The organism is Sinisalibacter lacisalsi (assembly GCF_014640115.1).
GTDB classification, from domain to species: Bacteria; Pseudomonadota; Alphaproteobacteria; order Rhodobacterales; family Rhodobacteraceae; genus Sinisalibacter; species Sinisalibacter lacisalsi.
The window spans coordinates 109,792-164,859 of the sequence record NZ_BMGI01000006.1; the positions used below are offsets into that span (position 1 = coordinate 109,792).

Annotated in this window: 55 protein-coding genes (2 of these 55 cut by a window edge); 23 read left to right on the forward strand and 32 right to left on the reverse strand. The window is 66.8% G+C overall.

Annotated elements, in window-relative coordinates:
- Both IEW01_RS16370 and IEW01_RS16375 read left to right on the forward strand, forming a co-directional pair.
- On the forward strand, positions 1-1,022 hold the 3' portion of the coding sequence (locus IEW01_RS16370) for a UbiA family prenyltransferase (protein ID WP_188529813.1). It extends 229 nt beyond the left edge of the window; only the last 1,022 of its 1,251 coding nucleotides appear in the window; the start codon falls outside the window, past its left edge; its stop codon occupies positions 1,020-1,022.
- 143 nt (positions 1,023-1,165) lie between these two features.
- Positions 1,166-2,728 (forward strand): hypothetical protein, encoded by a 1,563-nt coding sequence (locus IEW01_RS16375; RefSeq protein WP_188529815.1) that lies wholly within the window; start codon positions 1,166-1,168, stop codon positions 2,726-2,728.
- 159 nt (positions 2,729-2,887) lie between these two features.
- Here IEW01_RS16375 and IEW01_RS16380 read toward each other — a convergent pair whose 3' ends face one another.
- The 16 genes from IEW01_RS16380 to IEW01_RS16455 form a co-directional block, all read right to left on the reverse strand.
- Positions 2,888-3,871 carry an SUMF1/EgtB/PvdO family nonheme iron enzyme gene (locus IEW01_RS16380; protein ID WP_188529817.1) on the reverse strand — a complete coding sequence of 328 codons (984 nt, stop codon included), beginning with the start codon at positions 3,869-3,871 and terminating at the stop codon, positions 2,888-2,890.
- Positions 3,872-3,875: 4 nt separating this feature from the next.
- A complete protein-coding gene (locus IEW01_RS16385) occupies positions 3,876-5,630 on the reverse strand; it encodes a hypothetical protein (protein WP_229738320.1) in 1,755 nt (584 codons plus the stop codon).
- Between the two features lie 277 nt (positions 5,631-5,907).
- On the reverse strand, positions 5,908-6,393 hold the full coding sequence (locus IEW01_RS16390; protein ID WP_188529820.1) for a ferritin family protein: 486 nt from the start codon (positions 6,391-6,393) through the stop codon (positions 5,908-5,910).
- Positions 6,390-8,204, reverse strand: a complete 1,815-nt coding sequence (locus IEW01_RS16395; RefSeq protein WP_188529822.1) for an FAD-dependent oxidoreductase — start codon at positions 8,202-8,204, stop codon at positions 6,390-6,392. Before IEW01_RS16395 ends, IEW01_RS16390 begins: the two co-directional genes overlap by 4 nt.
- 4 nt (positions 8,205-8,208) lie before the next feature.
- A complete protein-coding gene (locus IEW01_RS16400) occupies positions 8,209-9,387 on the reverse strand; it encodes an NADH-quinone oxidoreductase subunit D (RefSeq protein WP_188529824.1) in 1,179 nt (392 codons plus the stop codon).
- Positions 9,384-9,917 (reverse strand): NADH-quinone oxidoreductase subunit C, encoded by a 534-nt coding sequence (locus tag IEW01_RS16405; protein ID WP_229738321.1) that lies wholly within the window; start codon positions 9,915-9,917, stop codon positions 9,384-9,386. Before IEW01_RS16405 ends, IEW01_RS16400 begins: the two co-directional genes overlap by 4 nt.
- Before the next feature lie 4 nt (positions 9,918-9,921).
- Positions 9,922-10,614: a NuoB/complex I 20 kDa subunit family protein gene (locus IEW01_RS16410; RefSeq protein WP_229738322.1), complete on the reverse strand. Its 693-nt coding sequence runs from the start codon at positions 10,612-10,614 to the stop codon at positions 9,922-9,924.
- A 3-nt stretch (positions 10,615-10,617) separates the two neighbouring features.
- Positions 10,618-11,523 carry a respiratory chain complex I subunit 1 family protein gene (locus IEW01_RS16415; RefSeq protein WP_188529829.1) on the reverse strand — a complete coding sequence of 302 codons (906 nt, stop codon included), beginning with the start codon at positions 11,521-11,523 and terminating at the stop codon, positions 10,618-10,620.
- Positions 11,520-14,657: a proton-conducting transporter transmembrane domain-containing protein gene (locus IEW01_RS16420; protein WP_188529831.1), complete on the reverse strand. Its 3,138-nt coding sequence runs from the start codon at positions 14,655-14,657 to the stop codon at positions 11,520-11,522. The genes IEW01_RS16415 and IEW01_RS16420 overlap by 4 nt, the downstream gene beginning before the upstream one ends.
- The gene (locus IEW01_RS16425) at positions 14,651-15,007 is read right to left on the reverse strand and encodes a sodium:proton antiporter (protein ID WP_188529833.1); all 357 of its coding nucleotides are present in this window, start codon (positions 15,005-15,007) and stop codon (positions 14,651-14,653) included. The genes IEW01_RS16420 and IEW01_RS16425 overlap by 7 nt, the downstream gene beginning before the upstream one ends.
- Complete coding sequence (gene mbhE / locus IEW01_RS16430) at positions 15,007-15,723, reverse strand: hydrogen gas-evolving membrane-bound hydrogenase subunit E (protein WP_188529836.1); 717 nt, start codon at positions 15,721-15,723, stop codon at positions 15,007-15,009. Before mbhE ends, IEW01_RS16425 begins: the two co-directional genes overlap by 1 nt.
- Positions 15,713-15,970, reverse strand: a complete 258-nt coding sequence (locus IEW01_RS16435; protein ID WP_188529838.1) for a hydrogenase subunit MbhD domain-containing protein — start codon at positions 15,968-15,970, stop codon at positions 15,713-15,715. Before IEW01_RS16435 ends, mbhE begins: the two co-directional genes overlap by 11 nt.
- Positions 15,967-16,308, reverse strand: a complete 342-nt coding sequence (gene mnhG, locus IEW01_RS16440; protein WP_188529841.1) for a monovalent cation/H(+) antiporter subunit G — start codon at positions 16,306-16,308, stop codon at positions 15,967-15,969. Before mnhG ends, IEW01_RS16435 begins: the two co-directional genes overlap by 4 nt.
- The gene (locus IEW01_RS16445; protein ID WP_188529850.1) at positions 16,305-16,568 is read right to left on the reverse strand and encodes an MrpF/PhaF family protein; all 264 of its coding nucleotides are present in this window, start codon (positions 16,566-16,568) and stop codon (positions 16,305-16,307) included. Before IEW01_RS16445 ends, mnhG begins: the two co-directional genes overlap by 4 nt.
- Positions 16,561-17,082, reverse strand: a complete 522-nt coding sequence (locus tag IEW01_RS16450; RefSeq protein WP_188529852.1) for a Na+/H+ antiporter subunit E — start codon at positions 17,080-17,082, stop codon at positions 16,561-16,563. The genes IEW01_RS16445 and IEW01_RS16450 overlap by 8 nt, the downstream gene beginning before the upstream one ends.
- Before the next feature lie 126 nt (positions 17,083-17,208).
- A complete protein-coding gene (locus IEW01_RS16455) occupies positions 17,209-17,727 on the reverse strand; it encodes a MarR family winged helix-turn-helix transcriptional regulator (protein ID WP_188530268.1) in 519 nt (172 codons plus the stop codon).
- Between the two features lie 240 nt (positions 17,728-17,967).
- On the opposite strand from IEW01_RS16455, the gene ectA reads away from it, so the two are divergent.
- The 4 genes from ectA to IEW01_RS16475 are packed head-to-tail and all read left to right on the forward strand — an operon-like array spanning position 17,968 to position 21,662.
- Positions 17,968-18,501: a diaminobutyrate acetyltransferase gene (gene ectA, locus IEW01_RS16460; RefSeq protein WP_188529854.1), complete on the forward strand. Its 534-nt coding sequence runs from the start codon at positions 17,968-17,970 to the stop codon at positions 18,499-18,501.
- Positions 18,502-18,540: 39 nt separating this feature from the next.
- Positions 18,541-19,830, forward strand: a complete 1,290-nt coding sequence (gene ectB, locus IEW01_RS16465; protein WP_188529856.1) for a diaminobutyrate--2-oxoglutarate transaminase — start codon at positions 18,541-18,543, stop codon at positions 19,828-19,830.
- A 5-nt stretch (positions 19,831-19,835) separates the two neighbouring features.
- The gene (locus tag IEW01_RS16470; RefSeq protein WP_188529858.1) at positions 19,836-20,234 is read left to right on the forward strand and encodes an ectoine synthase; all 399 of its coding nucleotides are present in this window, start codon (positions 19,836-19,838) and stop codon (positions 20,232-20,234) included.
- A gap of 3 nt (positions 20,235-20,237) precedes the next feature.
- A complete protein-coding gene (locus IEW01_RS16475; protein ID WP_188529860.1) occupies positions 20,238-21,662 on the forward strand; it encodes an aspartate kinase in 1,425 nt (474 codons plus the stop codon).
- An 11-nt stretch (positions 21,663-21,673) separates the two neighbouring features.
- Here the strand turns inward: IEW01_RS16475 and argE are convergent, their stop codons facing one another.
- Positions 21,674-22,834, reverse strand: coding sequence for an acetylornithine deacetylase (gene argE / locus IEW01_RS16480; RefSeq protein WP_188529862.1), 1,161 nt, complete (start codon positions 22,832-22,834; stop codon positions 21,674-21,676).
- A gap of 205 nt (positions 22,835-23,039) precedes the next feature.
- Here argE and IEW01_RS16485 point away from each other — a divergent pair, with 205 nt between their 5' ends.
- The 3 genes from IEW01_RS16485 (at position 23,040) to IEW01_RS16495 (ending at position 26,608) form a co-directional block, all read left to right on the forward strand.
- Positions 23,040-23,516 (forward strand): Lrp/AsnC family transcriptional regulator, encoded by a 477-nt coding sequence (locus IEW01_RS16485; RefSeq protein WP_188530270.1) that lies wholly within the window; start codon positions 23,040-23,042, stop codon positions 23,514-23,516.
- A 178-nt stretch (positions 23,517-23,694) separates the two neighbouring features.
- The gene (locus IEW01_RS16490; RefSeq protein WP_188529864.1) at positions 23,695-25,152 is read left to right on the forward strand and encodes an NAD-dependent succinate-semialdehyde dehydrogenase; all 1,458 of its coding nucleotides are present in this window, start codon (positions 23,695-23,697) and stop codon (positions 25,150-25,152) included.
- Positions 25,153-25,237: 85 nt separating this feature from the next.
- Positions 25,238-26,608 (forward strand): aspartate aminotransferase family protein, encoded by a 1,371-nt coding sequence (locus tag IEW01_RS16495; RefSeq protein WP_188529866.1) that lies wholly within the window; start codon positions 25,238-25,240, stop codon positions 26,606-26,608.
- Between the two features lie 18 nt (positions 26,609-26,626).
- Here the strand turns inward: IEW01_RS16495 and IEW01_RS16500 are convergent, their stop codons facing one another.
- Together IEW01_RS16500 and IEW01_RS16505 are read right to left on the reverse strand one after the other, a co-directional pair.
- Positions 26,627-26,902 carry an acylphosphatase gene (locus tag IEW01_RS16500; RefSeq protein ID WP_188529868.1) on the reverse strand — a complete coding sequence of 92 codons (276 nt, stop codon included), beginning with the start codon at positions 26,900-26,902 and terminating at the stop codon, positions 26,627-26,629.
- Positions 26,902-28,875 (reverse strand): protein meaA, encoded by a 1,974-nt coding sequence (locus IEW01_RS16505; protein ID WP_188529871.1) that lies wholly within the window; start codon positions 28,873-28,875, stop codon positions 26,902-26,904. The genes IEW01_RS16500 and IEW01_RS16505 overlap by 1 nt, the downstream gene beginning before the upstream one ends.
- A gap of 169 nt (positions 28,876-29,044) precedes the next feature.
- Here IEW01_RS16505 and IEW01_RS16510 point away from each other — a divergent pair, with 169 nt between their 5' ends.
- The 4 genes from IEW01_RS16510 (at position 29,045) to IEW01_RS16525 (ending at position 33,049) form a co-directional block, all read left to right on the forward strand.
- A complete protein-coding gene (locus IEW01_RS16510) occupies positions 29,045-30,472 on the forward strand; it encodes a 1-acyl-sn-glycerol-3-phosphate acyltransferase (protein WP_188529873.1) in 1,428 nt (475 codons plus the stop codon).
- 117 nt (positions 30,473-30,589) lie between these two features.
- Positions 30,590-31,876: a crotonyl-CoA carboxylase/reductase gene (ccrA, locus tag IEW01_RS16515; protein WP_188529875.1), complete on the forward strand. Its 1,287-nt coding sequence runs from the start codon at positions 30,590-30,592 to the stop codon at positions 31,874-31,876.
- Between the two features lie 284 nt (positions 31,877-32,160).
- The gene (locus tag IEW01_RS16520; RefSeq protein ID WP_188529877.1) at positions 32,161-32,391 is read left to right on the forward strand and encodes a hypothetical protein; all 231 of its coding nucleotides are present in this window, start codon (positions 32,161-32,163) and stop codon (positions 32,389-32,391) included.
- Complete coding sequence (locus tag IEW01_RS16525) at positions 32,336-33,049, forward strand: helix-turn-helix transcriptional regulator (protein WP_188529879.1); 714 nt, start codon at positions 32,336-32,338, stop codon at positions 33,047-33,049. Before IEW01_RS16520 ends, IEW01_RS16525 begins: the two co-directional genes overlap by 56 nt.
- Positions 33,050-33,052: 3 nt before the next feature.
- On the opposite strand, the gene IEW01_RS16530 is transcribed toward IEW01_RS16525, so the two are convergent.
- The 3 genes from IEW01_RS16530 to IEW01_RS16540 form a co-directional block, all read right to left on the reverse strand.
- Positions 33,053-33,532 (reverse strand): hypothetical protein, encoded by a 480-nt coding sequence (locus IEW01_RS16530; protein ID WP_188529881.1) that lies wholly within the window; start codon positions 33,530-33,532, stop codon positions 33,053-33,055.
- Positions 33,533-33,604: 72 nt separating this feature from the next.
- Positions 33,605-34,096: a hypothetical protein gene (locus tag IEW01_RS16535; protein WP_229738346.1), complete on the reverse strand. Its 492-nt coding sequence runs from the start codon at positions 34,094-34,096 to the stop codon at positions 33,605-33,607.
- Positions 34,097-34,189: 93 nt separating this feature from the next.
- A complete protein-coding gene (locus IEW01_RS16540) occupies positions 34,190-34,768 on the reverse strand; it encodes an FMN-dependent NADH-azoreductase (protein ID WP_188529886.1) in 579 nt (192 codons plus the stop codon).
- A gap of 102 nt (positions 34,769-34,870) precedes the next feature.
- Here IEW01_RS16540 and IEW01_RS16545 point away from each other — a divergent pair, with 102 nt between their 5' ends.
- The 8 genes from IEW01_RS16545 to IEW01_RS16580 all read left to right on the forward strand — a co-directional run bounded on the left by IEW01_RS16545 (position 34,871) and on the right by IEW01_RS16580 (position 42,468).
- The gene (locus IEW01_RS16545) at positions 34,871-35,722 is read left to right on the forward strand and encodes a LysR family transcriptional regulator (RefSeq protein WP_188529888.1); all 852 of its coding nucleotides are present in this window, start codon (positions 34,871-34,873) and stop codon (positions 35,720-35,722) included.
- Positions 35,719-36,615 carry a DMT family transporter gene (locus IEW01_RS16550; protein WP_188529890.1) on the forward strand — a complete coding sequence of 299 codons (897 nt, stop codon included), beginning with the start codon at positions 35,719-35,721 and terminating at the stop codon, positions 36,613-36,615. The genes IEW01_RS16545 and IEW01_RS16550 overlap by 4 nt, the downstream gene beginning before the upstream one ends.
- Before the next feature lie 67 nt (positions 36,616-36,682).
- A complete protein-coding gene (locus tag IEW01_RS17795; protein WP_188529892.1) occupies positions 36,683-37,339 on the forward strand; it encodes a TetR/AcrR family transcriptional regulator in 657 nt (218 codons plus the stop codon).
- Positions 37,332-38,285, forward strand: coding sequence for an HlyD family secretion protein (locus IEW01_RS16560; protein ID WP_188529894.1), 954 nt, complete (start codon positions 37,332-37,334; stop codon positions 38,283-38,285). Before IEW01_RS17795 ends, IEW01_RS16560 begins: the two co-directional genes overlap by 8 nt.
- Positions 38,282-39,226, forward strand: a complete 945-nt coding sequence (locus IEW01_RS16565) for an ABC transporter ATP-binding protein (protein ID WP_229738323.1) — start codon at positions 38,282-38,284, stop codon at positions 39,224-39,226. The genes IEW01_RS16560 and IEW01_RS16565 overlap by 4 nt, the downstream gene beginning before the upstream one ends.
- Positions 39,223-40,356 (forward strand): ABC transporter permease, encoded by a 1,134-nt coding sequence (locus IEW01_RS16570; RefSeq protein ID WP_188529897.1) that lies wholly within the window; start codon positions 39,223-39,225, stop codon positions 40,354-40,356. Before IEW01_RS16565 ends, IEW01_RS16570 begins: the two co-directional genes overlap by 4 nt.
- A gap of 85 nt (positions 40,357-40,441) precedes the next feature.
- A complete protein-coding gene (locus IEW01_RS16575) occupies positions 40,442-40,741 on the forward strand; it encodes a hypothetical protein (protein ID WP_188529899.1) in 300 nt (99 codons plus the stop codon).
- Positions 40,738-42,468 carry a methyl-accepting chemotaxis protein gene (locus IEW01_RS16580; protein ID WP_188529901.1) on the forward strand — a complete coding sequence of 577 codons (1,731 nt, stop codon included), beginning with the start codon at positions 40,738-40,740 and terminating at the stop codon, positions 42,466-42,468. Before IEW01_RS16575 ends, IEW01_RS16580 begins: the two co-directional genes overlap by 4 nt.
- A 56-nt stretch (positions 42,469-42,524) precedes the next feature.
- On the opposite strand, the gene IEW01_RS16585 is transcribed toward IEW01_RS16580, so the two are convergent.
- The 5 genes from IEW01_RS16585 to IEW01_RS16605 form a co-directional block, all read right to left on the reverse strand.
- Positions 42,525-43,505, reverse strand: coding sequence for an oligopeptide/dipeptide ABC transporter ATP-binding protein (locus IEW01_RS16585; RefSeq protein WP_188529903.1), 981 nt, complete (start codon positions 43,503-43,505; stop codon positions 42,525-42,527).
- The gene (locus IEW01_RS16590; RefSeq protein ID WP_188529905.1) at positions 43,502-44,476 is read right to left on the reverse strand and encodes an oligopeptide/dipeptide ABC transporter ATP-binding protein; all 975 of its coding nucleotides are present in this window, start codon (positions 44,474-44,476) and stop codon (positions 43,502-43,504) included. The genes IEW01_RS16585 and IEW01_RS16590 overlap by 4 nt, the downstream gene beginning before the upstream one ends.
- 12 nt (positions 44,477-44,488) lie before the next feature.
- The gene (locus tag IEW01_RS16595) at positions 44,489-45,379 is read right to left on the reverse strand and encodes an ABC transporter permease subunit (protein ID WP_229738350.1); all 891 of its coding nucleotides are present in this window, start codon (positions 45,377-45,379) and stop codon (positions 44,489-44,491) included.
- A gap of 62 nt (positions 45,380-45,441) precedes the next feature.
- On the reverse strand, positions 45,442-46,365 hold the full coding sequence (gene oppB, locus IEW01_RS16600; protein WP_188529907.1) for an oligopeptide ABC transporter permease OppB: 924 nt from the start codon (positions 46,363-46,365) through the stop codon (positions 45,442-45,444).
- 70 nt (positions 46,366-46,435) lie between these two features.
- A complete protein-coding gene (locus tag IEW01_RS16605; protein ID WP_188529909.1) occupies positions 46,436-48,052 on the reverse strand; it encodes a peptide ABC transporter substrate-binding protein in 1,617 nt (538 codons plus the stop codon).
- A gap of 370 nt (positions 48,053-48,422) precedes the next feature.
- Between IEW01_RS16605 and deoC the strand changes: the two genes are divergently transcribed.
- The gene (gene deoC / locus IEW01_RS16610; protein ID WP_188530276.1) at positions 48,423-49,385 is read left to right on the forward strand and encodes a deoxyribose-phosphate aldolase; all 963 of its coding nucleotides are present in this window, start codon (positions 48,423-48,425) and stop codon (positions 49,383-49,385) included.
- Between the two features lie 232 nt (positions 49,386-49,617).
- Positions 49,618-51,969, forward strand: coding sequence for an aldehyde dehydrogenase family protein (locus IEW01_RS16615; RefSeq protein WP_188529911.1), 2,352 nt, complete (start codon positions 49,618-49,620; stop codon positions 51,967-51,969).
- A gap of 9 nt (positions 51,970-51,978) precedes the next feature.
- Here IEW01_RS16615 and IEW01_RS16620 read toward each other — a convergent pair whose 3' ends face one another.
- The 5 genes from IEW01_RS16620 to IEW01_RS16640 all read right to left on the reverse strand — a co-directional run.
- Positions 51,979-52,656, reverse strand: coding sequence for a DUF1523 family protein (locus IEW01_RS16620; RefSeq protein WP_188529913.1), 678 nt, complete (start codon positions 52,654-52,656; stop codon positions 51,979-51,981).
- A 7-nt stretch (positions 52,657-52,663) separates the two neighbouring features.
- On the reverse strand, positions 52,664-52,939 hold the full coding sequence (locus IEW01_RS16625) for a hypothetical protein (RefSeq protein WP_188529915.1): 276 nt from the start codon (positions 52,937-52,939) through the stop codon (positions 52,664-52,666).
- Between the two features lie 2 nt (positions 52,940-52,941).
- On the reverse strand, positions 52,942-54,291 hold the full coding sequence (locus tag IEW01_RS16630; protein ID WP_188529917.1) for a DUF6638 family protein: 1,350 nt from the start codon (positions 54,289-54,291) through the stop codon (positions 52,942-52,944).
- A gap of 91 nt (positions 54,292-54,382) precedes the next feature.
- Positions 54,383-54,715: a hypothetical protein gene (locus IEW01_RS16635; protein WP_188529919.1), complete on the reverse strand. Its 333-nt coding sequence runs from the start codon at positions 54,713-54,715 to the stop codon at positions 54,383-54,385.
- A gap of 10 nt (positions 54,716-54,725) precedes the next feature.
- On the reverse strand, positions 54,726-55,068 hold the 3' portion of the coding sequence (locus tag IEW01_RS16640; protein ID WP_188529921.1) for a hypothetical protein. The gene runs 35 nt beyond the window's last position; only the last 343 of its 378 coding nucleotides appear in the window; the start codon falls outside the window, past its right edge; the stop codon is at positions 54,726-54,728.

A 55,068-nucleotide genomic window follows, 5' to 3' on the forward strand; every position in this document is an offset into this window, starting at 1 on the left:
CGGCGCGGGCCGAGGGCCGGCGCGTGGTGCTTGTCACCTCCGGGCCGGCGGCGCTGGCCGAGGCGGTGGCGCGGGAACTCGGCTGTTTCGACGGCGCCGAGGGTGGGCATGGCGCGCGCAAGCCCACCCCCGCCGGCCAGACCCGCGCCGCCGACCTGCTGCGCGCCATGCGCCCGCACCAATGGGTCAAGAACCTGCTGGTCTTCCTGCCGCTCGTCGTTGCCCACCGCTTCGACGCTCTCACCTTCGGCTGGAGCCTCGTGGCCTTCGTCAGCTTCGGGCTGATCGCCTCGGCGGTCTACCTCGTCAACGACCTGATCGATCTGCCCGCCGACCGCCGCCACGAGAGCAAGCGCAACCGGCCCTTCGCCTCCGGGCGGCTGCCGCTGAGGGTGGGCACATGGATGGCGCCGGGGCTTTTCGCCGCCGGGCTCGCGCTGGCGGCACTCTCCGGCCCGGCGCTCTTCGCTGTGATGGCGCTATACGCCCTCACCACCACCGCCTACTCGCTGCGCCTGAAAGGCACGCTCGCGGCCGATGTTCTCGTGCTCGCGGTGCTCTACACCCTGCGCATCATCGCCGGTGCGGCCGCCACCGGGATCATTCCCTCGATGTGGCTTCTGAGTTTTTCGATCTTCCTGTTCCTCTCGCTGGCGGCGGTGAAGCGGGTGGCCGAACTCGTCGACCACGAGCAGAACGGCGCGCAGCGCAAGGTGGCGGGGCGCGCCTACGTGGCCGAAGACCGCCCGGTGGTGGCGATGATCGCCACATCGTCTGGCTTTCTCGCGGTGCTGGTGCTGGCGCTCTACATCGATTCGCCTGACGTGCGCGGCCAATATGGCATGCCGCAGATCCTGTGGGGGATCTGCCTCGTGCTGCTGTTCTGGGTCAGCCGGATCGTGCTGCTCGCATACCGCGGGCTGGTCGATCAGGATCCTGTGGTGTTCGCCCTCACCGACCGGACGAGCCAGGTGACGGGGCTGGTGACGGCGGCGCTCTTCGTCGCGGCGATCATCGCCTGAACCAGAATTTCCGCGTCCGATTGGCGTGGTTTGGCCGGTTCCCGCCGCGCAAGTGGCGGATAACCGCCCACATCTCCGGGACTCCCCCAAACGCGGGGACTTGGTTATTGTGATCTTAAGGATGACTCGGTAGCTGCCCTCGCATGATGAATTTTCCCCTCTCCCCGCGGCGCAACCTCGCCGCCGCGCCGAAGCTTCTCAAACGTGCAGTCGTGTTCGCTGGCGGTGCCGTGGCAGGCACGGTCGTGTCGGCGGCCGCCAGCTATGTGCTGGTGAGCGCGTTGTTTCCGCAGCCTCCCGCCCCGGGAGCCGCCGTTGCCCCCGCCGCCATCGCCGCGCGCGCCCCGGCCAACATTGCCCCGGCGGACCCCGACCTTTCCCGCGTCGCTCGCGCCCCGGCGCCCCAGGCCCTGCCGGCTCCGGACGCCGCCGCGGCCGTGGCGAGCAACCTGACCCCGACGGAGCGCGCCGAAAACACGGCACGCCGGCTTCGCGCCGCCCCGGCCCCGGCTGACATGGACGCGCTCGTCGTGGCCACCAAGAGCCAGCCGGATATCGCCCTGCCCGCGCCGGAGGCGGACACCACCCCGGCCACCTTCGCCGCCCGCGCCGCGGCAGACGCGGCGGTGCGCGACAGCGCCGCCATCGCGGCAACACCGTCGTTGCGGCCCGAACCTCGGCCCGAAACCCTGGCCGCGCTCACACCGCCCCGCGCCGCACCCGACATCGCCCCGATCCGCCCGCGCCCACGCCCCGATGCGCTGGTGCTCGCGGCGGCCACGCCCGCCCCGGTGGAAGCGATCCCGGCGCTGCGTCCCCGGCCGCGCCCGGCGCAGGCCGAAACACGGCAGCTCGCCGCGGCGACCGTCCCCGACACAGCCGTCGCGCCGGCGCCGCGCCGCGCCAGCGGCGGCCTGTTCTCCAGCGGCGGCACCTGTGGCCCCGCCCTCGCCCGCTCGATCCCGAAGCGCAGCGGCAACGCGCCCTCCGCCCAGCCCTTCTTCGCCAGCCTCGGCGCTTCGGGCAGCGGCCGCGACCAGCAGATCATCAACGAGCTTGCCCGCGGCAACATGCCGGGCTTCCTGCGCGATCTCCAGCCGGTGGCCTTCCGGGGCACCGATGCGCGCGGCGCCGAGGCGGAAATCGTCGTCTGCGTCACCCCCGACTATCTCGCCCTCGGGTCGGACAGCGACTACGTGCGCGTGCCGCTCGGCCTGCCCGCCGCCGCCAGCATCGCCAACCGGTTCGGAATGACGCTGCCAACGCCGCGCATGGTCGATGCGATCTATTCCCAGGCCAGCGTACGCCTTTCGCCCGCGCCGATGACACCGGGGCCGCAGATGTCGTCGACCGACTATTTCCTGCGCCACAACGCCACGATCGAAGGCCAGTTGCGCGGGCGCGGCGGCCTCGTGGCGGGGCAGAAGAAAGACGTGGTGATGGCCAGCCGGATGGCGAATGCGCCCGGACGGGTGGCGATCTACGGCTGGCACCGCAACTCGGGCAGCCCGATCCAGCCGGTGAGCACGGTGCACGGCGCCAATTACGCCGACTACAGCCACGGCATCCGCCTGGTGAGCAAGACCGCCTATCTCAACGGCAAGGCGGTGAACCTCGACGACCTGCTCGCCTCGGGCCGCTACGCCTGGCTGCTCAACGAGGAAGGGCCCCTGCCCGGCCCGGTCATCCGTATCGCCTCGCGCTGAGGAAACTGCCGGGAGCCATGGGGCCGGGGGCGTTTTCCGCAGCGGAAAACGAAACGAAATCCGCCGCGGATTTTGGCCGCGCGGCGGAGAGGTCTGCGCCACACGGCCGGTTCTGCGCAGCGCCTTCGCCCCTTCCCGGACGAAGGCGCGCCGCCCGCGCTACTTCACGTCCGCGAAGCAGCGAAAGCCGAGGTGGTAGTTGCGGTGCGACGAGGGCGAGAGCACGCGGCTGCCGTGCCAATAGGGTGCGCGCCACCGCGCCCATTCCTCGTGCGCGCGCACGCTGTCCCAGATGAACCACGAGCCCTTCATCTCGGTCACGCCCAGCTTGGTGGAGCCGCGCGAGGCCATCTGGTCGGGCGCCAGCGGCAGGTTCATGTGCTCCGCGGCGTTGCCCTCGAGATCGTAGACCCCGAGCGCGCTCTTGCAGTTCGGGAAGGCGCCCACCGGGTAGGTGTTGGTGCCGCAGCCCGACCAGCTTCCGCCGTCGCAGCTGGATGACTTGGAACTGCCCTGGGCGCAGATGCCGCGCTGCCATTGCGGGCCGTAGGTCCAGGTTTTCTGCTGGCCCCACTTGGCGTTGTGCCACGACCGCATCGCACCATGCGAGCCGAGATCGAAGCGGTAGTCGGGTTCGAGCAGCGCGCCCGCCGCCGCGCCCTCCCATTCATGCGCGTCGCCGATGCGCTTGCCCTCCGCCGCGCAGAGCCGCGCGGCCTCCGAGGCACGCACCCATGTCACCGGGTAGGCCAGCGGCACGTTGGGGTATTCGAACATGTCGACGCAGACCTTGGCGTCTTCCGGCCGCTCGGTGGCCGGATCATAGAGCGGGGCCATGTAGGGGCGGCCGCAGATCCGCTCGAAGCGCGCGTTGCGGTAGTAGCTGTAGGCATCCCGCGGCAGCTTCGCCTGCGCCTGTTCGGGCGTCATCGGGTGGCGCGTGATCGCCGGGTTGCCCTGCCCCATCATCCCCGACGCCTGGAAGATCTCGCGGATGCGCTTGATCTGGCCGGCGGTCACGCCGCGATACTTCTGCATCTGGGCGAACATCTTCTCGTTGTTCTCGGCCAGCGTCGCCCCCTGGGCGGGCACCGCCAGGGCAAGGCTCGTCGCGAGCCCGATCGCCGTCATCAGTTTGCGCATCGCCTCATTCCTTTCGCAGCAGGTAAATGAAATCGCGGTTGTCGGAGAAGGTCACGAAACGGGGCACCCGCACGCCCCCGGCCCAGGGGTCACTCTCGGCCATCAGGCGCGAGAGGTGGTCGGCCTCGAGGCCATCGCCGGCGGCGTTCTGGCGGTAGACCGCCATATAGGTCAGTTCCGGCGAGTTCATGTCGAGCAGCATGGCATGGTCGCAGTCATAGGCCTGGAAGGTGCGCGCCATCGCCGAGGGGGTGACGGAGGAAAAATAGGCATAGATCAGGAATTGCCGCCCGCCCGCCTCGCGCAGGCAGGCGCCGGCCCGAAGGGTGCGCAACTGCGCCTCGGCCGACCCCGACCAGTTGCCGCCGCCCCAGCTCGTCACCCGGTCGCCCGGCACCGAGGCCCCGGTTTCGGGATCGCGCTGCACCAGCGGCACGCCGTTCTGGCGCGCAAAGGCAAGGCGCGGGATCATCTCGTTGTCGGCCTCCTGCCAGAGCTTCATGCCGATCTCACCGTCGGTGGTGATGTAGAGCGTGGAGAGGTTTTCGATCAGCCGCGAGAAGGTGACGCCGTTGGAGATGAAGCCGTAATGGTGGCCCCGGTTGAACCCGGCGTAATCGCCGAACCGGAAGGCGCCGTGATCGCGTTTGAAGCCGCCGGCGATGGCCCCCGCCACGCGGGGCAGCAGCGCGGGGTTCAACATGCCGTTGCGCACCAGCGGGTCGGCGCGGGAAAAGCCGTCGGGGCCGGCCATGTTCCACTCAGCCCCACGCCGCGAGGGGCGCGACGACCATTCCAGCCCGGGATGGTCGGTGCCCAGTTCATAGCCGATCTCGAAGCGGCCCAGATCGAAGGCGGCAAGGTAGACATCGGCGTTGCGCTCGACACCATCGAGCCAGTTGGCGCCATTGCGCTCGGCAAGGATCTCCTGCGCGATCAGGCCGGGCTGCATCACCGAGGCAAAAATGCCCTCCTGCCCCTCGACGGCATACCAGCTGCCCGCCTCCATGCCGTCGGGCGCGCCGGTGACGGGCAGGCCCATGGCCGTGCGCATGTTCGGGCGGCGGTCGAGCCGGGCCTGTCCCAGTGCGGCGACGACGTCGCCGTTGTCGCCGCTTCCGTCGCCAAGGGCGGCGGTTTCGAGAAAGGCGTCTTCGAAAAAGGCACCCTTGATCAGGTTCACCAGCTTGTCGCCAAACACCACGTTCTTGCGCAGGAAATCCGACACCGCCTCACGGTTCGTGCGCGAGCCGGCCACCTTGTTGCGCAGGAAAAGCTTGCCGCCACACACCGGCGCATAGGGCAGGCCGCTGCCCGCGGCGGTGGCGAGTTCGGACGTCTCCCCGGCCCAGGGGCGGCATTGCGAGGCTTCGCCCCTGCCCGAGATCAGGAGCGCCGGATCGTCGCCTTTGGTGAGCGAGAGCGTCCATGTCGCGGCGTCGGCGTTCTCGAGGTGCCAGCTTTGCGCCCGGCCCTCGGGGGCAACCCGTTCCACGAGGTGCCAGCGGTTGACCCCGGGGTGGAGCGAAACCAGCCGCAGGGTGGCGCCATCGGCAGCGGTGGCTTGCTCGGTGACGCGCATCGGGGCGAGTTCGACCGGGTTGGCAACCGCGTCGGCGGTGTAGCGCTCCCATTGTGCCTTCAGCGTCGCAGGGTCGGCGGTGGGCGCGTCCTGCGCCGTCGCGGCCGCCGAGAGCACCGTCGCGCAAGCACCCGCGGCGACCATCTTTGCAAGCCACCGCGAATCTGCAAACTGCATGTCGAACTCCGAATTCCAAACCGCTTGTCGTGCCCGCGCGTTTCGCCCAGGCGCGTAGCCCACCCGGCGCTGCCGCCTTCGGGCGCAGCCACGCGAACAGGCATGCACGACCAGCCCGACGGACGGGAATCAAGCCGCTCCATTCAATAATAAGGGCCAGCGCCACCGTTCCAACCCCGCAGATTACACCTTCGTGCGAAGATTACCCGCGATGGCGGTATCTTTCGTCAGGAACACCGGCGTCCGGAGACCGGGTTCAGGAGTGCGGCCCTCCGGCTCAAACCCCGCCGGAATGCACGATCTCGTAATACAGCGCCTCGAGATCGGCCTTCTGCCGGGTTTCCTCGTTGGCGAGAAAGCTGAACACCTCGTGCAACAGTCCCGGCGGCGTATTGGCCGCAAGTTCGCTGAATTCCTCGAGCGCGACCTGCTCGCGCGCCAGCGCGTATTGCAGCACCTGCTGGTCGTCGGGCTTGTCGCCCAGTTCCGGGGCCTGCACCGCGTCGGAAAACCGCCGGTCCGCCTCGGGGCGACGGATCGCGTCCTTGAGGTGATCGCGCATGTCAGGCGATTTCATCAGGTCCGACAGCATCCGCACATGCGCCAGCTCGGCACGGGCGAGGTCTTCCACGAGGTAGCGGATGTCTTTCGTCACCTTCGGCACGAGATCGGTGTAGAAGCTGTGCGCCTCGCGGCTGAACTCGGCGACGGCTTCGATCACCTCCTCGGCGGTGGCCATCTGCGAAAGCTTCTCGGTTTTCATCGGGCCACCTCCCCCATCGCCATCAGCATCGCGCCAACCGACGCGGCGACCCGGTGGCCATCGGCCACGGCGGTGATCACGTCGGGCCCGTGCACCGCGTCGCCCGCGGCCCAGAGCCACGGTTCGGAGGTGCGCCCGGCCACGTCCACCGCGAGGCGGCCCCGGTTCCAGTCCAGCGCCTCGGTGAGATCCTCTCCGAGGATCGAAACGTCCGCCGCCTGCCCGATGGCTTCCACCACCATCTCGGCCGGGTGCAGCCGCTCGTCGCCCTGATCGTATTGCGGCGCGAAGCGGCCCTTGTCGTCGAAAATCGAGGTCACCGCCCAGCTGCGCAACCCCTTGACCTCGCCCTTGCGATTGCCGGACTTGAACCGCACCACCTCCTGCGGCCCGCGTGCGTCGATAATCTCGACGCCCTCCTCGAGGCTTTCCTCGATCTCCTCGCGGTCGGCGAGGAAATGGGCGAAATCTTCCAGCGCGGTGACGGTGACGCCGACCGCCCCGTGCTTGACCTTCTGCAGCCGCGCCATCGAGCGGGCGATATCCATCGCCACGTTGCCGCCACCGATCACCAGCACCTGTTTCGGCACCGGCACCTCTTCCCCGGCGGTGATCCGGCGCAAAAGGTCGATGGCTGTTTCCACGCCCCCGCCCTCGGTGCCGGGAATACGGGTGGAGCGGCCGATATGCAGGCCGATGGAGAGCACCACGGCGTCGTTCTCGGCCCTGAGCCTGTCCATCGTGATCTCGTGCCCGATCCGCACGCCGGTTTCGATCTTCACCCCCTGCGCCGCGATCACCGCGATATCGCGGTCCAGCGCCGCGTAGGGCAGGCGATACTCGGGGATGCCGAAGCGCATCATCCCGCCGGGCTTGTCCTGCGCCTCGTAGACGGTGACGGCGTGGCCTTGCCGGGCAAGATCGTAAGCCGCCGTGAGCCCCGCGGGCCCGGCGCCGACGATCGCCACCTTGCGCCGGGTGGGCAGCGTCTGCGGGGTTCCGACGATCTCCAGCCGCCGGTCCTCGCTCACGTTGTCGACGATGTGGCGCTTGAGCCAGCGGATGGCGATCGGATCACCCTCGTGGCGGGCGGCGCAGGCGGTTTCGCACTTGTGGGTGCAGACCCGGCCGCAGACCTCGGAAAACGGGTTGGTCTCGTAGAGGATCTGCAGGCCCAGATCGTAATCGCCCTCGCGGATCGCGGCGATGTAGTCGGGAATGTCCATATGCGCGGGGCAAGTCGCCACGCAGAGTCCGCATTCGACGCAGCGGTCGGCCTCGATCATCGCCTGTTCGCGGGTGTATCCGGCCACGATCTCGTCGAAATTGTCGATGCGCGCTTCGGGGGCCAATTCGCCCATCTCCACCCGTTCGGCGCCGGTAAGCACCCGCCCGCCCTCGCGCCGGTAGCCCTTCTCCAGATCGTCCCAGGGCTTTGGATCGACGCCGGGGATGAAGCGGAAAGCGTCGGGGTCGGTATCCACCCAGGTGTATTCGTTCGACATGGTGAGCGAGCCGGTCATGCAGACGTCGACGCAGAGCGCGCACCAGCAGCAGCGCCCGTAGTCGATCTTCGGCCTCAGCCCGCTGTCGCCGTCCACCGGGTCCGACACCGGCACCATGTCGATCGCGGCGTTCTGGCAGATCACTTCGCAAGAGCCGCAGCCGATGCATTTTTCGATGTCGTTCTGGTGGAAGCCGCGGTAGCCGTCGGCGGCTTCGCGGCCGATCGGGTTCCTGATCGTCACCGGGGTTTCGATCACGTGTTTCCACGCGGTGAAGGGGGAGAGAACGTCGCGCAAGCTTCCCATGGCGTTACCTCTCGATCTCGGGCGGATAGGTGTGGAGCGAAACCATCAGTGCCGCCACATCCGCGATGTTGGTGCCGGGGATCAGGTGTTCGAGCAGCGCCATGGCGTGGGTGTAGGACGGCCCGCGTACGTTGACGCGGCGCGGATAGCCCGAGCCGTCGGTCACGAGGTAGTAGCCGTATTCGCCGCGCGAACTTTCGCCCGCCACGTAGGTTTCGCCGCGCGGGATTTTCCAGTGCAGCACGTTGGGCAGCTTCGCCATCACCGGGCCTTCCTTCGGCATCTTCGCGAGGATCTGGCGGATGAGCGCGATCGACACGTCGATATCGCGCCGCCGCACCCTGGCGCGCGCCCAGATGTCGGATGCGGTTTCCGTCACCACCTCGAACTCGAGCTGGTCGTAGACCAGATAGGGCGCGTCCTTGCGCAAGTCCTTGGCCACGCCGCCCGCCCGCGCATTGGGGCCGGTCACGCCGTAAGGTTCGAAAAGTGCAGGATCAATGACGCCAACACCCTTCGTGCGGGCCTTGAAGACAGCATTCGTGAACATCGCCTTGTCGACATCAGCAAGGTAGCGCTCGGCCGTCTGCAGCACCTCCTCCATCCGTTCAGAAAAGCCCTCTGGCAGGTGGCCGCGTACGCCGCCGGGGAGAATGAACATGTGGTAGATGCGCGCGCCGGTCATCTCCTCGAACCGGTCGAGCATGAGATCGCGCACGTAGGTCATCCATTGCCCGATCACCCCCATGCCCAGCGCGCCGCCGATGCCGCCCATCGCCATCATGTAGGAGTTGAACCGCCCCATCTCGAGAATGAGCGTGCGGATCCACTGCGCCATCTCGGGCGCTTCGATCCCGGCGAGTTCCTCGACGGCCTGCGCATAGCACCATTCGTTGAAATCGGGCTCGGGCACGCAGACCCGGCAGACGATGGGAAAGACCTGGATGAAGGTGCGCCGCTCCATCAGCTTCTCGAAGCCCCGGTGCAGGTAGCCCACGTGGGTCTTGCCCTCCACCACCTCGTCGCCGCAGAGCGTGAGTTCCACGCTCATGTTGCCGGTGATGCCGGGGTGGTTGGGACCGTGCCAGAGCTTGAGGTATTTCCCCGTCTCGAGGTCGATCTCGATTTTCCCGTCGTCGCCGGGTTGGGGATATTGGCTGCGGTCGGGCTCGAAACGGATCATCGCTGGCCCTCCGGGTAGAGTTTTTTCGCCATGTGGCTGCGTGGATCGTGGGTTTCGCGGCCCTCGCGGTCGGAGAAGGTTTGCTGGCTGTAAGCCAGCGTGTCGAAGTCGCGCCGGTAGGGCGGCATGTCGGTCCAGCCTTCGAGGATGAATTCCTCGTCCACCCGCGGGCTGCCGGGGAAGGCGATCCCGAACATCTCGCGCAACTCCCGCTGGTAGGTGGCGGCCGTCGGCCAGAGATCGTGGATCGTGTCGCCCACCGGATCGGCGCGGTCGAGAAAAACGCGCAGGCCCAAGGTGCGGTTGGCGGCGCGGTTGTTCATCAGGTAGGTGAGCTGGAAGCGGCCCTCCTCGATCCAGTCCACCGCCGTGAGCAAGGAGAGGTGGGTGAAGCCGTGCACGTCGCGCAGTTCGACCAGAAGCGCCCGCAGGTCGGCGCGCTCGACATCGACGAAGGCGAGATTGCCCCGCCGCTCGGCGAGATCGCCAAGGCGGTAGCGGGTTTTGAGGTGGTCGTGAAGATCGCGCATCATGTCACCAGTTGTAATCCGGCATGTCCCAGTCCTTGATCACGGACTTCTGGTTTGCCTTGTACCAGTCGAAGTTCTCGGCGTATTTGTTCGCCCCTTCCGCCTTGCCCTTTCGGATCAGTTTCTTGAGGTCCATGAACCCCGCGAGCAGCGCCTCGGGGCGGGGCATGCAACCGGCGATGTAGAGATCGACGGGGAGGTAGTCGTCGAGCCGCTTGATCGTGTTGTAGCTGTCCCAATACATCCCGCCGTTGATCGTGCACGAGCCGAGGCCGACGACGTATTTGGGGCTTGGCATCTGCTCATAGGCGCGGATTGCGCGCTTGAGGGTTTTCACGGAGAGGTAGCCCGAGATCACGAGGAGGTTGGCCTGGCGCGGCGTTGGGCGCCACTGGATGCCGTAGCGGTAGGCATCGAAGCGCGGCGTCATCAAGGGCCGCATCTCGATCGCGCCGCAGCCGGTGCCGAAGCCGAGGATCCATAAAGAATGCGCCCGCGCCCAGTTGTAGAAATCCTCGACGATCTTGAAGTAGCTCTGCTTGTGAACCTTCGGCGGCTCCTGGCAGAAGTAATCCTGCAGCGGGTCGATCTCGATCACCTGCCCGTCGGGCGCGGTGACCGAGCGCGGGCGCAGCTCTTCGCGCAGCGGAAACTCCGTCTCGGTGTCCTTGCGGAAGCTCTTGTCGATATCTTTCATGCGTTACACCACGAGGATTGCGAGGATGCCCACAGGCAGGCCCCATTTGAGGAAAAAGCGGATGCTCTGCTCGACGCGGAAGCGCGGATGCACCACGCCCACCAGCACCGAGACCATGTAGATCGCGAAGACCTTCACGGCGAATTCGGCCCAGTTCGAGGCGCCGCCGAAGAACAGGTTCATGTAGATCACGGTTTTCGCCACCGGGAACAGCACCCGGTTGGTCTGCATCAGCGCGAGGTAGGCCGAGTGGTATTCGGTCGGCGGGCCGATCGGAATCTCCTGTGGCGCAACCACCACGTCGAAGGGCGCGCGCATCATCGTGCCGACGAGGGCGAACATCGCGGCAAGGGTGGCGATCGGGTTGGTGAACAGCGTCCAGTTGAAGATCCCGCCCTGCTGGGCGGCGACGATCTCGGTGATGCTGAGCGTCTGGTATTGCAGCGAGATCGCGAAGACGGCGAGCGCCAGCGGCAATTCGGCGGCGGTCACTTGCGCCAGCCCGCGCGACACCCCGATGGCGGCGTGCGGGTGGCCGCTCTCCCCGGCCCCCAGCGCCATGCCGAGCGTGCCGAAGAAGACGAAGTAGAGCGCGAGGATCAGATCGCCCGCGAAGGCGAAGTTCTGGTGCATCACCGAGCCGTAGATTGTCGGCACGAAGAGCAGAAGGCCGATGCCGCCGGTGAGCCGGAACACCGGGCCGAGGTAGAACATCACGCCGTGCGAAATCTTCGAACGCAGGGCGATATTCTTCACGAGGTCGATGTAGTTCTGCCAGACCGGGATGCCGTAGCGCCCGCCCACCCGCGCGCCGATCTTCTGCACCACCGCCGTCATGATCAGCCCGTAGTTGATGACGATGAAGACGGTGAGCGCGGCGTAGGCCAGCTGGATCCATTCAAAGCTCATGACACCCCTCCCAGCACGACGAGGTAGACGGCGACGACGAAGACGAGCACCTGCGCCGCGTAGGTCTGGCCGTTGCCGGTGTAGATCCGGCGGGTGAAATCGGCGGTGGCGTGCAAGCTGTCGGTGATCCCGCCCCAGAACCGGGTGACATGCGGGGCTTCGAGGAAGCCCAGCGCCTTGCGGTAGGGGGCGAAGAAGTTCCAGGCGAAATGGGTGGTCTGCGGCTTGAACGGGCGTTCGGCGGAGAACACGATGTTGAACTGTTTCACCTTCTGGGCGTTGCGGTTCATCATCAGCAGGAGCGCCAGCACGATGACGAAGATCGCGCCGATCACCAGCATGATCGCCACCGGGTTCCAGTAGCCGAACTGGCTGGTGATGGTGCGGCCCGACCAGGCTAGCGCCTCGTCCCCGAAATGGCCGCCGATATAGGCGTCGACCTTGCGCAGCACCATGCCGGGCAGGACGGCGAAGCCGATCAGGAAGGCGACGAAGATCATCTGCGGCACGAGGAGCCAAAACGGCGCCTCGCGCAGCTTGCGGTGCTCGTCCTTGGGCTGGCCGAGGAAGATCGTGTGGATCAGCCGGAACAGGTAGAGAAAGGCGATCGGGCCGGACATGAAGATCAGCACCACCGGCAGGCGCATCTCTGACGACATGATCGCGTTGTAGAACACCCAGCGCCCGCCGAAGCCCGAAAGCGGCGGCACACCCGACATCGCGATGATGCCGACAAGCACGCTCACGAAGGTGAAGGGCATCAGCGTGATCAGCCCGCCCATCTTGTACATCAGCTTCGTGCCGGTGCGGTGGTAGACGCCACCGACCGCGAGGAACAGCATGGATTTGTAGACGTAGTGGTTGATGACGAACATCAGCGCCAGCAGCCAGCCAAGGTGGTTCATCAGCGCGAGCCCGAAGAGCGCGTAGCCCATCTGGGAAATCGAGGAATAGGCCAAGAGGCGCTTGGCGTCTTCCTGGAAGATCGCGAGCACCGCGCCGAGGAAGGCCGAGAGCGCGCCGATCCAGACCAGAAGATAGGTCAGATCAACGCCCCAGAGCCTTTGCGCCCCCATGTGCATGAGCAGGATCCAAAGCCCGAACAGCCCAGCCTTGAGCAGGATGCCCGACACCATCGGCGACACATCCGTTTCCGCCTCGGCATGGGCACCGGGCAGCCAGATGTGGAAGCCCACCGAGGCGGTCTTTGTCAGGAAGCCCAAGGCGAGCAGAACGAAGACCCAGGGGGCGACCGGCAGCCCGGCCTCGGCGATGGCGGCGAGGTTTTCCAGCGCAAATGGCTGGAGGCCGCCAGAGGCCAGCGCGAAGCCCGCGAGGATGGCGAAGGCGCCCCCCAGCGAGAACAGGATGTAGGACAGCGCGTGCGGCTCGCTCTCCCGCCCGCGCAGGATCAGGAAGTAGGAGCCGATGGTGAGAAGTTCCCATGCGGCGAAGAATTGAAACGAGGTTTGCGCGTCGATCAACAGGGCGAGGCCGGCATACATCACCATCGCCGACGGGTAGAAGCCGAGGCGCTCGCCCTTGGCAGTGAAGGAGGCGAGCAGGATCACCGCGCCGCCCGCCAGCATCACGAGGGCGAAGACGAGGTGCAGCGGGTCGTATTCCGGGGCGCGCAGGGCCACCCAGCCGAGAAGCCCGGCGATGGCGAGGATGTTCTTGGCCCAGGCCGGGAGCGGTTCGAGCAGCAGGAAGGCGAGCGCGAAGATCAGCGGGGCGGCAAGCAGAAGGTTGCCATGCACCGAGCCCGCACCCCAGGCAAAGCCAAGCCCCCAGCCACCCGCGAGCGCCACCAGCACCACCGCGAAGCCGGTGGTGGAGAAGCCGGGGAAGGCCACCGGGTTGGGCCGCTTGAGCGCGAAGCCGAACCAGCGGAACAGATAGCCCGCCTCGATCAGCGCGCCGAGCAGCACGAGGCCCAGCACCGGCAGCCGGTCGGCCCCCGTGAGCGCATGGGCGAGATCCCACTTGGCGTAGAAGCCCGCAAAGGGCGGCAGGCCGAGCAGCATGGCGATGAAGGCGGCGAAGGCGAAAAGCAGCACCGGGTTGGCGCGCAGCACCGCCCAGTCGGCCAGGTCGCGCCCGGGCACAAGGCCCGAGATCCAGTAGAGCCCCGCCTTGGCGACGGCATGGGTGAACAGGATGCCGCCCGCGACGTAGAGATAGGCGTCACCGAGAATATCGCGTTGCCCCACCACCACGAGCACAAGGCCGATCTGGCCGATCGAGGAGTACCCCAGCAGGCGGCGGTCGTTGCGCTGCGCGAGGCCGAGCAGGTTGGCCCCGAGGAAGCTCACGAGGCCCAGCACGGTGGCCAGCGGCAGCCAGTCCGGCCCGGCGGCGGCGAAGAGCTTGTCGGCGGCATAGAGCGCGGCTGTGGCGGAGGCCGCCGAGAACAGCGCCGAAAAGCCCGGGTGCGCCGATTCGTAGATGTCGAGCGCCCAGCCATTCGCGGGGAAAGGCTTCAACTCGACGATCAGCGCGATCAGCAGCAGGAACAGCGCCAGCCCCGCGCCGGTGAAGGCCATCGGCTGGGCGGCGATATCGTCGATGTTGAGCGAGCCACCCGCGTGGTAGGTGAAGATTATGCCGATCAACAGCAGGATGCCGACGATCTGGCTCACCACGAGGTATTTGAACCCCGCCGCCACCGCGCGCTTGTCGTCCGAGAGCAGCACGAGGCCGCCGGTGGCGATCACGATCAGCTCGAAAAACACGAAGAGGTTGAAGATGTCGCGGGTGAGCACGAGGCCCGAAAGCGCCATCACCAGGATCACCAGCACCGCGAAGGCCCGCCGCCCGAGCGCGTGGAGCGCGGGCGCCATGTAGATCAGCGAGGCCAGCCCGGTGAGGGTGATGACCGACAAGAGCCCGGCTTCCGCCAACCCCATGCGCAGGTTGATCGCGAACGGCGGCTGGGTTCCGGCGGTGATGATGTCATGCGCCTGCGCCGTGCCGCTGGCGAGCGCGATGAACCACGAGACCGAAACCCAGGCCATGAAGCCGAGTGCGGCCAGCGCCACGGCGAAGGCCGCGCCCTTCTGCTCTTCGCGCAGAAGCCCGATGAGGAAGCCCGCGCCGAGTCCGGCGGCGATGATGAAGATGGCGCTTACCATTTCAGCTCCGTGTAATCGGCGATGTCGAGGCTGCCGCGGGCGCGGAACAGCCGGTAGGCATAGGCCAGCATCAGCGCGGTAATCCCGAGGCCGATGACGATGGCGGTGAGCACGAGCGCCTGCGGCACCGGGTCGATGATCCGGGCAGCGGCCTCACCCACCGGCACGGCGCCGTCGAGGATCGGCGCGGCACGGCCGGGCATGTAGCCGACCGACACCAGCACCACGTGCACCCCGGTATTGGCGAGCGTGAAGCCCACGATCATGCGCAGGATGTTGCGATGGGTGAGTGCGCCGTAGAGCCCGAGAAGGATCAGCGCGAAACCGGCGGCCATGGCGACGAGATGCATCAGGAATCCTCCGTCTCTTCGAGGCTTTCGAGCATCGAGCTGAACTCGGCGCCCACCTTGAGGCCGACGAGCGCGTAAATCAGCGGGATCGCACCGGCCGAGAGGAGCGCGCCGAATTGCCCCAGCGGCAGGATGCGGTTGTCGAGAAAGCCGCCCGCAAGCGCCACGCCGAGCACACCGATGGCGACATAGGCAAGGCCGGACACGCTCTCGACGCGGGCGATGATCCGATGGCTGAAACGCCGGGCCGGATCGGCCAGCAGCAAGAGCAACATGCCCGAAGCCAGGATCGCCCCGCCCTGGAAGCCGCCGCCGGGGGTCAGGTGGCCGTTGACGGCCACGTAGGCGCCGAACAGAAGGATGATCGGCAGGAGCATCCGCGTGCCGGTAGCGAGCAATTCGCCCGAGGGCAGGAAGCCCGAGCCGGTGCCGCCCCGCGGCGCCTTCGACTGGCCCAGCACCAGCGCCACGATGGCGGCGGTGAGGAACAGCACGGTCACCTCGCCCAGCGTATCAAGCCCCCGGTAGGTGACGATGATCGCGGTGACGATGTTCTGCGCGCCGGTCTCGCGCGCGGTGTTCTCGGCGTAGTAGGCGGCGGTGCGGTTGAGCTCGGTGTCGGGCACGTAGCCCGCGAGCAGGGTCCAGAAGGCGAGGCCGAGGAGCGCGAGCAGCCCGAGCACGGCGGCGTGACGGATGGAAAACCTATTGCTCATCGCGGCCCTCCCGCCGGATCCGGCCCAGCACGAAGAAGAACAGGAAGGTGGTCAGCCCCGAGCCGATGGCGGCCTCGGTCATCGCCACGTCGGGCGCGGCGAGGAACAGGAAGAGCACCGAGGCGAACAGGCTCACCAGCCCAGCCGAAAGCACCGCAACGGCGGTGCTGCGGGTGACGAGCGCCACCAGCGCGGCGATCAGCATGGCGGCGGCGAAGCCGGTTGTGGCGAGCAGCGGAAGCGTCATTCGGCCGCCCTCCCCTCGTCATCGGCGAGCGCGTCGGCGCGGGTTTGTGGCGCAGGCTTCAGCCCGGCGCGATGCGCGGCGCGGGCAAGCACCTGACTCGACAGCGGGTTGGTGAACATCAGGAACAGCACGATCAGCGCGAGTTTCAGCGCCCAGCCCGGCTCGATCAGGGCTATGCCCGCGAGCGTGAGCAGGGTGCCGAGCGTGGTGGCCTTGGTGCCGGCCTGAATGCGCGTCCAGGTATCGGGCATGCGCACAAGGCCCAGCCCACCCAGCGCGAGGAAGGCGGCACCCCCCACCATCAGCAGCCCGCCGATCATGTCCAGCACCGCACTCATTGCTCGCCCCCCTCAAGGTAGCGCGCCGCCACGATCACGCCGAGAAACGACAAGAGCGCATAGACCAGCGCCACGTCGAGGTAGATTTCCCGGCCCGTGACCAGCCCGGCGAGCGCGATGGCCGCGACCGAAACGATGGTGAGCGCGTCGAACGCCACCACCCGGTCGAGCGCGCGCGGCCCGCGCAGGAAGCGGGCGAGCGCGAGGCCCAGCGCCAGCGCCACCAGCGCGGCGGCCGCGATGAGGAAGGGATCAGCCATACATGACCTCCAGGTGACGTTCAAAGCCGGAGACGATGGCGCGGGTGGCCTCGTCCGCATCGGTCGTCGGCGCGACAACCCAGTGGACGTAGAGCCATTCGCCCGCGATCTCGACGGTGAGCGTGCCGGGCGTGAGGCTGATGGCATTGGCCAGCAGCAGCCGCGCCACCGGGTCGGTAAGCCTTGTGCGCACCTTCACCAGAGCCGGCGCCACCGGCAGGCGCGGGTTCAGCACGAGCGCGGCCATGGCGATGTTGGCGCGCACCAGTTCGCGCAGGAAAAGCCCGACGAAGCGCAGCGCCGCGACGAGCGCCTCGGCGGTGAGGCGGTGCCCCGACAGCACCGAGAGACTGGACGGAAACAGCAGCACGATCGCCCCGGCCACCACCACCCCGACCGCCAGCGTGCCGGGCGCGGCATTGCCGTTCAGCAGCAGCCAGAACACGAAAAGCGTGGCGAAAAGCTTGATCGCAGCGGCACGCGGCGCGGCGCGCGAGGAGGAAATGTCAGCCATCTGCCGGGAGCCTGTTCAGCGATTGTCGCCCCGGCTTAGACCACACATTCAAGACCGGCGATTTGACCTCGAACAAGTTTGGCGCCGGTTCTTACCCGTCCGCGAGGTTTTTTTCAGCGGTCCGGATTATTGCGGAACGCCGCCCTGCCCGGCCTTCCGCGCGCCCTGGATATCGCCCGTGGTCAATACCGGCGAGGCGTCGATCCGGTGCGCGTCGAGCATCGCCGCGACCCGTTCGAGCGAGGAAACCAGCTGGGCCTGCTCCCAGTCGGCGAGTTTTTCAAACTCGCGCACGTAGCGTTGCTGGAGTGCATCCGGGGCGCGGTCGAGGGTCTCGCGGCCCGTGGCGGTCACCTCGATATTGGTCTGGCGCCGGTCGGTCTGCGACGGGCGGCGGTGCACCATGTCGCGCCGCACGAGCTTGTCGACCAGCGCCGTCACTGTGGCCTGGCTCACGCCCATCTGGGTGGCCAGCACCTTGGGCGTGGCCCCGCCCTTCTGGTCGACGATCTGCAGCACGCGAAGCTGCGCCGGGGTGAGCCCCGCCGCCTGGGCCAGGTCGCGCGAATAGAGCTCGGTCGCGCGGAGGATTCGCCTCAGCGCGATCAGGCTTTCATCGGTGCGGTCGATCGGCCCCTCGGTCATGGCGGTCATAGTGTCATGAACATGGCAAAACCTTCAATCCCTGAACAATAATGCCAAGTCCTTAGTCTTCCTAACCATATTGATACGGGTGTGTTTTGATGATCTAAGGACTATTCCTAAAGGAAAAAATGAAATCCTCCAGTTTCCGCCGGAAATACATAAAGTTTGCTTACCTTGTTGAATTTTGCGGCTGGATGGGTTACTTAGCTGCTCAAAGCAATCATGAGAGGGCCTAGACCCATGCCGAAAGACATTGATACCCCCCGAACGCGTGCGCCCCGCCTGCGCAAACCGCTTGCGACGGACGGGGCCGCCATCTGGGAGCTGATCAAGAGCTGCAAACCGCTCGACGAGAACTCCATGTATTGCAACCTCGTTCAGGCCGACCACTTCCGCGACACCTGTGTCGTGGCGGAGCTTGATGGCGAGATCGTCGGCTGGATTTCCGGCCACATGATCCCCTCGAAGGACGAGCTGTTCGTCTGGCAGGTAGCGGTGAGCGAAAAGGCGCGTGGCCTCGGCCTCGGCAAGCTGATGCTGCTCGACCTCGTCGAGCGCGACGCCTGCGACGGCGCCACGCACCTCAAGACCACGATCACCGAAGACAACGACGCCTCCTGGGGCCTGTTCAAGAGCTTTGCGCGCGCAATCGGCGGCAAGCTCGACGACGAGCCGCACTTCGAGCGCGACGTGCACTTCGACGGGCACCACGACACCGAACACATGGTGACGATCACTCTGCCCGACGTGGTCGAGCTGCGCCGCGCGGCCTGATTCCCTATTTATCCGATTTCTCCCGAAAGGAGCTTCCTCATGCCCAAGGACATGACTGAAACACGTGACATTTTTGAACGCCGCGAGAGCGAAGCCCGCTCATATTGCCGCAGCATGCCCGCCATGTTCGCCTCGGCAAGCGGCTCGAATATCACCGACGCCGAGGGGCGCAGCTGGATCGACTTCCTGGCCGGCTGTTCCTCGCTGAACTACGGCCACAACGACCCCGACATGAAGACGGCGCTGATCGAGCACATCTCGTCGGACGGCATCGCCCACGGGCTCGATCTGCACACCGATACCAAGGGCGCCTTCCTGCGCGCCTTCGAGGAGCACATCCTCGCCCCGCGCGACATGGATCACCGCGTGATGTTCACCGGCCCGACCGGCGCCAACGCCGTCGAGGCGGCGATGAAGATCGCCCGCAAGGTGACCGGCCGCACCAACGTGATCGCCTTCACCAACGGCTTTCACGGCGTGACCATGGGCGCGCTCGCCGCCACCGGCAACGGCTATCACCGTGGCGGTGCCGGGATGGACAAGTCCGGCGTGACGCGGATGCCGTTCGACGCCTACGCCGACGGCGTGGATTCGGCGGCGCTGCTTGACCAGATGCTGTCGGACGCTTCCGGCGGGATCGACGCGCCGGCCGCGATCATGTTCGAAACCGTGCAGGGCGAAGGCGGGCTCAACGCCGCTTCCCCCGAGTGGGTCAAGCGCATCGCCGAGATCGCCAGGAAGCACGGCGCGCTCCTGATCATCGACGACATCCAGGCCGGTGTCGGCCGCACCGGCACCTTCTTCTCCTTCGAGGAGATGGGCGTGATGCCCGACATCGTGACCATGGCGAAGTCGATCTCCGGCTTCGGCCTGCCGCTGGCCCTGGTGCTGGTGCGGCCGGAACATGACGTGTTCGGCCCCGCCGAGCACAACGGCACCTTCCGGGGCAACACCCATGCCTTCGTCACCGCCCGTGTCGCGATCGAGAAGTTCTGGTCGGATGACGCCTTCCAGCGTGAGCTGGCCGAAAAGGCGGCGCAGATCACCCGCTCGCTCGAGCAGGTGGCTGCTCTGGTGGACGGCGCCCGGCTCAAGGGCCGTGGCCTGATGCAGGGCGTCGACGTGGGATCGGGCGAGCTGGCGGGCGATATCTGTGCCCGCGCCTATGACAAGGGGCTCGTGATCGAGACTTCGGGCAATGAAGACCAGGTGGTCAAGGTACTCGCCCCCCTCACCACCCCGGCGGACACCTTCCGCAAGGGTTTCAACATTCTTCTCGACGCCACCCGCGATGCGGTGACGGCGCGGGCCAAACTGGCAGCGGAGTAACAGACATGATCGTGCGTGATTTCAACAAGATCATCGAGAACGAAAAGGACCGCGTGGTCTCGGACGCGAACTGGACGAGCGTGCGGATGCTGCTCGCCGACGACAAGATGGGCTTTTCGTTCCACCTCACCTTCCTCGATACCGGCTCGGAGCACGTGTTCGAATACAAGAACCACTTCGAAAGCGTCTATTGCATGAAGGGCAAGGGCTCGATCACCGACCATGCCACCGGCGAAACCCACGAGATCCATCCCGGCGTGATGTATGCGCTCAACGAGCACGACCGCCATACGCTGCGCGCCGAGGAGGAACTGGTGATGGCCTGCGTGTTCAACCCGCCCGTTACCGGCACCGAAGTGCACCGCGAAGACGGCTCCTATGCCCCGGCAGAAGAACTGGCCTGAGACATGACCCATACTGTTGAGAAAATCGGCGGCACCTCCATGAGCCGCGTCAACGAACTGCGCGATACGCTGTTCATCGGCGGGCGCGAGGGCGAGGACCTCTACGGTCGGGTCTTCGTCGTCTCCGCCTTCGGCGGCATCACCAACCTGCTGCTCGAACACAAGAAATCGGGCAAGCCCGGCGTCTACGCCTCGTTCGCCAACGACGATACCGACCACGGCTGGCACGACCAGCTCAACCAGGTGGCCGAGGCGATGATGGAGGCGCATCGCGCGGTGCTCGACAACGCCGCCGACATCGAGCGCGCCGACGCCTTCGTGCATGACCGCGTGCTCGGCGCGCGCAACTGCCTGATCGACCTGCAGCGGCTGTGCTCCTACGGCCACTTCCGGCTCTCCGAGCACATGGGGCAAACCCGCGAGCTGCTCTCGGGGCTGGGCGAGGCGCATTCGGCCTTCACCACCACGCTCATGCTTCAACGGGCCGGTGTGAACGCCCGCTTCGTCGATCTCTCGGGCTGGCGCGACGAGGGCGACGTGAGCCTCGAAGAGCGGATCGCCGGCGCGATGGAAGGCGTCGATCCCTCGCGCGAAATGCCGATCGTGACCGGCTACGCCCAGTGCGCCGAAGGGCTCATGGGCGAGTATGACCGGGGCTATTCCGAGGTGACCTTCTCGCGGCTTGCCGCCATGACCGGCGCGCGCGAGGCGATCATCCACAAGGAATTCCACCTGTCTTCGGCCGACCCGAATCTGGTGGGCGCGGACGCGGTGCGCAAGCTTGGCCGGACCAACTACGACGTGGCCGACCAGCTTTCGAACATGGGGATGGAGGCGATCCACCCGAAGGCCGCCAAGACGCTGCGCCAGGCCGATGTGCCGCTGCGCATCACCAACGCTTTCGAGCCGAACGATCCGGGCACGCTGATCGACGATCGGCCCGCCGACGAGGCGGCGGTCGAGATCGTGACCGGGCTAGACATCGTGGCACTCGAGGTGTTCGAACAGGACATGGTCGGGGTGAAGGGCTACGACGCCGCAATCCTCGACGTGCTCACCCGGCACGACGTGCGGATCGTGGCGAAGGTTTCCAACGCCAACACGATCACGCATTACCTCGACACCTCGCTGAAGACGATGCGCCGCGTCGAAAAAGACCTCGCCCGCCTCTACCCGGCGGCTGAAATCTCGGCGCGCACGCTGTCGATGGCCTCGGTGATCGGGCGCGATCTGAACGGGCTTTCGGTGCTCACGCGCGGGCTTCAGGCAATCGCCGGCGTGGGGCTCGAAGCGATCGGCGCGAGCCAGGGGCCGCGCAACGTGGACGTTCAGTTCATCCTCGAACGCGAGGCCCTGAAACCGGTGATCAAGGCGCTGCACGGCGCCTTCATCGAAGCCGAGGCGCCCAAGCTATCACGCGTGGCCTGAGGCGACACGTCTCAGGCCGCCAGCTTCTTGCCCAACCCTTCGAGCATCCCCAGGCATTGCTCGAGCTGGCTGATGGCAAGGTATTCGTCCGGTTTGTGGGCCTGCTCGATCGAGCCGGGCCCGCAAACCACGACATCCATCCCGAGCTTCTGGAACACCCCCGCCTCGGTGGAAAACGCCACCAGGTCGCAGGCATTGGCACCAGTGAGTTCCATCACGATGTCGCGCGCCATGTTCTCATCCGCCGGCTCCAGCCCGTCGACCTCGCCGATCACCTCGGTGATGATCCGCGCGTCGGGCCAATGCGCCTGCATCTCCGGCAGGAGGTGCTCGTGCACGTAGCGGCGCATCTCCTCGCGCACGAAGGCGCCATCGGCCGGTTGCACCGGCCGCATCTCCCACAGCACCGAGGCATGGCTGGCGATGACGTTATGCGCCACTCCGCCGAACACCGAGCCCGGGTTGATCGTCGTCCAAGGCGGGTCGAAGCGGCTGTCTTTCGGCGCCCGCACCCGTAGTGGCTTGCGCAGATCGAGCAGCCGCGAAACGTAGCGCACCGCGAATTCCACCGCGTTCACTCCCTTGTCGGGTTCCGAGCCGTGGCCGGCGAGCCCCTCGAAATGGGTGGTGTATTCGCAGCAGCCCTTGTGACCCTCGATAACCCGCATGCTGGTGGGCTCGCCGATGATCGCCACACCGGGGCGCAGGCCCTTGGCCGCGAGCGTATCGGTCAACGCCTGGGCGCCGAGGCAGCCCACCTCCTCGTCATAGGTGAAGGAAAAGTGCAACGGCCGATCCTTCACCGAATGCGCCAGAACCGGGGCCATGGCGACGGTGGCGGCGATGAACCCCTTCATGTCGCAGGTGCCGCGGCCGTAAAGCTTGCCGTCGCGCTCGACCATCTCGAACGGGTCGTTGGTCCAGTCGTCGGCCAGCGCCGGCACCACGTCGGTATGGCCCGAAAGCAGGATACCGCCATTGCGATCCGGGCCGATCGTGGCGAACAGGTTCGCCTTCTGCCCGGTCTCGTCATGGTGCAGTTCGACCCGCGCGCCGGCACTTTCGAGCCATCCGGCGAGGTTGTCGATCATCGCCAGGTTGCTGTCGGCCGAAACCGTGGGATAGGCGACCAGTTCACGCAGCAGCTCGAGGGTATCGGAAATCTTGGTCATGCTTCGGTCCTTCTTCCTGCGCGATGGGCGCAACGGCCGCGCGGCGCGCCATCCCGAGCTGACCGGAACGGCGACCGGCGATATAGGGGCTTGCCCCGCGCGGGCGCATCGTGGTGATCTGCGCGACATTGGCGGAGGCTGGCTCCCTTCGTCAATCCGTTTGCGCAACCGAAACAACGCCACGATCGGGAGACCGACCCGCGCCATGAAGCTCGATGCCCGCGATATCGCCATCCTGCGCGTGCTCTCGACGGAGGGGCGGATCTCGAAGGCGGCGCTGGCCGAGCGCGTCGGTCTGTCACCCACACCCTGCTGGAACCGCCTGAAACGGCTCGAAGACGCCGGGTTGATCGAAGGCTACGGCGCGCGAATCGCGCTGCGCAAGCTGGGGCCGCACGTCACCGTCTTCGTCGCCGTCGAACTGGCAGACCACACGGCGGCGACATTCCGCATCTTCGAGGCCGCGCTGGACCGTTATGACGAAGTGGTGGCCTGCTGGGCGCTCGGCGGCGGCTTCGACTACCTGATGCAGGTTGTCACCCGCGATATCGACGCCTACCAGCGCCTGATCGACGCGATGCTGGAAGCCCGGATCGGGCTTGCGCGCTATTTCACCTATATCGTGACCAAGCCCGTGAAGGGCCCTGCCCCGCCGCCGCTCGACTTGCTGTTCGACGAATAGCCGGGAGACCAAATTCCCCGCCGCCACCCCGGGGTCGTCTATCTCCATCCAGCCATGAGACGAAACCTCTCCGACAGGGCCACGAAAAAGAGCTTTTCTCTCCCAGAGCGCCGTAGTTCGGCCCCGAACGCTTGCCCCGGCGTGCCATGATCGACGGCAGGAACAGGGGAGACGACGCATGCTCGACGAGACGATATCCGACAAGCGCCTGTTGCGGGGCTTCGCATACATCGGCGGGAAATGGGTGGCCGCCAGCGACGGGGCGGTGTTTGCGGTGACGAACCCGGCAGACGGGGCCAGCCTCGGCGAGGTGGCCGCGCTCACGGCCGACGATTCCCTGCGCGCCGTGGACGCGGCGCAGGAGGCCTTCCCGGCCTGGTCCTTCCTTCTGCCGCAGGAACGCGCGGCGATCCTGCGGCGCTGGTTCGATCTCATGCACGCCCACAAGGACGACCTCGCCCGGATCATGACGCTCGAACAGGGCAAGCCGCTTTCCGAGGCGAAGGGCGAGATCGACTACGCCGCGAGCTTTCTCGAATTCTACGCCGAGGAGGCCAAGCGGCCCAATATCGAGGGCGTCACCAGCCACCTGCACGACGCCGAGGTGGAGCTCTGGCTCGAACCGGTCGGGGTGGTGGCGCTGATCACGCCGTGGAACTTCCCGTCCGCGATGCTCACCCGCAAGGCCGGCGCCGCGCTCGCGGCCGGCTGCACCGTGGTCGCCCACCCGGCGCGCGAAACGCCGTTTTCCGCCCTCGCGCTGGCGGAACTGGCCGAGCGCGCGGGCTTTCCGCCCGGCGTGTTCAACGTGGTGACCGGCGATGCGCCCACGCTGGTCGAACCCTGGACCGAGGATGCCCGCGTGCGCGCGCTGTCGTTCACCGGCTCGACCGAGGTCGGCCGGCTGCTCTACCGCCAATCCGCCGCCACGGTGAAGAAACTGGTGCTGGAACTGGGCGGCCACGCCCCGGTGATCGTGTTCAAGGGCTGCGATCTCGATCACGCGGTGAATGAGGCGATCAAGGCCAAGTTCGCCACCTCCGGGCAGGATTGCCTCGGCGCTAACCGGATCTACGTGGAGCGGCCGATCTACGACGAGTTCTGCCGCCGCTTCATCGCCGCGACCGAGGCGCTCAGCGTGGGGCGCGGCCTGGACGATTGCGATATCGGCCCGCTGATGAACGAGAACGCGGTGAAGAAACAGGAAGATCACGTGGCCGACGCCCTCGCCCATGGCGCCAACCTCGCCACCGGCGGCAAGAGGCTCGACCTCGGGCCGCTGTTCTACGCCCCCACGGTGCTCACCGACGTGCCGGACGACGCCAAGATCATGCGTGAGGAAACCTTCGGCCCGGTCGCGCCGATCACCCCGTTCGAGACCGAGCAGGAGGTGATCGCGCGCGCCAACGATACCGAATATGGCCTGATAGCCTACCTGCACAGCAACGATCCGCGCCGGATCTACCGCCTCAGCCGGGCGCTGGAATACGGCATGGTCGCGGTGAACCGCACCAAGGTCACCGGCGCGCCGATCCCGTTCGGCGGCACCAAGCAATCGGGGCTGGGGCGCGAAGGGGCGCGGCGCGGGATGGAGGATTTCATGGAGATCAAATACGTCTGCCGCGACTGGGCCTGACGGCCAACGATCTTCGAAGATCGTTGCCGGGATATTGCGAAAAATCCTGCCCCCGCGCGGGGCATGAAACTGGAAAGGGAAACGGATGCTGAAGAACGACCTTTTGGAAACCTGGGACCGGGAGAATTTCTTCCATCCCTCGACCCATCTCGCCGAGTTCGCCCGGGGCGAGGCACCGCAGCGGGTGATCACCGGCGGCAAGGGCTGTCATATCGAGGACCGCGAGGGCAACCGGCTGCTCGATGCCTTCGCCGGGCTCTACTGCGTCAACGCAGGGTACGGGCGGCCCGAGATCGCCGAGGCTATTGCCGATCAGGCCAGGGAACTGGCCTATTACCACGCCTATGTCGGCCATGGCACCGAAGCCAGCATCACGCTGGCCAAGATGATCCTCGACCGCGCCCCCGACCACATGAGCAAGGTTTATTTCGGCCTGTCGGGGTCGGATGCCAACGAGACCAACATCAAGTTGATCTGGTATTACAACAACATCCTCGGCCGCCCCGAGAAGAAGAAGATCATCTCGCGCTGGCGCGGCTATCACGGCTCGGGGCTGATGACCGGCTCGCTCACCGGGCTTGAGCTGTTTCACAAGAAGTTCGACCTGCCGCTGTCGCAGGTGATCCACACCGAGGCGCCCTACTACTTCCGCCGCCCCGATTTCGCGATGAGCGAGGCCGATTTCACCGCCCATTGCGCCGCCGAACTGGAGGCGCTGATCGAGCGTGAGGGCGCCGACACCATCGCAGCCTTCATCGGCGAACCGGTGCTGGGCACGGGCGGGATCGTGCCGCCGCCCGCGGGCTACTGGGAAGCGATCCAGGCGGTGCTCGACCGCCACGACATCCTGCTGATCGCCGACGAGGTGGTGACCGGGTTCGGGCGTCTCGGCTCGATGTTCGGCTCCGAGCATTACGGGCTGAAACCCGATCTCATCACCATCGCCAAGGGGCTCACCTCGGCCTATGCGCCGCTCTCGGGCTCGATCGTGTCGGACAAGATGTGGAAGGTGCTCGAACAGGGCACCGACGAAAACGGCCCGATCGGCCATGGCTGGACCTATTCCGCCCACCCGATCGGCGCGGCGGCCGGGGTGGCCAACCTCAAGCTCATCGACGATCTGGGGCTGATCGCCAACGCCAGCGAAACCGGCGGCTATTTCCGCGCGGCGATGGTGGCGGCGCTCGGCGAACATGCGCAGGTGGGCGAGATCCGGGGCGAGGGCATGCTCTGCGCGCTGGAGTTCGTGGCCGACCGCGAGACGCGCCAATTCTACGATCCCGCCGACAAGGTCGGCCCCCGGATCGCCGCGGCGCTGGCGAGTGAAGGGGTGATCGGCCGGGCGATGCCGCAGGGCGACATCCTCGGTTTCGCGCCGCCGCTCTGCCTTACCCGCGAGGAGGCCGACACCATCGTCGCCGCCACCGAAAAGGCCGTGCGCGCGGTGCTGGGCTGACCCGCCGCGCCGGCCGCCTCAGGCCTTGATGACAAAGCCCGCTTCCGCCTCGTCGGCGGGGGCGGGCGTGGCCTCGACGCTGTCGACACGGGCCATGATCGGCCCCTTGTGCAACGCCTCGATCATCTCGTCCAACGGCGCTTTTTCGCCCGCGATATATGCGGTGACCGCGCCGTCGGGCTCGTTGCGCACCCAGCCCGAGAGGCCAAGCGCCTCGGCGCGGCCGCGGGTCCAGGCCCGGAAGGAAACCCCCTGCACCCGGCCGGTGACCCGAACGTGGCAGGCCGCGCGCATCACTCGGCCGCCTTTGCCCTCGGGTCGGCGAGGGTCACGATATCATCCATGATCGTGTTCAACTCGAAATCCTTCGGCGTGTAGACCTTGGCCACTCCCATCGCGACGAGTCGCCTTGCGTCATCATCGGGGATGATCCCGCCGGCGACAACCGGCACGTGGCCCAGCCCCTCGGCGCGCATCCGCTCCATCAACTCCTCGATCAGCGGGATATGCGAACCTGACAGGATCGAAAGCCCCACCACATGCGCGCCATCGGCCTTGGCTGAGGCGACGATTTCCTCCGGCGTGAGGCGGATGCCGTCATAGGTGATATCCATACCGCAATCGCGCGCCCGCGCGGCGATCTGTTCGGCGCCGTTGGAATGGCCATCGAGCCCGGGCTTGCCGACGACGAACTTGAGCCGCCGCCCCAGCGCGTCCGACACGGCATCGACGCGGGCGCGGATCTGCTCCAGCCCCTCGGTGCGGTTCGACGGGTTGCGGCTCACCCCGGTCGGCCCCCGGTATTCGCCGAACGCGGCGCGCACCGCGTCGCCCCATTCGCCGGTGGTGGCCCCGGCCTTGGCGGCGGCGATGCTCGCGGGCATGACGTTCTCGCCCGTTTGCGCCACGCGCTTGAGCTCGGCAAGTGCGGCTTTTACCGCCGCCTCGTCGCGCGCCGCGCGCCAGGCTTCGAGCCGGGCGATCTGGTCGGCCTCGGCCTCGGGGTCGGCCAGCATGATCGCCTCGGGGCCGGAGGTGAGCGGCGAGGGCGCGGCCTCGGTCCACTTGTTCACACCGACGACGGTGGTTTTTCCGGCCTCGATCCGGGCGATGCGCTCGGCATTGCTCTCCACCAGCCGCGATTTCATGTAGTCGATGGCTTCCATCGCGCCACCCATCGCGTCGATCTGGGCAAGCTCCGCCCGCGCGCCCGCCTTCAGCTCCTCCACCTTGCGCTCGATCGCCGGGTTTCCGTCGAAAATATCGTCGTATTCGAGAAGGTCGGTCTCGTAGGCCAGGATCTGCTGCATCCTGAGCGACCATTGCTGATCCCACGGCCGGGGCAGGCCCAGCGCCTCGTTCCAGGCCGGAAGCTGCACCGCCCGGGCGCGGGCGTTCTTCGAGAGCGTCACCGCGAGCATTTCCAGCAGGATGCGGTAGACATTGTTTTCAGGCTGCTGCTCGGTCAGCCCCAATGAGTTGACCTGCACGCCGTAGCGGAAGCGGCGGAATTTCTCCTCCTCCACGCCGTAGCGCTCACGGGTGATCTCGTCCCACAACTCGACGAAGGCGCGCATCTTGCTCATCTCGGTGATGAAGCGGATGCCGGCGTTCACGAAGAACGATATCCGCCCCACCATCTGTGGAAAGTGCTCTTCCGGCACCTTGGTGCGCAGATCGTCGAGCACGGTGGTGGCGGTGGCCAGCGCGAAGGCGAGTTCTTCCTCCGGTGTCGCCCCCGCTTCCTGCAAATGGTAGGAACAGATGTTCATCGGGTTCCACTTCGGCAGGTGCTCGCGGGTATAGGCGGCCACGTCGGTGATCATCCGCAAGCTCGGTTTTGGCGGGCAGACGTAGGTGCCGCGCGAGAGATATTCCTTGATCAGGTCGTTCTGCACCGTGCCTTGCAGCTGTGACACATCCGCCCCCTGCTCCTCGGCGGCCGCGATATAGAGCGCGAGCAACCAGGGCGCGGTGGCGTTGATCGTCATCGAGGTGTTCATCTGTTCGAGCGGGATGTCCTCGAACAGCATCCGCATGTCGCCCAGATGCGCCACCGGCACACCGACCTTTCCGACCTCGCCGCGCGCCAGCTTGTGGTCGCTGTCGTATCCCGTCTGGGTCGGCAGATCGAAGGCCACCGAAAGGCCGGTCTGCCCCCGGGCGAGGTTGTTGCGGTAGAGCGCGTTCGAGGCGCGCGCGGTGGAGTGCCCGGCATAGGTGCGGAACAGCCAGGGGCGATCGCGGGTCGGGGTCTCGGTCGGCATGGTGTGACTCGGGCTCCATGTTGCAGTGCAGCATTTCTGCCGCAAGCAACAAAATTACTCAACCCCGATTGTCGAAGGAACATCCTTGCGCGCCAAGATTCGCACCGATCCGCGCCCGCCCTGTTCGATCAGGCTGGACCGGGCAAGCTTTTGGTGAGACCTTCGGGCAATGACCCGCACGGTGGAACTTCCTCTCTGGGCGCTCGTGCTGATCCTGGCCTTCGCCACGGTGACCTTCGCGTCGCATTTCCTGTTTCCCTCTGTGCGCTGGTTTTTCCGCAAGCGGCTGGAACGCGCGGTGGCCGAACTCAACACCCGGCTCACCCGCCCGATCGAACCGTTCAAGCTCGCCCGCCGGCACGACATGATCCAGCGGCTGATCTACGATCCGAAGGTGGCGGAAGCGATCTCGGACCACGCACGCGATACCGGGGTGCCCGAACAGGTCGCCTTCGAAACCGCGCGGCGCTATGCCCGCGAGATCGTGCCGCGGTTCTCGGCATCGGCCTATTTCGGCTTTGCCATCCGGGTCGCCAAGCTCCTGAGCCGGGCGTTCTACCGGGTGAGGCTCGGCGCCTTCGACGAGGCGGGGCTGGAGAAGATCGACCCAGACGCCACGGTGATCTTCGTGATGAACCACCGCTCCAACATGGATTATGTGCTCGTCACCTGGCTCGCCGCCGAACGCTCGCACCTCAGCTACGCCGTGGGCGAGTGGGCCCGGCGCTGGCCGCTGCGGGCGCTGATCCGGGCGATGGGGGCCTATTTCATCCGCCGCCGCTCGAAGAACGGGCTCTACCGCCGGGTGCTTTCGCGTTACGTCCAGATCGCCACCGCGGGTGGTGTGACGCAGGCGATGTTCCCCGAGGGCGGGCTCAGCCTCAACGGCGCGGTCGGCACGCCACGCATGGGCCTCCTGAACTACATCGTCGAGGGGTTCACGCCCGGTCAGGGGCGCGACGTGGTGTTCATTCCGGTCGCGCTGAACTACGACCGGGTGCTCGAAGACCGTGTGCTGGTGGCTGCCGACATCTCCGGCGAGCGCAAGTTTCGCCTGCGCCTGCGCGACGTGGCCCGGCACGTCGGCAAGCATTTCTGGCAGCGGATGACCGGCCGGTTTCACCGTTTCGGCTATGCCAGCGTGAGCTTCGGCCAGCCGCTGTCGCTCTCGGGGTTCCTCGCCGCCAACCCGAACCTGACCACCGCCCCCACCGGCCTGCTCGCGCGCACGCTGATGGCGCGGATCCGGGCGGTGGTGCCGGTGCTTCCGGTGCCGGTGGTTTCGGCGGTGATGCTGGAACAGGACGGCCGCAGCCGGGCCGAGATCGCCGCGCGCTTCGCCGTACTGGTCGACGACATGCGCGCGCACGGGGCGCATATCCACATGCCGCGCGGCGACCTCGACTACGCCGTCGAAGTGGGTTTGCGGCTCCTCGCCCTGCGCCAGATCGTGACCGAACGTGACGGGCGCTACCTGATCAACCCGCCCGACCGCGATCTCCTGACCTATTACGCCAACTCGATCGCGCATCTTTCGCAGGCGATCCCCACCCCGCTGGGGCATGTCGCCCCGGAGGCGGAATCGGCCACGACATAAAATTACAATTCCCGCTCAATCACGGTTGCAATCTTGCGATAGCATTCGTAATGCTGCAGGAGCATCCGCAATTCTGCATTGCGGCAACAGATTCGAAGGAAACCAATGGAGGCCCCCATGGCTCTCGACAAGATCCCGGCCATCGCGGATTACAACGCGCCCAAGAAAGACCTCTACGAGATCGGTGAAATGCCCCCCCTCGGCCATGTGCCGAAGCAGATGTACGCCTGGGCGATCCGCCGCGAGCGCCACGGCGAACCCGACAAGGCGATGCAGGTCGAGGTTGTCGACGTGCCGGTGCTCGACAGCCACGAGGTTCTGGTTCTGGTGATGGCGGCGGGCGTGAATTACAACGGCATCTGGGCCGGGCTCGGCGAGCCGATCTCGCCCTTCGACGTGCACGGCGCCGACTTCCACATCGCCGGGTCCGACGCCTCGGGCATCGTCTGGGCCGTCGGCTCCAAGGTGAAAAGCTGGAAGGTGGGCGACGAGGTCGTGATCCACTGCAACCAGGACGACGGCGACGACGAGGAATGCAACGGCGGCGATCCGATGTTTTCGCCCAGCCAGCGGATCTGGGGCTATGAAACCCCCGATGGCTCCTTCGCCCAGTTCACCAACGTGCAGGCCCAGCAGCTTCTGCCGCGCCCCAGACACCTGACCTGGGAGGAAAGCGCCTGCTACACGCTCACGCTCGCCACCGCCTACCGGATGCTGTTCGGCCACCACCCGCATGAACTCAAGCCCGGCCAGAATGTTCTGGTCTGGGGCGCCTCGGGCGGACTCGGCTCCTACGCGATCCAGCTGATCAACACCGCCGGCGCCAACGCCATCGGCGTGATCTCGGACGAAGACAAGCGCGACTTCGTGATGAGCATGGGCGCCAAGGGGGTCATCAACCGGAAAGACTTCAACTGCTGGGGGCCGCTGCCGAAGGTGAACAGCCCCGAATACAAGGAATGGTTCGGCGAGGTGCGCAAGTTCGGCAAGGCGATCTGGGAGATCACCGGCAAGGGCGTGAACGTCGACATGGTGTTCGAGCACCCCGGCGAGGCGACCTTCCCGGTCTCGACCTTCGTGGTCAAGCGCGGCGGCATGGTGGTGATCTGCGCCGGCACCACCGGCTTCAACCTGACGATGGATGCGCGCTACGTCTGGATGCACCAGAAGCGCATCCAGGGCAGCCACTTCGCCCACCTCAAGCAGGCGGCCGCGGCCAACCGGCTGATGATCGAGCGGCGGCTCGACCCGGCGATGTCGGAGGTGTTCTCCTGGGAGGATATTCCGGCCGCGCACATGAAGATGCGCCGCAACGAACACAAGCCGGGCAACATGGCGGTGCTGGTCCAGGCCCCCCGCACCGGCCTGCGCACCTTCGAAGACGCGCTCGACGCGCGCGGCTGACACCGGCCCGCGCGAAGGAAGGAGGGGGGCCTCCGGCTTCGGCCGGGGGCCCTTTTCGTTCCGGCTTTCACCCATCCTTAACCGGCACACCCTGAAGTTGTTCCCGAGATGTTCACATGCCGAATCAGCGGGGCTCGGCCCCCACTGCCAGCCGCCGGATTCACGGCTTTTCAATGCTCTTCACCGGCCCGCCCCGCCAGAAATGGGGAGGACAAACCGGTGAATTGGGGAAAAATCGGGCACATGCTATGGTTGTGCGCTGTTTCAAGCGATGGGAGCTTTACATGCCGAACGAATGGATCATTGATGTTCTGGCCGACCTCAGGGCCTTTGCCGAGTTGAATGGAATGACGGCAACCGCGGACGGGCTCGACGATGCGATGCTCGTGACGCTGGCCGAACTTTCCAGCCTCGACGCCCGCGAAAGGTCCGGCGAGGGCGCAGGGGTTCGGGCGGGGCATGAACAGCAAGCTGGAAACGTCACTCACCTTTTTGCAGGCCGCAAGCTCGCTTGAGGCGTTCCAGACCGCCACCGAACGGGTGCGCGATCACTACCGCGTGCGGCACGTGGTCTATCACTGGGTCAACGCCGAGGGCGAACGCTTCGGCGCGGGCACCTATTCCGGCGCATGGGTCGATCGCTACGTCGAGCGCGACTACCTGCGGATGGACCCGGTGATCTTCGGCTGTTTCCAGCGCTTCACCCCGGTGAACTGGAAGGATCTGGACTGGTCGGCAAAGGCGGCCCGCGAGATGTGGCGTGACGCGCGCGCGCATGGCCTTGGCAACCAGGGATATACCATCCCGGTGCGCGGCCCCTCGGGCCAGTTCGCGCTATTCACGCTCAACACCGAGGCCGACGACGACGCCTGGGAAGACTTCATCGAGACCAACGGGCGCGACCTGATGATCCTCGCCCACGAGTTCAACCGAAAGGCGCTCGAATTCGGCCCCGGTGGCGAGAACGCCACGCCGCCGGCGCTCAGCCCGCGCGAACTGGCGGCGATGCGCTGCCTCGCGCGCGGCCTCAGCCGGGCGCAGGCGGCGGCGGAACTGGCGATCTCGGAACACACCCTGCGGGTCTATATCGAAAGCGCTCGCCACAAGCTCGGCGCGCTCAACACCACCCACGCGGTCGCGCGCGCACTCTCGACCGGGATCATCATCGTCTGAGGCTCACGCCGCGCGCCAGCGATTGATCGCGCGCGCCACCGCCGCCGCCTCATCCCACCCGACAGGGGTGTGCGACAGCGCCACCGAGGCGCCGTCGTCCCCGACCAGCACCGCCCGAAACAGGCCCGGCCCCGGCGCGTCACCGTCGAGCGGCGCCGCCGGCGCCCCGGCTTGCGCGCCGACCCGGTGCACTTCGGCCCGCGCCACCCCGTCGAGCGGATGAACCTCCTCCGTCCCGCCGCGCAACCCGCGGCGGGCGATCACCACGCGCCCCTCGCCGCGATCGAGCATGATCGAGCGGGTTTCGACGAAGAACAAGGCGTAGACCGGCCCCGACACGGCGAAAACGAGGAACAGCACGCCCGCGTCGCTGCCCCGGGCGAAGAAGGCCAGCGCAAGGGCGGCAAAACCGACGGTCGCAAGCCCCGAAAGCAGGATTTCGCGGCGGGGCCTGGCTTCAAGAACGAGCCGGTCTGCGGTCATGGTCGTGGGGGTCAACGGGGCCTCTTGCATGTCGCGTCCAGAGATGTATGGCGTTCGGCGTCGCGGGCCGGTTCACGCCTCGCGCCGCGCATGTCCGCGCGCCGCGTCTAGCCAGCGGTTGATCGCCTCCGCCGCCCGGTGGTGGCCGCGTCCATTGCTGTAGGCCAGGGTGATCGGGTGGCGTCCGACGCTCTGGCCCTCCTCGATCACCAGCACGACGCGCCACGTCGCCCCGCCTTCGTTGGAGCGGCTCTCCTCGATCTCGGCGCGGGCGATTTCGTTCAGGTCGTGGCGCATCCGGCTGCCGCCGAAGAGGTTGCGGCGCCGAAGCTCCACGTAGCCCTCGGGGCCGTGAAACACCACCTGCACCCGGCGGACGAAAACCGCGAAGGCCGCGAGCCCCATGCCGCCACCGAACAGGCCAAACAGGATGCCCAGGGGCTCGCCCGACATCACGATCATCAGGCCGGCCGCCACGAAGACGAGAATGAAGACGATCAGCATGATGCCGAGGAACAGCGGCTTGTCGTCCACGACAAGAAGATCGGGGGTGTCGGTGGTCACTTTCAAGGGGTGGGCCCTCCCGGCTGGCGGACCCAGTATAGCGCGCGCCCGCGACGCGCGGAAGGGCGGCGCGGGCGCCGCCCTTCGTTGGCCTCAGGCGGCGACGGCCGGTGCGAGAACCTCGGCGGCAGCGGCGATATCACCGGCACCCGGCTCGGCGGGCACATCGAGAAAGGTCACGTCGGTGATGCCGACGAAGCCCAGCACGAAGCGCAGGTAGGGCGTGGCGAAGTCGTTGTCCGCTCCCGTCGGCGTGCCCGCCGAGGCGCGCAGCACCAGCGCGCGCTTGCCGGTCAACAGGCCCTCGGGCCCGGTCTCGGTGTAGCGGAAGGCCATCCCCGCGCGCGTCACCTGGTCGATCCAGGCCTTGAGGCTGGCGGGGATGTTGAAGTTGTAGGTCGCGGAGGCGATCACCAGCGTGTCGGCGGCCTTGAGCTCGGCGAACAATTCGTCCGACAGCGCCAGCGCCTCGGCCTCCTCGGGGCTGCGGTCGTCCGGCGCCTTGAAGGTGCCCGAGGTGTAGGCGCCGGTGATCTGCGGCACGCCGTCGGCAAGGTCGCGGCGGGTGATCGACGCCCCCGGCACCTCGGCGAGCACGGCGTCGGCGAAGCTGCGCGAGGCGGACCCGGCGTGGCGGGCGGAGGCGTCGAGGCGAAGAATGGTCTGGGTCATGGGGTGGCTCCTGTTGTGTTCCGCGCAGAGATTGCCCCTTGCGTGAGCGAACTCAATCTGGGAGATTCCACAAGAACTGTTCGCCAGCGCACAGGAGCGGCAATGGACAACTGGGACGAGTTGCGCACCGCCTATGAGGTGGCGCGGCGGGGCACCGTTTCTGGCGCGGCCACCGCGCTCGGGGTGCACCACGCCACCGTGATCCGCCACGTCGACGCGCTCGAGGCGCGGCTCGGGGTCAAACTGTTCCAGCGCCACCCGCGCGGCTACACCCCGACCGAGGCGGGCGAAGAACTGGCCCGCGTTGCGCGCGCGACCGACGACCAGTTTTCCCAGCTCGCCGCCAAGCTCTCGGGCCAAGGCGCGGAGGTTTCCGGCGACCTGGTGGTGACGGCCCTTGCGAGCTTCACCCCCCGCATCATGCCGCTGCTGGCCGGGTTTCACCAAGATCATCCCGCCGTCCGGCTGCGCTACCGCACCGGGCACCGGCTGTTCCGGCTGGAATATGGCGAAGCACACGTGGCGGTGCGTGCGGGAAAACCGCCCGAGGAACCCGACAACGTGGCGCAGCCGCTCATGCAGGTGGCCTTCGCGCTCTACGCCGCGCCGGACTACATCGCCCGCCACGGCACGCCCGGCGACGATCTCGCCGGGCATCACTTCGTCGGCCCCGACGACGACGATCCCGGCTCGCCGCTGCTGCGCTGGACGGTGGAAAACGTCGCCCCCGAGGCGATCGCGTTCCGCGCCTCCGACGATGTGAGCCTCGCCGCCGCGGTGCGGGCCGGGCTCGGCCTTGGCTTTCTCGCGGAGGACGAGGCCGAGGGCATGGTGCAGATCCTGCCGCCGCGGCCGGAATGGGAGGTGACGCTCTGGCTCGTCACCCATGTCGACCTGCACCGCTCGGCCAAGGTTCAGGCGCTGACGCGGCATCTCAAGGCGGCGTTCCAATGAGCCGGTATGGCGGCGCCGAAGCGGTCAAGGGACACATCGCCATGCTGGTGTTCTCGGCCCTGGTGGCGGGATCGTTCAGCTTTGGCGGGGTGATGGCCAACGAGATCGAGCCGGTGGTGCTGCAAGCGATGCGCTTCGGACTGGCCGCCGCCATCGTCGGCGCGGCGGCGCTCGCCACCGGCAAGCTGCGCAGCGCCGATTTCCGCGCGCCTTGGCGCTACCTCCTGCTCGGCGGCGCCTTCGCGATCTACTTCGTGATGATGTTCGAGGGGCTGAAGACCGCCCCGCCCGTCTCGGCCTCCGCGGTGATGACGCTGGTGCCGATCATGACGGCGCTGTTTGCCTACCCGATCCTGCGCCAACGCACCACGCCGCGGATCGCGCTCGGGCTCGCGATCGGGGCCGCGGGGGCGCTCTGGGTGATCTTTCGCGGCGAGCTTGCGGCGCTTCTGGCCTTCGACATCGGCCGGGGCGAATGGCTCTATTTCATCGGCTGCGTCGCCCATGCCTTCTACGTGCCGATGGCGCGCAAGGTGAACCGGGGCGAGGCAGCGGCGGCCTCGTCCTTCCTCGTGCTCTCGGCAGGGGCGCTGATCCTGCTCGTCTACGGCTGGAGCGAGATCCGTGCGACCGATTACGCCGCCCTGCCCGCCATCGTCTGGATCGCGCTCGGCTATCTCTCGATCGGCGCCATGTCGATCACCTTCGTGCTGCTGAACTTCGCCTCGATGCGCCTCGCCGGGGCCAAGGTGATGGCCTACACCTACCTCACCCCGGGCTGGGTAATCCTGTGGGAACTGGCCTTCGGCAAGGGCCTGCCCGGCCCCGGCATCCTGCTTGGGGTGGGGCTGACGATGGGTGCCGTCGTCCTGCTTCTCAAACACGAGGTCTGAGGCCGGCCCTCGCGGGCGGCGGTTCTCGCCGCCTTGCTAATAACTGACTGGTCAGTTAGCAATGGACATGGACACCGACGACTCGCCCGCCCCGAAGTTTCGCCGCCGCGCCGAGCACCGGCCCGACGAACTCCTCGACGCCGCCCTCGCGCTTTTCGTCGAGCGCGGCTATGCGCATACCTCGGTGGCCCAGATCGCGCGGGCGGCGGGCGTCTCGAAGGGCGCGGTCTATCTCTACTTTCCCTCGAAACAGGCGCTGCTCGAGGGCCTTGTGAAACGTGCCGTGGCCCCCGCCGGCGCCGCCGCGGTGGCCGCGGCGCAGGCCACGCCCGGCAATGTGCGCACGGCGCTGACCGCCTTCCTCGGCCAGCTCGCCCTCCGGCTCTCCGATCCGCAGGTCGTCGCCGTGCCCCGGATCGTTTTGCGCGAGGCCGCCGCCGTGCCGGAGATCGCCGAGATGTATCGCCGCTCGGTGCTGGAACCCGCCCTCCCCGTGCTCGCCGACATGATCCGCCGAGGCATCGCTTCAGGCGAGCTGCGCCCCGTCGATCCCGAGCTCACCATCCGCTCGATCATGGGGCCGATCGTCGTCCACCTCGTACTCGCCGAGGTCTTCGGTGTGTGGCCCGCCGCCGGGCTTTCGCTGCCCGCGCTGATCGACAACCACCTCGATATCCTGTTCCACGGCCTGATCGCCCAACCGGAGCCTTCCCGCGATGCTTGACACCATCACCTCGTGGTTCGCCACCCTGCTCGCCGCGCTCCTTCCCGGCTTCGGCGACGATCCCACGCCGGTTTACAACGGCTATGTCGAGGCCGACTACGTCTATGCCGCGCCTTCGGTCACCGGCCGGATTCACGCGCTATCGGTGCGCGAGGGGCAGGAGATCGTCGCCGGCGCCTTCCTGTTCGACATCGAGGCGAACCAGCAGCGCGCCGCGTTGCGCGCCGCCAACGCCCGGGTGGCTCAGGCCGAGGCCAATTTGCGCAACCTGGAAACCGGCTCGCGCGAACAGGAGATCGCGGTGATCCGCGCCTCCCTGGCCGAGGCCCGCGCCCAGCAGACCCTCGCCCGCTCCACCCTTGCCCGCACCGAAAGCCTGTTTGCCCGCGATCTTGCCACCGAGGCCAAGGTCGATATCGACAGGGCCGGCGTCGCGCGCGCCGAGGCGCATGTTGCCCAGCTCGAAGCCCAGCTCGCGGTGGCGGACCTGCCGGCGCGCGACGCGCAGGTGCTTGCCGCCGAGGCCACGCTGGCCGCCGCCCGCGCCGAGGCCGATCTGGCCGCCGCCCGGCTCGACGACATGCACGTGACCTCGCCGGTGCAGGGACGGATCGAGAAGGTTTTCTTTGAGGCCGGCGAGGTGGCGGCGGCGGGCGCGCCGGTGATCTCGATCCTGCCGCCCGATGCCCTCACCGTGCTGTTCTACCTGCCGCAGGGCGAGCGCACGAGCTTTGCCATCGGCGAGGCGCTGGCGCTCAGTTGCGACGGCTGCCCGCACGGCATCACCGCCACGATCACCCGGATGGCCGCCGAGCCGCAATTCACCCCGCCGATCATCTATTCACGCGACGAACGCGCCCGACTGGTGTTCCGCGCCGAGGCCCGCCTGCCACGCGGCACCGGGCTTCTGCCCGGCCAGCCCGTCACCCTCGCGCGGCTGCCGTGACCGGCCCGGCGATCTCCGTCAAGGGGCTCACCAAGGCCTTCGGCGGCACCGTGGTGGTGGACGCCATCGACATGGACGTGCCCACGGGCGCGATCTACGGCTTTCTAGGCCCCAACGGATCGGGCAAGACCACCACGATCCGGATGATGTGCGGCCTGCTCACCCCCGACGGCGGCGAGGGCCGCACCCTTGGCCACGACATCCGCACCGAGGCCCGCAAGATCAAGGAAAACGTCGGCTACATGACGCAGAAATTCTCGCTCTATGCCGATCTCACGATCCGCGAGAACCTCGACTTCATGGCCCGGATGTATCGCCTGCCGAAGCGCCGGCAGGTGGTGGACGCCACCCTGCGCGAGCTTGGCCTCGAAGGCCGGGGCAACCAGCTTGCCGGCACGCTCTCGGGCGGCTGGAAGCAGCGCCTCGCGCTCGCCGCCGCGATGCAGCACAAGCCCCGCCTGCTGCTCCTCGACGAACCCACGGCCGGCGTCGACCCGAAGGCGCGGCGCGATTTCTGGGACGAGATCCGCCGGCTTTCCAAGCAGGGCGTCACCGTGCTGGTCTCGACCCATTACATGGACGAGGCGGTGCAGTGCGACTACATCGCCTACATCGCCTACGGCAAGAAGCTGATCGACGGCCCGGCGCGCGAGATCCCCGCCCGGGTCGGCCTCACCACCTGGCGCGTCGACGGGGCCGACCTGATCGAGCTGGAAGATGCCCTGCTCGCCGACCCGCGCGTCGAACAGGTGGCCCGGTTCGGGGCGCAACTGCACGTCTCGTCCACCGATGCCGACGGGCTCGACGCCGTGGTCGCCGAGTGGAAAGGCAGGAACGGCAGTCATCACTGGGTGAAGAAAGAGGCGGAACTCGAGGAGGCCTTCATCTACCTCATGGCCACCGCAGCCGACAATTTCGGCCTCGACGGGCGCGCCAGATGAGCCTGTTCTCGCTCTCCCGTTTCGGCGCGGTCTTGTTCAAGGAATTCGTGCAGATGCGCCGCGACCGGCTCACCTTCGCGATGATGATCGGTATTCCCATCGTGCAACTGCTGATCTTCGGCTTCGCGATCAACACCGATCCGCGCAACCTGCCCACGCTGGTGGAACTGAACGACCCCAGCCCGGTGGCGCGCGCGGTGATCTCGGGGATGGATACTTCGGATTACTTCGCGTTCCAGGGCTTCGTCTTCGGCCCCGAAGCGGGCGACCGGGCGCTGCGCGATGGCAGCGCCAATTTCGTCGTGGTCATCCCCGCCGATTTCGAACGCGACATCCTGCGCGGCCTCGCCCCCGAGATCCTCGTTGCCGCCGATGCCTCCGATCCCACCGCCGTGGGGTCCGCCGTGGCCGCCCTCGGCGGCATCGTCGACCGCGCCATCGCCCAGAACCTCGGCGGCCCGCTCACCAAGGTGGCCCCCGGCGCGCCGCCGTTCTCGGTGGTGGTGCACAAGCAGTTCAACCCCGAGGGCAAGACCGCGACCAACATCGTGCCCGGTCTGCTCGCCATCATTCTTGCCATGACCATGGTGATGATCACCGCCGTCGCCATCGTGCGCGAGATCGAGCGCGGCACGATGGAGGCGCTGATCGCCACGCCGGTGCGCCCGACCGAGGTGATGCTGGGCAAGATCCTGCCCTACGTCGTCGTCGGCTACATCCAGACGCTGGTGTTTCTCGTCGCCGCCAAACTGCTGTTCGACGTGCCGTTCAACGGCTCGCGGCTCGCCTTCTTCGCCGGCTTCAACCTCTACATCGTGGTCAACCTCGCGCTCGGCTTCTTGATCTCCACCCTCGTGCGCACCCAGATGCAGGCGATGCAGGCGAGCTTCTTCCTGATCCTGCCGATCATCCTGCTCTCGGGCTTCATGTTTCCCTTCGCCGGGATGCCCGGCTGGGCGCAGACCATCGGAACCGCCATCCCCGCCACCCACTTCCTGCGCCTCGTGCGCAAGGTGATGCTGAAGGGCGCCGAGATCGCCGATATCGCGGGCGACCTGCGCGCGATGGCCCTGATCGGCAGCGTGATCGTGCTGATCGCCCTCCTGCGCTACCGCCAGACGCTCGACTGACCGGGGCGAAAGCTCGGGCGGGATTAACCGGCTAGTAAGTCGGCTGTGATTTCCTCGCCGGTGAGCGAACAATCGAGAGCCAGCCATGCGTCTTCTACCCCTTGTTCTGATGCCGATCGCGGCGCTCCTCGCCGGGCCAGCCATGGTGCTGGCGTCGGCCCCCGTCTCCCGCGATGCGCCGGTGCTGGTGATCGCCGGCTGGGGCGGGGCGGCGCAGGCGCATGTCGCCGCCGCGGGCGGCCGGGTGATCGGCCCGGCCCGCGCACCCTTCGGCCTCATCGCCGCCTCGGCCGATCCGGGTTTCGCCGAGGCCCTGCGCGCCCGGGGCGCATGGGCAGTGCTCGATGGCGGGCGGATCGCCGCGCTATGCGGAGGGAACACATGAGCGACACCACCCTTGCCATGGCGCCCGAGGGGCAAAGCATGACGGCGCAGCGCGCGATCCTGTTCAGCCTCGCCGCCCTGCCGATATCGCTCGGCTTCGGCTGGATCGCCGGATCCAACCTCGTCTTGATCGCCGCCGCCTCAATCCCGTTCACCCTGCTCGGGATGATCGCCGGCCGCGCCAGCCCGCCGGAGGCCGGGATCGCCGCGGCGCTGGTCTGGGTCGGCCAGGCCATCGTTCTGAACGCGGCCATGGCGGGCCACCCGTGGCAGATCGACATGCACATGGTCTATTTCGCGGTGCTGGCCTGCACCATGGTTCTCAACGATCTGCGCGCCACCCTTGCCGCGACCGGGTTGATCGCGCTGCACCACCTCTCGCTGACCGTCCTGATGCCGTCGCTGGTCTATCCCTCGACCAACCTTGCCGAAAACCTGCCGCGCACCGCCTTTCATGCCACCGTCGTCGTGTTCGAGGCCACGGCCCTCGTGATTGCGATCGTCGTCCGCCAGCGGTTGACCCGGAAACAGGAGGAGCAAGCGCGCGACCTCGCCCACAGCATGGCCGACGCCCGCGCCGCGCGCGATCGCGCCGAATCCGCGCTGGCCGAGGCCGAGGCCGCCCGGCGCGACGCTGAAGCCGCCCAGAGCGAGGCGGAAAGCGCCCTGAAGCGCGCGGAAAGCGAGACGGCACATGCCCGCGAGGCCGATCTTCGCGCCACTCGCGCCGCCGAACGCGAGGCCGCCGAGCGCGAGGCCTTCCTTGAACAGCAAAATGCCGTCGTCGAGGTGCTGCGCCAGAGCCTCAAGCGCTTGCGCGACGCCGATCTCTGCGCCGAGATCGCGACGCCGCTGGCCCCGGAATACGAAGACCTGCGCGAGGATTTCAACATCGCCCTCGTCGCCATGCGCAACGTGATCCAGGTTGTCCAGCAGAACGCCGAAATCATCGGTGGCGAGACCGCCAGCGTCGTGAATGCGGCGACCGACATGTCGCACCGGACCGAAACCCAGGCCCACCAACTCGCCGAGGTGGCCGAAACGGTGTCACGACTGAATCACTCCGTTCGCGAAACCGCGCAGAACGCCAACCAGGCCAGGTCGGAAGCCGAGCAGACCAGGACGCAGGTCGAGACCAGCGCCGATCTCGTGAGCCGGGCGGTGGCGGCGATGGGCGCGATCGAAGCCTCGTCGGGGCAGATCCAGAAGATCGTCGGCGTCATCGACGAGATCGCGTTCCAGACCAACCTGCTCGCGCTGAATGCCGGGGTCGAGGCCGCCCGCGCCGGCGAGAGCGGGCGCGGGTTCGCCGTGGTCGCAAGCGAGGTGCGCGGCCTCGCCCGCCGCAGTTCCGACGCGGCGCAGGAGATCAAGGCCCTCATCGCCGAAAGCGACATGCGGGTCGGCGAGGGCGTCGGGCTTGTGCGCCAGACCGGCACGGCCAACACCGCCGCGATGGACGCCGTTAAGGATATCGTGAGCCGGATCGTCGACATCGCCGAGGGCGCCGAACAGCAGGCGGCCCGCCTCGACGAGATCAATGGCACGCTCGCCACCCTCGACCAGGCCACTCAACGCAACGCGGCGATGTTCGAGGAAACCTCGGCCGCGGGGCAGACCCTGGCACATGGAACCGACGAACTGGTGCAGGCGATCTCGCGTTTCCGCACCGAAACATCGCCCGGCGCGCAAACCTCGCCAGCGGAGGCGCCGCGAAGGATTGCCTGATCGGGGCGGCCGCGCGCGCTGCGAAGCGCGGGCACCCCGCCGCGCGCGTCAGAAGCTCAGCGCAGGTGGCATGCCACCAGGTGCTCGCGGCCCTTGTCGGCCAGCACCGGCTTGACCTGCGCGCAACCGGGCTCGGCGATCGGGCAACGGGTGCGGAACACGCAGCCCGAAGGCGGATCGAGCGGCGAGGGCAAGTCCAGGTCGAGCAGCATCACCTGCTTTTGCCGTTCGAGCACCGGGTCCGGGATCGGCACGGCAGAAATCAGCGCCTCGGTGTAGGGGTGCAAGGGGCGGTCGTAGAGCTCGGCGGCGGGGGCGATCTCCATCACGTTGCCGAGGTAGAGCACCATCACCCGATCGGAAATGTGCTTCACCACGCTCAGGTCGTGGGCGATGAAGATCAGGGCGACGCCGGTCTCCTTCTGCAGATCCATCAGCAGGTTGATCACCTGCGCCTGGATCGACACGTCGAGCGCCGAGACCGGCTCGTCGCAGATGATCAGCTGGGGATCGACGATCAGCGCCCGCGCGATGCCGATGCGCTGACACTGACCGCCGGAAAACTCGTGCGGATAACGGTTCACGAGGTTGGGCAGGATGCCGACGGTATCGAGCACGTCCTGAACCCGGGCCTTCACCTTGGCGGCCGACAAGCCTGGAAAATGCGTCTTCAGCGGCTCGGCAACGATCTGGCCGATCGTCATGCGCGGGTTGAGCGAGGCGAGGGGATCCTGGAAGATCATCTGCATTTCCTTGCGGTGCGGCCGCATCCGCCGGGTGTCGAGCCCGGTCAGGTCGTCGCCGAGCCAGACCACCGACCCCGCCTCGATCGGCACCATCTGCATCACCGCGCGCGCCAGCGTGGACTTGCCGCACCCCGATTCCCCGACGATGCCCAGCGTCTCGCCGGCGTTGAGCTCGAAGCTGACCCCGTCCACCGCCTTGAGCTTGCGCGGCCGCGTCCAGGGCATGGCGCCGGGCTTCTTCACGTCGAACCAGACCTTGAGGTCATCGACCTTGAGGATCGTCTCGGTCATGCCAGTTCCTCCAGGCTGCGGCGGCAGGCGCGGGTGCGGGTCTCGAACCCCGCGACGCGTTCGAACGGCGGGCGCTCGGTCCAGCATGGGTCGGTGGCGAAATCGCACCGCGGCACGAAGGGGCAGCCTGCCGGCATGTCCATCATGTTCGGCGGGTTGCCGGGGATGGTTTCGAGCTTCTCGGTTTTCTTGTCGAGCCGGGGCACCGCCTTCAGAAGCCCCATGGTGTAGGGATGCGTCGGCCGGTCGAAGACCGCGGTCGTGGTGCCGTATTCCATCGCCTGGCCGCCATACATCACAAGCGTTTCGGCGCAGCTGCCCGCGACAACCCCGAGATCGTGGGTGATGAGCACGATCGCCATCCCGAAATCGCGCTGCAGATCGGCGAGCAGCTTCATGATCTGCGCTTGCACGGTCACGTCGAGCGCGGTGGTCGGCTCGTCGGCGATGAGAATATCGGGCTGGCACAGCAGGCTCATCGCGATCATCACCCGCTGGCGCATGCCGCCGGAAAACTCGTGCGGATACATCGTCACCCGCGCCTTCGCTTCGGGAATGCGCACCGCGTCGAGCAGCCGCACGCTTTCGGCGATGGCGGCCCTTTTCGAGATCCCGCGATGATGCACCAGAACCTCGGCCATCTGGTCCGACACCCGAAGGTAAGGGTTCAGCGAGGTCATCGGGTCCTGGAAGATCATCGCGATCTTCTCCATCCGGATCCGGTTCATCTTCGCATTGGGAAGGTTGAGGATCTCCTGCCCCTCGAGCTTCACCGAACCCGTGGCGCGGCCGTTCTGGGCCAGAAGCCCGGTGATCGCGAAGACCATCTGGCTCTTGCCCGAGCCACTCTCGCCGACCACGCCGAGGGTTTCGCCGCGGGCGAGATCGAAGGAGATATTGTCCACCGCCGTCACGGTGCCGTCGGGCGTGTCGAAGGTGACGGTCAGGTCACTGACTTCCAGAAGTGCCATTGCGCGGGGCTCCTAGCGGTCTTTCGGGTCGAGCGCGTCGCGCAGCCCGTCGCCGATGAAGAAGAAGGCGAAGATCGTCACGACGAAGAACGCCAGCGGGAAGAACAGTTGCCACAGCGTGCCGTAGTTCATCGTGCTGGTGCCCTCGGAGATCAGCGCGCCCCAGGAGGTCAGCGGTTCCTGCACGCCGAGGCCGAGGAAGGAGATGAAGCTCTCGGTAAGGATCATCTGCGGCACCAGGAGCGTGGCATAGACCACGACGACGCCGAGCAGGTTGGGCACCACGTGGCGGCGGATGATGGTGAAACTGGGCACCCCGGTGGCCACCGCCGCCTCGATGAATTCCTTGTTCTTGATCGAAAGCGTCTGGCCGCGCACGATCCGGCTCATGTCGAGCCAGGCGGTGAGGCCGATGCCGACGAAGATCATCTCGATCGACCGACCGAAGACGACGAGCAGCAGGATCAGCACGAACATGTAGGGCACCGACATGGCGATGTCGACGAAGCGCATCATGATGCTGTCGACCCGGCCGCCGATGTATCCCGCGACAGCGCCGTAGATCGTGCCCACGATCACCGCGATGGCGGCGCCGATCACCCCCACCATGAGGCTGACCTGCGTGCCCTGCACGACGCGCGCGAAGAGATCGCGCCCGGAATCGTCGTAGCCGAAGTAATGGCCGTTCGCCAGCGAGGGCTTGCCGAGTTCCTTGACCTTGCCGAGCACGTTCCAGTCGATCGTCTCGTTGTCGTAAGGGGTGACGAGGTGGCCGAAAAAGGCGAAGATGAAGACCGCGCCGAGCACCCCCACGGAAACCATCGCCGCCTTGTTGCGCAGGAAGCGCGCGCGGGCGTCGGCCCAGAGCGAGCGGCCCTTGACCTCGGCCATGCGCTCGGCCATCGCGGCGGTTCTCGGCTGCTGCGGGTTGAGTATGGCCATACCGTTTGACATGCGCCGCCCCCTCAAAGCCGGATCTTGGGGTCGATCCACGCGTAGAGGATATCGACCACCATGTTGAACAGGATCGTCATCGAGCCGAGCAGGAAGGTCAGCCCCATCATCACCGCGTAGTCACGGTTGAAGGCGGCGTTGACGTAGAAATACCCGACGCCGCCGGTGGAGAAGATCGAATCGATGATGAACGAGCCGGTAACCATGCCGACGAAGGCCGGCCCGAGGTAGGACACCACCGGCAGGATCGTCGGCTTGAGCGCGTGGCGCCAGATGATCACCCGGTCGGGCAGGCCCTTGGCGCGGGCGGTGCGGATGAAGTTGGAGCGCAGCACCTCGAGCATCGAGGAGCGGGTGAGGCGGGCGATCGAGGCCATGTAGGAGGTAGAAAGCGCGATCACCGGCATGATGACGTGATCCCACTGCCCGCCGTTCCACCCGCCGCCGGGCAGCCAGCCGAGCCAGAGGGTGAACACGAGGATCAGAATCGGGGCCATCACGAAGTTGGGCAGCACCTGCGCCCCGATGGTGATGCCGACCGCGAAGTAATCGAGCCAGGAGTTCTGCCGGATCGCGGCCGCGATGCCGAGCGCGCCGCCGATGACGATGGCCAGCATGAAGGAGATCAGGCCGTAGTGGAGCGTAACCGGGAAGCCCTGCGCGATGATATCGTTCACCGAGCGGTCCTTGTACTTGTAGGACGGGCCGAAATCGAACTGGGTGATGATCCCCTTAAGGTAATCGACCATCTGCTTCCACATCGGCTGATCGAGGCCGTATTTCGCCTCGATATTGGCCAGAACCTGCGGCGGCAGGGGGCGTTCGGAATTGAACGGGCCACCGGGCGCCGTCTGCATCAGCCAGAAACTGATGATCAAGAGAACGAGAAGCGTCGGGATCGCAATGGAGACCCGGCGAAGGATGAAACTCAGCATCGATAGGCCCCCGGCAGGAAGGCGGGGCGCCGCGAAATGTTACCGCGACGCCCCTTGTCTCAGAACAGGATTACTGGGCGACCTTGTAGAGGTCTTTCGAATACCAGTTCTGTTCCACGTTCTGCACCGGCCAGCTATCCACGATCGCCGGGTTCATCATGAACACGCCGGCGTAGTGGTAGATCGGGATGATCGGCATTTCTTCCGCGATGATCTCTTCAACCCGGGTGTAGTTGGCCTGCGGATCGTCCATCGACTTGGCCTCGGCGAGCAGCGCGTCGACCTCGGCGTTGGAATAGGCCGCATCGTTGTAACCCGAGCTGGACTGAACGAGATCGAGGAAGGTGGAGGCCTCGTTGTAGTCGCCGCACCAGGCGCCGCGCGCGATCTCGAAATCGTGGTTGCCACGGGTTTCGAGGAAGGTCTGCCACTCTTGGTTTTCCAGCGTGATATCGACGCCGAGCGTCTGCTTCCACATCTGGCTCACCGCGATGGCCACCTTCTTGTGCGCCTCGGAGGTGTTGTAGAGGTAGGTCAGCGAAAGCGGATTGTCGGGGCCATAGCCCGCCTCGGCCAGAAGTTCGACGGCCTTGGCGTTGCGCTCTTCCTGGGTCCAGGTCGAGTAGTCCGTCGCCGGCTGTTCGAAGCCCGCGGTCGCCGCCGGGGTGAAGGTGTAGGCCGGCGACTGGCCGCCCTGCAGCACGTTTTCGACGATGATGTCGCGGTTCACGGCGTAGGACAGCGCCTTGCGCACGCGCACGTCCTGGGTGGCCTCGGGGCCGTTCTCCGACAGGTTGAAGTTGAAGTAGTAGTTGCACAGGCGCGGGAAGCTCAGCGCGGTATCGGGATATTCTTCCTTCAGCGCGGGATACTGGCCGGCCGGAACTTCCGTGCGGTCAAGCTCACCGGCGAGAAAACGGGTCAGCGCCACGTTCTCGTCGTTGATTACCAGCGCCGACACCTTCTCGATGACGGTGTTTTCGTTGTCCCAGTACATCGGGTTGCGCTCGCGCACCGAGCGCTCCTGCGGCACGTGCTCGGTGAGCACGTAGGCGCCGTTCGAGACGATGTTGCCGGGCTTGATCCAGTCGGCACCATGCTCGTCGATCACCCATTTCGGGCTCGGGAAGGTGGAAGCATGGGTGGTGGTGAGCGGGAAGTAGGTCATCGGCTTTTCAAGCGTGACTTCCAGCGTGTGATCGTCGATCGCGCGCACGCCCAGCTCTTCCAGCGGCGCTTCGCCCGCCATCACCGACCCGGCGTTGGCAAGGCCCATGACCTCGACATACCACTGGTAGGGCGAGGCGGTTTCCGGATCGGCGAGGCGCTGCCAGCCATAGACGAAATCATGCGCCGTCACCGGGTTGCCGTCCGACCACTTTGCTTCGGGGCGCAGGGTGAAGGTATAGGTCAGCTTGTCGTCCGACACGGTGTGCGAAAGGGCCACGCCGGGCACGAGGTTGCCGTCGGCGTCCTGGTTGTAGAGGCCCTCGAACAGGTCGCGCACGATCTCCGAGCCGGAAACGTCTTCGACGATCTGCGGATCGACGGAACTGTGCTCGTCGAGCACGCGGTAGGTAAAGGTCTGGTCATCTGCCAGCGCGACGCCCTCGGGGGCGGCGGCCAGCGCCGGCGACGCGAGCGCAAGCGCCGAGGCCAGCAGGATTGATTTCGTGGAAACGTTCATAATTCGTGACTCCTCTCTGTTTGTCGGGTCACACGCACGCAAGCTATTATTATTTACGGAATTAGACTCAGCCATATCGCGCACGCGGATGCACCATCCTAGACCCGGCCGCACGATTCACTCAACTCCTTCCCTTACGGAAATCCAGACGGCACAAATTCAATCTAAGTCACTGTTATATATTTACTTTTAAGGCACGGCGATGAAGGAACAGGCAGCGTCGGAACGCCGCGCCCCGGCTGCGGGTTTGACCTTTCGGTAAATCTTGCCATTCGCCCGCCCCCATGCGACCTTCGCGCAAGGCAACCGCGCTTGGGAGGACACCGTGCAACGCGAGAGCGACGCGAGCGTGACGAACCGCTCGGCAGACATGCAGCTTCCGCAGACCATCGAGGCGCGCAACCCCGGCATGGCGCTCGACATGGATTGGGTGATGTCGGCGCAGGCCAACACCTCCGCCATCGAGCGGCGGGCGGGTTCGATCGGCGCGCGCCGGTCGTTGAAGAAAGACCACCAGGCGGCCTGGCTGCTCAAGGCGATCACCATGATCGACCTCACCACGCTGGCCGGCGACGACACGCCCGGCCGCGTGCGCCGGCTCTGCGCCAAGGCGCGCCAGCCAGTGCGCCCTGATCTGCTCGACGCGCTCGGCGTCGGCCCGATCACCACCGGCGCGATCTGCGTCTATCACGAGATGGTGCCCACCGCCGTCGAGGCGCTGGTAGGCTCCGGCATCCCCGTCGCCGCCGTCTCCACCGGCTTCCCGGCCGGGCTCAGCCCCTATCGGCTGCGGATCATGGAGATCGGTGAAAGCGTCAAGGCCGGGGCGCGGGAGATCGACATCGTGATCTCGCGCCGCCACGTGCTCACCGGCGACTGGCAGGCGCTCTACGACGAGGTGCGCGAGATGCGCCGCGAATGCGGCGACGCCCATATCAAGACGATCCTCGCCACCGGCGAACTTGGCTCCTTGCGCAACGTCGCCCGCGCCTCGCTCGTCTGCATGATGGCGGGGGCCGATTTCATCAAGACCTCCACCGGCAAGGAAAGCGTGAACGCCACCCTGCCCGTCTCCCTCGTGATGATGCGCGCGATCCGCGACTACTTCGAGCGCACCGGCATCCGCATCGGATACAAGCCCGCCGGCGGCATTTCGAAGGCGAAGGATGCGCTGGTGTATCTGGCGCTGCTCAAGGAAGAACTGGGCGACGACTGGCTCACGCCCCACCTCTTCCGCTTCGGCGCCTCCTCGCTGCTCGGCGACATCGAACGCCAGCTGGAACACCACGTCACCGGCCAATACTCCGCCCTCTGGCGGCACGCGATGGGATAAACACGATGGCAACAAAACACGATCTACAAGAATGGGTGATTGAAGCGCTCTTGGCACTCGGCGGTGAAGCCAGAGTCGCGGATATCGCGAAAGAGATTTGGAGACGGCACGAGGATGACCTCCGGGCGTCAGGTGATCTCTTTTACACTTGGCAATATGATATGAGATGGGCGGGCCAAAACCTCCAAAAGGTAGCTAAATTGACCAAGCTCCACCGGAGCTGGAGACTTAAATGACCGTCAAGGACATCTTCGAAACCATGGAATGGGGCCCCGCCCCCGAGAGCGACGGCGAGGCGCAGGCCTGGCTCGATGCCCGCGAGCGGCGGTTCGGCCTGTTCATCGACGGGCACTGGACGGAGCCGGGCGAGACCTTCGAAAGCCGCAACCCAGGCAATGGCGAAGTGCTCGCCCACGTCACACAGGCCGGGGCCGACGAGGTTGACGCCGCCGTGCGCGCCGCCCGCCGGGCGCAGCCGAAGTGGGCGGGGCTGAGCGGCCACCAGCGCGCCCGCTTCCTCTACGCGCTGGCCCGCCTCGTGCAGAAACACGCGCGCCTTTTCGCCGTGCTCGAAACCCTCGACAACGGCAAGCCGATCCGCGAGAGCCGCGATATCGACGTGCCGCTGGTGGCGCGCCATTTCTACTATCACGCCGGGATGGCCCAGCTGCAGGATGCCGAACTGCCCGACCGCGGGGCGCTTGGCGTCGCGGGGCAGATCATCCCGTGGAACTTCCCGCTGCTGATGCTGGCGTGGAAGGTGGCCCCCGCCATCGCCATGGGCAACACCGTGGTGCTGAAGCCGGCCGAATACACTTCGCTCACCGCGCTGCTCTTCGCCGAGATCTGCACCGAGGCCGGGCTGCCGCGCGGCGTTGTCAACATCGTCACCGGCGACGGCCAGGTGGGGGCAGCGATCACCGCGCACGAGGACATCGACAAGATCGCCTTCACCGGCTCCACCGAGGTGGGCCGGATCATCCGCAAGGCCACCGCCGGCACCGGCAAGAGCCTCACGCTCGAACTGGGCGGCAAGAGCCCGTATATCGTCTTTGACGACGCCGACATCGATTCAGCGATCGAAGGTCTGGTCGACGCGATCTGGTTCAACCAGGGCCAGGTCTGCTGCGCCGGATCGCGGCTTCTGGTGCAGGAAGGCATCGCCGATCGGTTCCACGCCAAGCTCAAGGCCCGGATGGCGAAGCTGCGCATCGGCGACCCGCTCGACAAGTCGATCGACGTGGGCGCGCTGGTCGACCCGGTGCAACTCGACAGCGTGACGCGCATGGTCGAGGCCGGCAAGGGCGCGGGCGAGATCTACCAGACGCCCTGCACCCTGCCCAACCGCGGCTGCTACTACCCGCCCACGCTGATCACCGGCCTCGCCCCCTCCGATACGCTGATGCAGGAGGAAATCTTCGGCCCGGTGCTGGTGGCCACCACCTTCCGCACCCCCGCCGAAGCGGTGGAGATCGCCAACAACACCCGCTACGGCCTTGCCGCCACGGTCTGGAGCGAAAACATCAACCTCGCGCTCGACGTGGCCCCGAAGCTGGCGGCGGGCGTGGTCTGGATCAACACGACCAACGCCTTCGACGCGGCGGCGGGGTTCGGCGGCGTGCGCGAATCCGGCTTCGGGCGCGAGGGCGGCTGGGAAGGGTTGCTGGCCTATACCAAGCCAAAAGGGAAAACCAGGCCGCTCAGCCCGATCACCGCCTTTCCCGCCCCGGCGCAGGCGAAGGTCGACGAGCTTGACCGCACCGCCAAGCTCTACATCGGCGGCAAGCAGGTCCGGCCCGACGGCGGCTATTCGCGCGCGATCTGGTCGCCCAAGGGCGCGCTGCTGGGGCACGCGGGGCTGGCCAACCGCAAGGACGCGCGCAACGCCGTCGAGGCCGCCCGCGCGGCCACCGGCTGGGCGAAGGCCAGCGCGCATCTGCGCGCGCAGGTGATCTACTATATCGCTGAAAACCTCGCCGCCCGGGCGGAGGAGTTTGCCTCGCGGATCAACCGGATGACCGGCAAGCGGGGCGGCGCAGCGGAAGTGGAGAAAAGCGTCGAGCGGCTGTTCACCTACGCCGCATGGGCCGACAAGCTCGACGGCGCGGCCAAGCCCGTGCCCCTGCGCGGCACCGCGCTCGCCATGAACGAGCCGGTCGGCGTCATCGCCGCCTTCTGCCCCGACGAGGCCCCGCTTCTCGGGCTGGTGTCGCTGATGGCGCCCGCCATCGCCATGGGCAACCGCGTGGTGCTCGCCGCCTCGCAGCCCTTCCCGCTCGCCGCCACCGATTTCTACCAGCTGCTCGACACCTCGGATGTGCCGCCGGGCGTGGTCAACATCCTCACCGGCTTCCACAACGATCTCGCGGGAACGCTTGCCGGGCACCTCGATGTCGATGCCGTCTGGGCGCAGTCCGGCGCGGATATCTCCTCGCTGGTCGAGCACGAGAGCGCCGGCAACCTCAAACGCACATGGGTGAACAACGCGCGGTCGCGCGACTGGTTCGGCGCCGAGGGCGAGGGCCGCGAGTTCCTGCACCACGCGACCGAGGTGAAGACCACCTGGATCCCCTGGGGCGAGTAGGCGGCGGCCCTACTTGCCGCGCCAGCTGTCGAGCCAGCGCTTGAACCGCCCGCGCTTGTCATCGGCGTAGCTGTCGACCTTTTCCCAGGCATCGCGGGTGTCTTCCAGCGCCGGGTCCACCGTGCGTTCGCGGAATTGCAGCCACATCGCACGGACGAAAAGCACGAACCCGAACACGGCGATGAAGAAGAAGATGTTGAACCACGGGATGATCGTCACATCCGGGCTTTCCGCCGGCCGGATCGTCACCGCGTTGGGGAAGGCCGAGAACAATTCCATCCGCCAGCCGTAATGCGTCATCACCGCCCATTTGGGGTTTTCCGGCGTCGAGCGCAGATCGTCGGCCTCGGTCTGCAGGCTCGCGGTATCGAACTTGAAATAGGGCGGCCATGACCAGCCGGTATCCTCGTTGCGATAGACCATCACCTCGTCGGAGTCGCGGCGGATGAAGCCGAACAGCCAGGACTTCTTGCGCACGGTCTGGATGAACTGCACGTCGCGATTGGCGAGCGAGGTGGCCTGATCGTCGGGGCTGGCCCAGAAGATCCGCGTCCAGTCGTTGAGGTCCTGCCGCTCCTGGTAGGTGTTCACGATGCGCACCACGTCGTGCTGGGGCAGCGTGTAGTGCAGGAAGGCGCCGATGATCACCGCGAGGATGATGAGAATGACGTTGCGGGCTTTGCGCATGGGGGCCTCAGGTGACGTTGACGATGATGATGATCGCGAACATCGCGACCAGCGGGATGACGTAGACAAGCGCGATCAGCTTGGGGCGGATCGAGGCGTTGTATTGCTCCATGCCCTTCTCGATGAAGGCGGCACGCTCTGGGCTACTGTCGTCGCCGGGATGGTGCTCGGCCCATTCGTCTTCGAGGTTCTCGCGCCGGAGCGACCGGGCATAGAGCGACACGGCGAGGTAGATCACCGAGAGCACGAGGAAGCCGAAAACGAACAATCGCGCGAATGCCATGGCTACCTCCTTACCGCGCCCCAGGGGCCTACGAGATCAATGATATCATCTTTCGGGGGGCGGGGGCCAGTGCGCCACGGCGACGGCGGCGCCCCGCCGAACAGCGCCTCGCGCGCACCGGCCTTGTTGGCCGCATAGTCTCGCGCGAGGAATTCCGCCACGTAGTCCTTCTTGGCCTCGGGCCAGTCGCGGTAGGCGGCGTAGAAGGCCGTTTTGTGGGTGATGAACAACTGCCGGATATCGAGCGGCGCAAGCTCGGACAGAAGCTGGTTGACGAGATCGCGGTCGGGGTGATCGGCGCGGGCGCGCAGGGTGTAGAAATAGGCCGGGTGATCCGAGGCGATGCGGGGCCACTTGCCACCGTTGAGCGCCCAGCGCACCAGCTCGCCGAGCTTGCGGAATTCCTCCGGCAACCGCCCCGCCATGCGTTGCGCCAGCCGGTGCAGGCTGCGCTGGTCGAAACCATCGATCTCCATACCTTCCGAGGTGGCGGCATCGACGAGGATGAAATCCATCTTCTGGCGCAGGATCGCCGCGCCGTCGACGCCGCGCGCCTTGATCACCGGTTCGACCAGATCATTGCGCTCGAGAAAGGTGGCGATGGCGTTGCGCATGGTGAGATCGCAGGTCTCCACCGGCATCTCTCCCAGGTCGGCCCGGCGCCGCACCGAGATCGCGGCGGGGTGGGCGGCATCGCGGAACACGTAGATCCCGCCGAAATGCGCCGTCCAGAAATTGCCCTGCTCATAGGTCGGGCGGCCAAGATCGACCGGGTTGCGCGTCACGTCGCCGGTCTGCCGGGCCAGTTCGATCATCTCGGCGATGAGCACATCGTCGAACCAGGCATCGTCCTCGCGCTGGAACCGCTCGATCTTCTCGGCGAGCTTGCGGGCATTGGCCACATGCGCCTGCGTGGTGTCGGCCACCACGGTGATCTTGCGGATATCGAACAGCCGCGCCGGCGTGGAGACCTCGAACACCGAGTTGTCCAGCTCACCCGCCACCGCATCATGCGCGGTAAGGGCGAAAAGCTTGGCCTCGTTCTCCTCGATGAACTGGCGCAGGATGCCGCGCGAGGTGGAAAACTGCGCATTGAGCAGCGGCGCGGATTTCTGCCGCGTGTCGAGAATGATGAACTGCCGGTTCACCCCGCCCGGGTTAAGATAGAAATGATCGCCGAATTCCTCGCCGATCTCGTAGGAATAGCCCGAGATGTCGATATGAAACTCGGTGAGCCCCGTGCGCCTGCCCGAAAGCCGCTCCAGCGCGCGGTTATAGCGCTCGACCAGCGCCGGGCTGTCGACCCGGATCAGGTTGCCGAACATCAGGCCGCGGGAGATGAGGCGTTTCATTCGCTGTGCTCCCCGCCTGCGCGGCCACAGCCGGGCCGCGCGCGAACCGGGGCGCAGGCCCTCGTTCGCGGGTGCTGCAACACCGTCACCCTCATTGCCGCGCCCTCACCTTCCGATACATCACCAGCAACGTCACCACGTAGGCCGCGATCGGCACGAAGCTCGCGGCGTAGACCATGAGGTAGAACTGTCCGCCGAGCGCCGTTTCCGGGTCGATCCCCTGGCGGACGAACAGCCCCTCCACCAGCACCGCGAGCTTGGCCGCGCCCTGCAGCACCACCAGCGAGATCACGATGGCGAAGAGCAGCACGCCGGCGCCGAGGTCGCGCCCGGCGCAGCCGAGCCGGCGCGCCACCTCGCGGGCGACGAGCGCCACCACCGCGGCGGTCACCAGCGTTGTTGCGATCAGAATGGTCCAGTCCATGCCCGTCTCCCTAGGTGTCATTCTCGCCACGCCGGCGGTCACCGTCCACCCCGCGCGCGATGTCTTCGCCGCGCCGCGCCTCGACGGCCTGCGCGCGAACGAACCACGAAAGCGCGAGCAGCGGCGCCCAGACCAGCGCCGCCAGCCCCGAGCCGCGCAGCACCGCCGCGAGCCGGGGCGCGCCACCGCCAGCCTCGTAGAGCAGCGCGAAAAGCCCCGCCCCCGCCAGCAGCGTGATCCCGGCGGCAAGCCCGATCCCGAGCGCGAGCCTGCGTTGCGAGCGCGTCGCGCGCGGCACCGTCAGCAGCGGCAGGAGCAGCGCCAGCGCCGTCAGCGCGGCCAGCGGCAGGAAG

What these genes read in the sequence shown, in the direction of transcription:
- IEW01_RS16595 (WP_229738350.1), bottom strand. Translation starts at nt 45,379, where the DNA reads ATGGCCGAGCGCATGGCCGAGGTCAAGGGCCGCTCGCTCTGGGCCGAC.
- IEW01_RS16375 (WP_188529815.1), top strand. Translation starts at nt 1,166, where the DNA reads ATGATGAATTTTCCCCTCTCCCCGCGGCGCAACCTCGCCGCCGCGCCG.
- IEW01_RS16455 (WP_188530268.1), bottom strand. Translation starts at nt 17,727, where the DNA reads ATGACCGAGGGGCCGATCGACCGCACCGATGAAAGCCTGATCGCGCTG.
- IEW01_RS16525 (WP_188529879.1), top strand. Translation starts at nt 32,336, where the DNA reads ATGAACAGCAAGCTGGAAACGTCACTCACCTTTTTGCAGGCCGCAAGC.
- ectB (WP_188529856.1), top strand. Translation starts at nt 18,541, where the DNA reads ATGCCCAAGGACATGACTGAAACACGTGACATTTTTGAACGCCGCGAG.
- IEW01_RS16540 (WP_188529886.1), bottom strand. Translation starts at nt 34,768, where the DNA reads ATGACCCAGACCATTCTTCGCCTCGACGCCTCCGCCCGCCACGCCGGG.
- IEW01_RS16475 (WP_188529860.1), top strand. Translation starts at nt 20,238, where the DNA reads ATGACCCATACTGTTGAGAAAATCGGCGGCACCTCCATGAGCCGCGTC.
- ccrA (WP_188529875.1), top strand. Translation starts at nt 30,590, where the DNA reads ATGGCTCTCGACAAGATCCCGGCCATCGCGGATTACAACGCGCCCAAG.
- argE (WP_188529862.1), bottom strand. Translation starts at nt 22,834, where the DNA reads ATGACCAAGATTTCCGATACCCTCGAGCTGCTGCGTGAACTGGTCGCC.
- IEW01_RS16485 (WP_188530270.1), top strand. Translation starts at nt 23,040, where the DNA reads ATGAAGCTCGATGCCCGCGATATCGCCATCCTGCGCGTGCTCTCGACG.
- IEW01_RS16415 (WP_188529829.1), bottom strand. Translation starts at nt 11,523, where the DNA reads ATGAGCTTTGAATGGATCCAGCTGGCCTACGCCGCGCTCACCGTCTTC.
- IEW01_RS16500 (WP_188529868.1), bottom strand. Translation starts at nt 26,902, where the DNA reads ATGCGCGCGGCCTGCCACGTTCGGGTCACCGGCCGGGTGCAGGGGGTT.
- IEW01_RS17795 (WP_188529892.1), top strand. Translation starts at nt 36,683, where the DNA reads ATGGACACCGACGACTCGCCCGCCCCGAAGTTTCGCCGCCGCGCCGAG.
- IEW01_RS16590 (WP_188529905.1), bottom strand. Translation starts at nt 44,476, where the DNA reads ATGGCACTTCTGGAAGTCAGTGACCTGACCGTCACCTTCGACACGCCC.
- IEW01_RS16450 (WP_188529852.1), bottom strand. Translation starts at nt 17,082, where the DNA reads ATGGCTGACATTTCCTCCTCGCGCGCCGCGCCGCGTGCCGCTGCGATC.
- deoC (WP_188530276.1), top strand. Translation starts at nt 48,423, where the DNA reads ATGCAGCTTCCGCAGACCATCGAGGCGCGCAACCCCGGCATGGCGCTC.
- IEW01_RS16520 (WP_188529877.1), top strand. Translation starts at nt 32,161, where the DNA reads ATGCCGAACGAATGGATCATTGATGTTCTGGCCGACCTCAGGGCCTTT.
- IEW01_RS16580 (WP_188529901.1), top strand. Translation starts at nt 40,738, where the DNA reads ATGAGCGACACCACCCTTGCCATGGCGCCCGAGGGGCAAAGCATGACG.
- mnhG (WP_188529841.1), bottom strand. Translation starts at nt 16,308, where the DNA reads ATGAGTGCGGTGCTGGACATGATCGGCGGGCTGCTGATGGTGGGGGGT.
- IEW01_RS16545 (WP_188529888.1), top strand. Translation starts at nt 34,871, where the DNA reads ATGGACAACTGGGACGAGTTGCGCACCGCCTATGAGGTGGCGCGGCGG.
- IEW01_RS16405 (WP_229738321.1), bottom strand. Translation starts at nt 9,917, where the DNA reads ATGCGCGATCTTCACGACCACCTCAAAACCCGCTACCGCCTTGGCGAT.
- IEW01_RS16380 (WP_188529817.1), bottom strand. Translation starts at nt 3,871, where the DNA reads ATGCGCAAACTGATGACGGCGATCGGGCTCGCGACGAGCCTTGCCCTG.
- IEW01_RS16425 (WP_188529833.1), bottom strand. Translation starts at nt 15,007, where the DNA reads ATGCATCTCGTCGCCATGGCCGCCGGTTTCGCGCTGATCCTTCTCGGG.
- IEW01_RS16550 (WP_188529890.1), top strand. Translation starts at nt 35,719, where the DNA reads ATGAGCCGGTATGGCGGCGCCGAAGCGGTCAAGGGACACATCGCCATG.
- IEW01_RS16530 (WP_188529881.1), bottom strand. Translation starts at nt 33,532, where the DNA reads ATGACCGCAGACCGGCTCGTTCTTGAAGCCAGGCCCCGCCGCGAAATC.
- IEW01_RS16630 (WP_188529917.1), bottom strand. Translation starts at nt 54,291, where the DNA reads ATGAAACGCCTCATCTCCCGCGGCCTGATGTTCGGCAACCTGATCCGG.
- IEW01_RS16605 (WP_188529909.1), bottom strand. Translation starts at nt 48,052, where the DNA reads ATGAACGTTTCCACGAAATCAATCCTGCTGGCCTCGGCGCTTGCGCTC.
- IEW01_RS16575 (WP_188529899.1), top strand. Translation starts at nt 40,442, where the DNA reads ATGCGTCTTCTACCCCTTGTTCTGATGCCGATCGCGGCGCTCCTCGCC.
- IEW01_RS16560 (WP_188529894.1), top strand. Translation starts at nt 37,332, where the DNA reads ATGCTTGACACCATCACCTCGTGGTTCGCCACCCTGCTCGCCGCGCTC.
- IEW01_RS16570 (WP_188529897.1), top strand. Translation starts at nt 39,223, where the DNA reads ATGAGCCTGTTCTCGCTCTCCCGTTTCGGCGCGGTCTTGTTCAAGGAA.
- IEW01_RS16410 (WP_229738322.1), bottom strand. Translation starts at nt 10,614, where the DNA reads ATGAAAGATATCGACAAGAGCTTCCGCAAGGACACCGAGACGGAGTTT.
- IEW01_RS16385 (WP_229738320.1), bottom strand. Translation starts at nt 5,630, where the DNA reads ATGCAGTTTGCAGATTCGCGGTGGCTTGCAAAGATGGTCGCCGCGGGT.
- IEW01_RS16495 (WP_188529866.1), top strand. Translation starts at nt 25,238, where the DNA reads ATGCTGAAGAACGACCTTTTGGAAACCTGGGACCGGGAGAATTTCTTC.
- IEW01_RS16395 (WP_188529822.1), bottom strand. Translation starts at nt 8,204, where the DNA reads ATGGGAAGCTTGCGCGACGTTCTCTCCCCCTTCACCGCGTGGAAACAC.
- IEW01_RS16585 (WP_188529903.1), bottom strand. Translation starts at nt 43,505, where the DNA reads ATGACCGAGACGATCCTCAAGGTCGATGACCTCAAGGTCTGGTTCGAC.
- oppB (WP_188529907.1), bottom strand. Translation starts at nt 46,365, where the DNA reads ATGCTGAGTTTCATCCTTCGCCGGGTCTCCATTGCGATCCCGACGCTT.
- IEW01_RS16625 (WP_188529915.1), bottom strand. Translation starts at nt 52,939, where the DNA reads ATGGCATTCGCGCGATTGTTCGTTTTCGGCTTCCTCGTGCTCTCGGTG.
- IEW01_RS16470 (WP_188529858.1), top strand. Translation starts at nt 19,836, where the DNA reads ATGATCGTGCGTGATTTCAACAAGATCATCGAGAACGAAAAGGACCGC.
- IEW01_RS16620 (WP_188529913.1), bottom strand. Translation starts at nt 52,656, where the DNA reads ATGCGCAAAGCCCGCAACGTCATTCTCATCATCCTCGCGGTGATCATC.
- IEW01_RS16635 (WP_188529919.1), bottom strand. Translation starts at nt 54,715, where the DNA reads ATGGACTGGACCATTCTGATCGCAACAACGCTGGTGACCGCCGCGGTG.
- mbhE (WP_188529836.1), bottom strand. Translation starts at nt 15,723, where the DNA reads ATGAGCAATAGGTTTTCCATCCGTCACGCCGCCGTGCTCGGGCTGCTC.
- IEW01_RS16400 (WP_188529824.1), bottom strand. Translation starts at nt 9,387, where the DNA reads ATGATCCGTTTCGAGCCCGACCGCAGCCAATATCCCCAACCCGGCGAC.
- ectA (WP_188529854.1), top strand. Translation starts at nt 17,968, where the DNA reads ATGCCGAAAGACATTGATACCCCCCGAACGCGTGCGCCCCGCCTGCGC.
- IEW01_RS16390 (WP_188529820.1), bottom strand. Translation starts at nt 6,393, where the DNA reads ATGAAAACCGAGAAGCTTTCGCAGATGGCCACCGCCGAGGAGGTGATC.
- IEW01_RS16505 (WP_188529871.1), bottom strand. Translation starts at nt 28,875, where the DNA reads ATGCCGACCGAGACCCCGACCCGCGATCGCCCCTGGCTGTTCCGCACC.
- IEW01_RS16435 (WP_188529838.1), bottom strand. Translation starts at nt 15,970, where the DNA reads ATGACGCTTCCGCTGCTCGCCACAACCGGCTTCGCCGCCGCCATGCTG.
- IEW01_RS16615 (WP_188529911.1), top strand. Translation starts at nt 49,618, where the DNA reads ATGACCGTCAAGGACATCTTCGAAACCATGGAATGGGGCCCCGCCCCC.
- IEW01_RS16490 (WP_188529864.1), top strand. Translation starts at nt 23,695, where the DNA reads ATGCTCGACGAGACGATATCCGACAAGCGCCTGTTGCGGGGCTTCGCA.
- IEW01_RS16445 (WP_188529850.1), bottom strand. Translation starts at nt 16,568, where the DNA reads ATGGCTGATCCCTTCCTCATCGCGGCCGCCGCGCTGGTGGCGCTGGCG.
- IEW01_RS16420 (WP_188529831.1), bottom strand. Translation starts at nt 14,657, where the DNA reads ATGGTAAGCGCCATCTTCATCATCGCCGCCGGACTCGGCGCGGGCTTC.
- IEW01_RS16510 (WP_188529873.1), top strand. Translation starts at nt 29,045, where the DNA reads ATGACCCGCACGGTGGAACTTCCTCTCTGGGCGCTCGTGCTGATCCTG.